The sequence below is a fragment of the Flammeovirga aprica JL-4 genome (assembly GCF_012844305.1).
Taxonomy (GTDB): domain Bacteria; phylum Bacteroidota; class Bacteroidia; order Cytophagales; family Flammeovirgaceae; genus Flammeovirga; species Flammeovirga aprica.
On the sequence record NZ_JABANE010000048.1, the window covers coordinates 1 to 57,671 of the forward strand.

Genomic DNA, 57,671 nt, shown 5'->3' on the forward strand with positions numbered 1-57,671 from the left:
GATGGCAGTAAAGCGATTGCAATCCTTTTTGACAGAGTAGATTTTTTGCTTGTGTTGTTTTACCATTTTTCAATACTACATAGAAATTCTGGCGAAAACGGATATTGAACTGAATCTTTTTCTCCAAAAGAAAATTCCACCAATGGTATCCAACAAATTCTCTATCAGCTGTCAAATATTCAATTTTTTCGACACCAAATAATTGAATAAAACGTTCCATTAAATCCTTTCGCTCCTCAGTATTAGAGTTACCTCTCTTGTCGCCCAATACGGACCATAGAATTGGGATTCCAACTCCATCATAGATAACAGAAAGGTATAAAAGATTGATATTCAATGACCCAAATTTCCAGTTGGTTCTGTCCATAGACAGTTTATACTTTCCTTTAACAGGAATCATTTTGGAAAGTAATTTCGAAAAGTCCTTCTCATCAAAAGTGACTTCTGCAAAAAAACGCTGAATTCTTCTTAAATGAGAACTTAGGTCTAATTCTTTCGGAAACCCTTGAGCTAATTTATTATAATTTACAGTTTGATTCCTAAGCATTGAAATAATTAGATATGTCAAACAATCTAATCTAGCTTTGTTAATTTTGATCTGTGAATTTATTTTTTCAAACAATTTCGTATATTCGTGTTGACTTTCCACAATTGATAAATTTTGTATGTCGAAATTCAAATTTAATCAATTTCATGGAGAGTCATTTTTTTGTCATATACTTAGAAAATAATAATTAAAAAAAAAGTTGAAATAATGAAGAGCATGTTAATCAGATTTAGCGAGTTGCATTTTTTAACAAACTAATAACATTTTTAAGGTATTACAAATAGAATATTCCGATAAAATTATAATACATTGAGTTTCATAAATAAACACATCACCTTTAGCTAAACTATTGTATCATAACTACATACCCTAAGTTAAAACTGGTGAAATTCAATCTAATTATTTAAATCATGAAACGACTATTAAAAGCTATCATTGTACTCCTACTCAACATTCTCCTCTTTAGCTGTACGGAACAGAAGCTGGATCAAAACGCAAAAATTGAATCCTTCTCTAAAGTTTGGGGATTCTTAAAGTACTACCACCCCGAAGTCGCTAAAGGGAATACAGATTGGGACCAAGAGTACATCACTAAAATTGACATCTTAAAACAGATCCAAACTAAAGAAGAACTCAATGAATTTTACTCCAAATGGATTAATGGTCTTGGAGAAGTTCCTGAATGCACAACTTGCAATGATGATATCCCCGACAGTCTTAAAGTAAATTTAAACCTTGATTGGATCAATAACTCAGCGTTGTTTAATAATGAAGTCAAAAAGCAATTGGATTATATTAGAGCCAACAGAAATCAAGGAGAAAACTACTATGTTTCTACAGACCCGGAAATAGGAAACACATTATTTCCAAATGAGAAAAGGTACGCTGAGTCATCTTACCCTTCCGAAAATATGAGGCTTTTGGCTTTAGCTCGCTATTGGAACATCATTGACTATTTCTTTCCTTACAAATACAAAACAGACGATAACTGGGAAGAGGTATTACCAGCCAATATACCCCACTTTATTGAGGCAAAAGATTCTGTTGAATACCATCTTGCAGTTTTAAAAATGGTCGCCAAAATTAACGATTCTCACGGCTATGTGCTCTTTGACAACTATATCGTAAATCAATTCTGGGGAAATAATTATGTTCCTTTTCTTTTTCACACTTATGAAGATAAAGTCGTAGTGACAGATTATTTAGATGAGAATCTATGTAATAATAATGATATTCAACGAGGTGATATCATAACAGGTATCGATCAACAAAGTATGGAAGATAGAATAAATTATATCGCTGAATACTATGGAGGTTCAAATAAAAACGCTGTTATGAGAGATATGTTACCTTCAATTTTTAATGGAAAATCAGACTCTTTAGACATCACATTTGAAAGAAATGGCAAACAGATGAATAAGAGAATCAAAAGATACAAGTTGGATTCTATAGCGTTTAATATGGATCATGATACAGCAACAGTAAAAGTGCTCAAGGAAGGAATCGTCTATTTCAACATGGATCTTTTGAAAGAAAAAGAAGCACTTTCAATTTTGAAAGAGCATAAGGATGCGAAAGCTATGATTTTTGATGTGAGAAATCATTCTGATGGCGGTGCGATGTATGAAATTGCAAAATTTTTAAACCCAACGAAAAGAGAGTTTGCAAAATTCACCAAGCCTAACTTAAGTTATCCAGGGACTTATACAGTTTTTCAAGATGCGGGCTGTTTTTGTGGAACAGAAAATGAGGACTATTACAAAGGAAAAGTAATTTTACTTTGTAACGCCTATACACAAAGTCACGCAGAATATACCTTAATGGCGTTACAAACTGCCCCTAATGTGACTTTAATTGGAAGTCAAACAGCAGGGACAGATGGTAATATTTCGGAAATACCATTACCAGGAGGAATCACAACTTTGATTTCAGGAATCGGCGTCTTCTACCCTGACGGAAGAGAAACACAAAGAATTGGGATTGTACCAGATATTGAAGTTTACCCAACTCCGGAGGGTTTAAAAGCAAACAAGGATGAAATATTGGATAAAGCTTTAGAGAGCATCAATCAGATTTAGTTTTAGATAAATGAAAAGAGTTAGGAGAAATCTTAGCTCTTTTTTTTAGTTCGATGAGTTGAAATTGGCTAAAATCATACTACTATTCGTTAAATCAGTACCAATTATTTTAAGCTGTAAAAGGGATATTTGTTTGAAGCATGAATTATTTCAACAAACATTTTTTTTATGGCAACGGTAGCGACACAACAGGAACAACAATCCATTTCATTAAAATCAATTCTAGCTGTTTTTTCAGCAGGAGCCTTCTTTTTTTATAGCTTCATACAAATGACGCTTTTTAGTACTGAAGCGATGAAAGGTTTTTTCATGGGCAAATTGGCATTAAGTACAGTTTCAGAATTTGGATCTTTTGCAGGTACTTTTCTTTATGGAACAGTGTTATTATTAATTCCTGTTGGCGTACTTCTTGACAAAGTTTCTGTCAAAAAAGTGGTATTAAGTATGTGTGCCGTTGCTGTGGTTTGTGTTTTTGGAACTGCATTAACTGATAACGTTTTAATTGCCTCTGTCCTACGATTCACACTTGGAATAGCACATTGTGTAGCATTTATGGCTCCTTTCCGATTGGCTCCAAGATGGTTTCCTTCATCAAAATTAGCGTTAATTTCAGGCCTTTTGGTAACATTTGCAGTATTCGGTGGATGGGTTTCAGGGGCTCCTGTTTTAATGCTTTTAGATACATTTGGTGGACAAACAACTATGCTCATCAATGGAGGCATTGGTATTGTTATATTCATCTTGATTGCACTTTTTGTCAAAGACAGCCCTGAAGAGGAAAACGGTAACCAAGAAGACGATAATGGATTATCTCTTATTGAAGGTTTAAAATTAGCTGCTTCAAATTCTCAAAATTGGCTAGCAGGTCTTTATATCGGTTTACTTAATCTTTCTGTTCTTTTATTAGGAGCAGTTTGGGGAACCACTTATCTTAAATTCGTCAATCCAGATTTTTCAGAAGCTACTTCTACTGGTATTATCGGGATGATTTTTATCGGGACTATGATCGGTTCACCTTTGTGCGGTTGGATTTCAGATCAACTACAATCTAGAAAGAAAGCAATGCTAGGTGGAGGAGTCTTATCGTTAGCGATTATGCTATTGATCATGTTCCCTATCTCAACAGGAGCTACCTATTTCTATACTTTATTTTTATTACTAGGAATCATTACTGCCGCACAAACAATCGGCTATCCAGTAATTGGAGAATCCAACAGTGATGAAGTATTAGGAACAGCCAACGGTTTATCCGCAGTAGTTTTAATGGGAATTGGTGCAGTCGGTCAACCATTATTTGGGTGGTTAGTCTCTTATTTTGGAGGACACGAAAATTCAACTCCTGAGGCCTTACAAACCGCTTTCCAAGCTGCAATATGGGTTATGCCTATTGCTTTTGTTTTAGCTTGTATCTGTTCGATTAGCTTAAAAGAAACTTTCAAAAAGGCATAAATCTTTTGAAATAATAGTGATAATTAGAGACATGCATCAAACATGTCTCTTTTTTTGTTTTCGACTTATCATTCAGTATCACGGTTAATTATTTAAAGTCCAAAATTTAACTCTCAGATTATGTAACCCTACACCAATCTTTATTAAAAGGCCATATATATCAGACGATCTAAAATGTATTTTTTGACTAAGAGTTTCTAATCTTTTCACTCCTAAAAATCCTAAATCAACAAGTATATTTATAGAGGTTTTTTTTAATTACAGGGTCATTCTAAATACTTTCATTGTCTACTCTTATTTAATAAGGTATTAACCGTGATAAAGTTTAATTACAAAGTATAAAATTCTTCAAACTGAGGGTTTCTATATCTTTTAATTGTTGAATAAATGTAATACGCAAGAAGAAGTCCACCAATTATCAACACGTTAGTTGAACCAATCATTTCTAGAATATTATACGCTAACTGAGATTTCCTACCTTGCCTTGAACTCGTAAAAGTAAATTCTTCTCCAAATATCAATATATAATGAAAGAAATAAGTTAAAAATGAAATAAGTGTGATTATTAATAAATTTAATGCAACTTTTTTATTTTTCGACTCAAGTCTCTTGTTTGCCTTAAAACCTATCTCATTTACTAAACTAGTCTTTATAAATTCGGATGTTATTACATTATCAAAGTTGATTTTTTTTGTTTTTCGTTTCCCTTCAATATCTGTATAAATCACTTTGAGAACACTTAGGTCTAATTGAATTTCATTAATAGAAGCAAATGAAATTCTGTTTACAGTTTTCATGAAATCCTTTTTAAAATCTTTACATTTTTCAGCTTCTTCTTTCATTAAAGAAAAACTATCATACCCTTTATAAGTTGTAAAATAAATGTATTCATGATCAAAAGTAAAACGACCTTTTTTGTCTTGGTCATAAGGTGTAACCTTTTCGAGAGCTGTTATCTCGTTATAATTATTCATATTAAGAGTTTAATTAATTTGTTGAAGATTGCTTTATATAAAGTACTATTTTATATGTTTGCTTTGTTTTTTATTGAAAGCTAAATTCTCAAACCACATGCCAAAAGCATTGTTTTTAAATATTCATTTTTCAAACCTTTACCACTTAATTTTAAAACCCTTACTTTCCGGTATCATAATAAGTATATATACTGTTTAATCTTAAAGGTAAACACTCCATATATCACTTTTCATTCAATTTATTTTATGTTACTTCTTATTACAATAGGGATATTCTGTTTCTAGACAGATATAGGCAATGGGCTAAACTAGGTTAGATTCGCGTAAAATCGTACATTTGCACAAAATAGAATTACAGATTATTTATGATGAATTTATATAAAGTTGGTGGTGCTGAGCTGAATCAGACTCCATTGGATTGGAACAACAACTTTCAGAATATATTACAGGCAATTACGACTGCCAAAGAAGAAAATGTAAGCATCTTATGCCTTCCTGAATTATGCTTATCGGGTTATGGATGTGAAGATGCTTTTTATTCTCCCAATACAGAACAACAGTCTCTAAAATTGCTAGGTGATTTATTACCTCACACCAAAGACATTGTTATTTCTGTAGGACTTCCATTACGTCATAAAAACAAATTATATAATACTGTTGCTTTGATTGCAGACCAAAAGATTTTGGGTTTTGTAGCCAAGAAACATTTAGCAGGAAATGGCATTCACTATGAACCAAGATGGTTTACTCCTTGGGAAGGTGGTGAAGTTTCTGAAATTAAATTAGATAAATCATACGAGAATACTTTAGGTGCATCTACTTTCCCTATCGGGGATTTATTATTTGATGTGAATGGCATTCGTATTGGTTTTGAGATTTGTGAAGATGCATGGGTAGCTAACCGTCCGGGTCGTTCTCTTTATCAAAATGGAGTTGATATTATCTTAAACCCATCTGCAAGTCACTTTGCTTTTGATAAATTGGACGTTCGTAAGCGTTTTGTTTTGGAAGGTTCAAGGGCGTATGGTGTGGGATACATTTATGCCAATCTTTTAGGAAATGAATCAGGAAGAGCTATTTATGATGGAGGTGTAATGATCGCCTTATCAGGAAATCTTTTGGCGATCAGCAAGCGTTTCTCTTTCAAAAACTGTAAAGTCACAACAGCTACATTTGATTTAGACATTGCTCGTTTAGCTCAAATCCAAAGCCACACTTCTAATACGGGAACTTCCAATATTGAAGTAATCAATTCTAACTTTGCTATTCCTCAAACAGTACCTGAAAAGCATTCTCCTTCTGAAGCTTCTTGGGAACATTCAAAGTATATCAAAGAAGAAGAATTTGGTAGAGCGGTAGCTTTAGGTCTTTTTGATTATATGCGAAAAAGTTATTCAAAAGGATTCGTTGTTTCTCTTTCTGGAGGTGCCGACTCGTCTGCCATCGTGACATTGATTCACTTGATGATTGAGATGGGCGTTGAAGATTTAGGACTAGAAGGGTTTAAAGAAAAATTAGGTTACTTCTCTTCTTTAAAGGACTGCAACTCCATCAAAGAAATTTGTAATAAAGTATTGACTACTGCTTATCAGCCGACTGAAAACAGTGGTGATGTAACATTCAATGCGGCAAAATCATTAGCGGAAGCAGTTGGTGCAACATTCTATAATGTGAATGTCAATCCAATGTTCAAAGGTTATTTAAATGCTATCGAAACGGCAATCGAACGTGAATTGACTTGGGAGCAAGATGATATTACATTACAAAATATTCAAGCGAGGGTACGTGCCCCTTCGGTTTGGATGTTGGCAAATATCAACGGTGCCTTACTCCTTTCTACTTCCAACCGTTCTGAAGCAGCCGTAGGTTACGCAACAATGGATGGTGATACGAGTGGAGGTTTAAGCCCGATTGCTGGCATTGATAAAAATTACTTGAGAAGCTGGTTGAGATGGATGGAAAAAGACGGTTTGGATGGAAAATGGAATATCCCTGCCCTTTCTTTCGTCAATGAACAACAGCCTACTGCTGAACTTCGACCTGCGGATTCTAAACAAACGGATGAAGCGGATTTAATGCCTTATGATGTATTGGAAGAAATTGAGAAATTAGCCATTCGCGATAAGAAATCACCTCAAGAATGCCTTCTATTTGTGCAAGCCAATCATCCTGACACTCCTAGAGAAACGGTTCATCAATGGATTACAAAATTCTTTAGACTATGGAGTAGAAACCAATGGAAACGTGAGCGCTATGCTCCTTCTTTCCACTTGGATGATAAAAACCTAGACCCTAAGACTTGGTGCAGATTCCCTATTTTGAGTGGTGGGTTTGCTTCTGAGCTTTCTGATTTGAAATAAAAAACATCATTTCCTTTTTTAACCAATTCATAGGGAATGTACATTAATACAACAAGGGCAGACACCTGCATTTTTGCATATGGTAAATGCTCAAATTCTGGGCGGGCAGACACATAGGTCTGCCCCTACGGAAACAATTCAATTAACTTCTAATTATTATAAATGAAACTTTTATCGACTAATTTTTTAGTCCTGCTCTTTGCTTTGGCGACTTTCGCTCAAGAAAAAGAAGAGAAATGGGATATTACGAAACCTCAGCGTGAGGTGAAAAGTGTAGACTTCGAGACAGATGAAGGCACATGGATGAATTTGGATATCAGCCCTGACGGAAAAACTATCGTTTTTGATATGTTAGGCGATATTTACTCAATGCCAATTACCGGAGGTGATGCAAAATTACTTCGTGGTGGTTTAGCTTGGGAATCACAACCTAAGTTTTCTCCTGATGGTAAGAAAATAGTTTTCACTTCAGATGCTGGCGGTGGTGACAATATTTGGGTAATGGACAGCGATGCTCAAAATCCTAAGCAAGTCACTAAAGAAAAATTCCGTCTGACCAACAACCCTACATGGAGTGAAGACGGTCAGTATATTATTGCTCGTAAACACTATACTTTCACAAGATCTTTGGGAGCTGGTGCATTATGGATGTATCACATTTCTGGAGGTGAAGGTATCGAATTAGTTCCTCGTAAAAATGAGCAACAGGATATCAACCAACCTGTCGTTTCTGCGGATGGGAAATACATGTATTATGTTGAAGACGTTTACCCAGGTGGTTTCTTCCAATACAACAAAGATCCAAACAGTCAGATTTACATCATTAAGTCTTACAATAGAATTAATGGTGAAATCAAAACGGTAGTTAGTGGTCCTGGCGGTGCGATTGGCCCAATGCCCTCACATGATGGCAAAAAACTTTCTTTTATCAGAAGAGTTCGTGACAAATCTGTATTATTTATCCATGATTTTGAAATGAACAGTCAACGTCCTCTTTTTGATCAACTAGAAAAAGATCAACAAGAAGCATGGGCTATTTTTGGTCCTTCTCCAAAATATGCTTGGACTCCTGATGACAAATATATCGTACTTTGGGGTAAAGGCGGTAAAATCTGGAAAGTAGACGTCGCTACAGGAAAAGGTGAAATCATTCCTTTCAAAGCAAAGGTTCATCAAGAGTTTACAGCTTCATTGCGTTTCAAACAAGAAGTAGCTCCTGAGAACTTTACTGCGAAGGCTCTAAGAAATGTCATTACTTCAAAAGATGGAAAGAAAATCTATTTCCATGCAGCAGGTTACCTTTATGAGAAGAAATTACCAAAAGGAAAACCTGTTCGCTTAACATCACAAAATGATGCTTTTGAATATGAGCCTTCAATCTCTCCCGATGGAAGTAAAATGGTATATGTCACTTGGTCTGATGCTGAAAAAGGTAAGATTCATATTGTAGATTTAAATGGTAAAAATAGTACTACTACATTAGATCTTCCGAAAGGAATATATCGTAGACCTCAATTCTCAAAAGACAATAGCACTATTGTTTTTGTAAAGGAAAGAGGAAATAACCAACAAGGTTTTGCTTACACTAAAGAAACAGGTATTTATACAGTTAATGTCAATGATGTAAATACGCTGAAAAGAGTCGTTGAAGAAGGCGATTTCCCTCAGTTTAATACTACAGGCGATCGTGTATTCTATCAAACCGGCGGATTCTTCTTTGGTAGTTTAAAGAAGGCTTTCAAGAGTGTTGATTTAAACGGCCAAGACAAAAGAGTGCATTTCACGACAAAATATACGAATCAGTTTGTACCTTCTCCTGACAACAAATGGATTGCATTTACAGAATTATTTAAAGTCTACATTGCTCCAATGCCAATGGCAGGTAAAGCAATTGATTTATCGTCTGGTACAAAAGCAATTCCTGTTGCACAAGTTGCTAAAGATGCGGGTTATAATATCCATTGGTCAGGTGATAGTCAAAAATTACATTGGTCATTGGGTAACGAATATTTCACTACATCACTTCAAGAAGTCTTCTCATTTGTAGAAGGTGGAAATGAGAAAGCGGTGGAACCTAAATCTGAAGGTATTGAAATCAACCTTGAGTTGGAAAGTGCAAAACCTTCTACCACTTATGCTTTAACCAATGCAAGAGTGATCACGGTAAATGCCAAAGATGAGGTCTTGGAAAATGCGACTGTAGTTGTTAAAGAAAATAGAATAGTAGCTATTGGAACTGATTTACAAATCCCATCAGGAGCTAAAGTGATTGACTGCAAAGGAAAAACAATTATGCCGGGTATTGTGGATGCTCACGCTCACTTGGGTGCTTTCCGTTTAGGAATGAGTGCACAGCAAAACTGGCCTTATTATGCGAACCTTGCTTATGGTGTCACTACAACGCACGACCCTTCTGCTAACTCTGAAATGGTATTCAACCAATCGGAGATGGTGAGAACAGGTACGATGGTTGGTCCTAGAATTTACTCAACTGGTGTAATTCTTTATGGTGCAGACGGTGACTTCAAAGCCAATATCAATTCATTAGAGGATGCTCGTTCGGCGATCAGAAGAACAAAAGCTTGGGGTGCTATTTCTGTAAAGTCTTACAATCAACCAAGACGTGAGCAAAGACAACAAGTGATCAAAGCCGCAGAAGAAGAAGGAATCATGGTAGTTCCAGAAGGCGGTTCTACTTTCTATCATAACATGACGATGATTTTAGATGGTCACACAGGTGTAGAACACAATATTCCAATCACTCCTGTTTTCAATGATGTTCAAAACCTTTGGGCAAAAACTGAAGTAGGCTACACTCCTACTTTGATTGTAAACTATGGCGGTATCAATGGCGAATATTATTGGTACCAACATACGAACGTTTGGGAGAAAGAAAGATTATTGAACTTCACTCCTCGAGCAATTATTGACAGCCGATCAAGACACAGAACGATGGTTCCAGAAAGCGAATACAAAATTGGTCATATCGCTACTTCTGAATCTGCAAAAATGTTATCGGATAAAGGTGTGAAAGTAAACCTTGGTGCGCACGGTCAAATTCAAGGTATTGGTGCTCATTGGGAACTTTGGATGTTGGCACAAGGTGGAATGTCTCCATTAGAAGCTATCCGTTCTGCTACATATAATGGTGCTCATTATTTAGGTTTAGATGGAGATATTGGTTCTTTAGAAGAAGGAAAATTGGCTGACCTTATTATCATGGATAAAAACCCATTGGAAGATATCTATAATTCTGAATTCATCGACAAGGTAATGATCAACGGAGAGCTTTATGATGCTGAAACAATGCATAATGTAAATGGCGAGGAACGTCAAAAGTTCTATTGGGAAGAAGAAAGCTATAATGCTTCTTTTCCTTGGCATGAAGCCTCACAAGGTTTTACAGTTCCGAAATGCGGATGTAGTCTGCATTAAGAAATAATTCTTTTTGACACTAAAAAGGTAAAAGTGAAATCCTAAACTATTTCATTTTTACCTTTTTTCTTGTCATTACTAATCTATTTTTTTGTAGTTCATAAAAAGTTAAACCACCAACAAAGTTGGTGGCCTAGAAATCCAATTCAAATAATTTAATTACGTTTTATTATTAGACTCACATAACATTGATTTTACACCACTACCTATTGTGAATAAATATCAATATTATCCAATTCATAAAAGTGATGATTTTTTCGAAATCATTTGCAACATTTATCTTATTGAAGTATTGAAAAATTGCGATTTCAAATCTTCTAATAAATTCATTAAAGATTGAAAAAAACAGATGCTTGAAATCATTTCTAGCAAAAGAAATTTACATATTATTAACAAGGTTATATGGTGGCAATACCAATTAAAAAGAATCTAATTATTGAAGCTATCAATTATTTACAGTACTTGAACTATTCAAAATAGTATTTAATTGAGATGTATTTAGAGCATGTTTTTAATGTCTCTTATAGTAAAATTCATCCTTTCAGAACATGAGTGTATTAATTTCACCAACTTTAGAACCACTATTTTCTCTAAAATATACCTTCCAAACATGTCCTTAATTATAAATAAAATTGAGCTTATAAAATGATTGAATTAATTGATGAATTACAAAAATCTTCGAGGTTAGATATAGAAAAAGTTTCCAAGTCTTTTGACAAAATTCAACTTGTTGAATACAATGAAATCAAAGGTGGGATGATGGCACAATTAATATGGAAAGATAAAAAGGCTGACAAAGGATATATCTTTGAATATCCCAATGGGGATATTGACGAATTTGAATGCTTTGTTCACATACCGTTTCCTTCAGAAAATCCCAAAAAACCAATTTTCAAGCACCTCTACAATATTACAACCAACAGTAATTTAAAGATAATTGTAATTGGGGGATGATTAAAATTATTATCCTAGACTGGCATATTTTATTCCAAGTCATCATCCAGACTATTACATAAACAATCCCTTCATTCAATGAAGGCGTATCCAAACAAAAAAAGATCGAGCAATAGCCCGACCCTTTTTTTATCCATTCATTTCAAACTTTAGTTAATTATTTTATGACCAGCTTTTTACTAAATGTTTTACCGGATTGTTTTATCAAAATAAAATAAGTTCCACTTTTTAGTTTTTGCGTTGAAATCATTGCTTTCTGATGTCCCTCTCCATGATTTAATTTATCTCCAACAATAGTAAACAACGACCAACTAAAGTCACCTTCTGCTTCAAGAATAAATGAAGAAGACATTTTTGAAGGATTAGGATAGATTCTACAATTCCCATTATCTATATGTATAGAAGTGATTTCCCTTCTCTTAATAACAACTTCATAAATCTTTTCAGACAAATCTTCCGCTACTACAGTGAGTTTTTCAAGTGTTGTAAAATCAATTGCAGTGACATTAGACTCTACATTGACCTCATCTACATACAACTCTGCAAGTTCAGATACTTCAAAGTTTACTTTTAATGATGAAATATCATCCACAGCTGAAAAATCAAAAGTAATTGTCTGACCTTCTATTTCTCCTATTATAATATCATCAAGACCATCATTGTGCTCAGGTAATACCTCTAAATAAACAAGTTCTGAATCACTACTTTTAAATAGTTTAAAATTGAAAGAATAATCCTGCAACCTGCCATTTTCTGCTTGAACCTGAATTGTATTGATTAGAGTAAAATCAATTAAGTCTCCTACTTGTACTACTTTATCATTAATGAGAAGTGATGCTCCTTCGGATACCTCAAAATGAGAATGTACATTAAGGTCTTCCAGATCAGATAAGTCTGCTGAAATTGATGAATTTTCAATTGTGAGGCTATAGTCTTCTTCTACATTAGAATTTAACTCCGATGGAATTTCCCAGATTAATAATTCAGCTTCATCGTTTAAAATCTCTTTTTCAATGACAATTACTTGATAAATCGATTCAGAAAGGTCTTCAGCTATTACCTTTAGCTCCTTTAAATCAGTAAAATCAACATTCGTAATATTTGATTTTAAGCTGACTTCATTTACATACAACTCTGCAAGATCAGATACTTCGAAGTTAGCTTTTAATGATGAAACATCATCCACAGCTGAAAAATCAAAAGTAATAATCTGTCCTTCTATTTCCCCTATTATGACTTCATCAATCCCTTCATTATACTCAGGTAAAACCTCTATATAAAGAAGCTCAGCATCACTACTTTTATGGAGTTTAAAGTTGAAAGAGTAATTTGTAATACTTCCATTTTCTGCTTGTACATAAATTGTTTCTATTAAAGAGAAATTTACTTTTTCATTATTTTGAATTTCTTGGCCATTAATAAATAATTTTGCATTTTCAGACACCTCAAATTGAGTATATAAATTTTGATCTACCAAGTGAGAAAGATCTACCACTAATAATGAATCATCTATTACAATATCTATTTTCTCAACAATTTCTTCATTCAATTCGGCACTGATATTCCAATTCAACAATTTTGATTCACCACTATATTCATGTTTTGTTTCAACAGAATATTCATTTTTTATATTACCATCCTCTGAAACAATTGTCAATTTTTTGAGTTCATAAAAATTAAAAGGAACTTCACCTGAGTGATAAGAATCTCCCTTAAATTCGAGTTTTGCTCCTTTACTCAAGCTAAAAGAAGGAATCAAATTATCTTGCTTATCAACTCCTGCTAAATTGATAAAAATAGATTGATCACTTATCTCCGCTGAATACTTTTCATAAAGATGACTGTTATGTTTTGGAGTAACATCAAAACTGAATAATTCTGCTTCAGAGCTCTTTTCTTGGTTTACTTTTACAACGTATACTTTTTCCTCATTTAGTATCTCATCATAAACATGGTAAACTAGATTATCCGATAAATCAATTTTATTCTGTCCACTCTCTTGCTTTTGATTATTCAAATAAACCTCTGCTGATTCACTTATTTCAAACACTGGTATCAACGATGAAATATCAACTCCTTTTGGAACATTCAATGTTATTGTCTCATTTTCTATTACTCCAATAATATCTTCAGAAAGGCCTAAATTATCTCTAGCTAATAGATTATAACTTTTAAAATCCACACCTGGATCTACAAAAACATAATTAAAATCCCATAAGCTACTATTGTTGAACTTATTAAAAGTAACTAATTGTCCTGTTTTAAGGTCTTCTAGATTTATAGTTTTACCCCAATCTAATTTACCTGCTGAGGAGTAACTTGCCATAAAACCACCATTGGTTGCCTTAGCAAAAACCTCGATATTGGATATATCAGTTCCTTTTTTCAAATATGTTGTAATGGTTTGGTATTCATCATAAATATCACCTTCAATGGGATCAATTCCCTCTATTTCTTTTCTTCGGCTTCTATCATTGATTACAGTTTTTATTTCTCCCTCTAAATGAAACGATAGTAAACCTGCTTTTTGGAATAAGTAATTCTTCTTAATAGAAGAAGTCATACCAACAATTTGCCTGCTCTCAATTTCTGAATATTCATGTAATTCAATTAATCTTCTCTCCTGAAAATCATATCTATAGAATACATTTCTAAGTTCCGAAGGAGACTCTGCATGATTTGCATGGATATATAACTGTCCATTATCCCTATCAAATGAAAGACCCTGGCTATAAACTAGTTTTTCTTCAAATTTTTGAATTAACTCCATCTCGCCATTTGAAATGTCTAATGTTTGTAATTCATTTCTACCTCCATCAAGAATAAAACATGTGCCGTCTAAATCAAAAGTAACACCAGCAATCCGACCATTAGGTAATAAATTGATGTTTGTAACAAAAGTAGCTTCTGCCGTTTGGAGATTAAGGCTATACAATGTGAACACAGCTCCAATTCTTCCAAAACCATATAATTGATCCGTATGAACATCATATGCAATCTCAAAAATCCCCAAAGATTCAAATTTATCAGGGTCGATAGTGATAGGAGTAACAATACCTGATGATTCAGAAACTTTATACAGAGAACTTTGCGTTAAATAGCTTGTTTTGCTTAATGCAAATAAATTCCCTTCAGGACTTAAGTTTGCCTTATTATTTAAATTAAAAACAAAAGCGGTACTTGAAAACGATGGAGTATCGTAGTTGTAAGACGTTAATTTATCTCTTGATTCTAAATTTTCTTTAGTCCAACGGTATATAAAATAACCATCAGCACCATACATAAAATCTTGACTTTCTATCACCTTGAACTTATGGGTTTTGATGTTATTTCGGCTAATTTTATCTTCAGGATGAAAAACTTCTGCTCTAATCGTGTATGTACTTTCCAATCCATAGCTATTCAAAACATTTGCTGGTATTTGGAAGTTTTTCTCTTCAAAGAAATTTTCAATCTTAAACTGTTTTACTGTATCAGTGTAAACTACCACTTCATTTTCAGACAGTACGTCCATTATTATATCAACCGTTTCTGAACGATGTATAAACTCCATCACCCCTATTTTTACATCCAAACGTGTATTTTTAGGTATTACACTTTTGGTATCAATATAATCCAAAGCAATATCATGATTAAAAGGTTCTCCCATCAAGTTGATTCTGAAATCTTGAGCTGTTTCCTGTCCTAAAAATGAATCCGAAACAAGAGATATTCTTAATTTTTTAATACCAGTATCTCCTCCTATTTTTTCAGGTTTTAAATATCCATAATACCTATGTTCATATGATGGGTCTTTAAATAGTCTAAACTTTTCCTCGTAAGAAAAATAATCATCTCCATCCCAATCTACATAGGCAACTGGGTTTGCTGCTCCTGCTATTGGGCCCGCTAATATTATCTCAATCTCCTTTTCCTCTCCATAAGTATAGTCAAATACTTTGTCTTCAAAATCCTGATAACCATATTGATTATTGTAATAAGTATGATCTGGTTTCCCATCATTTTCATTGAAATAGTGATCCCCAATACTGATTTTAGAGACATACATATCTGGTAATGTTTCTGGTTGGTGTTTATTCTCAACTTTCCATTCCAATTCATTTATGTTATTTGAAAGGTCATCATCATCTATCACCAATTCAACTTTTAATGTAAGCTCTTCATGTGGTTTAAAATGAGGAAGGCGTTTTAAAAACATTACATCCCCATAGGAAGAAGGTGATATTGGATATGTGAATTCCTCTTCAGAGTAAAGCTGATTATTTATGTAATACCTCATTTGGTATTTATCAAGTACTTCTGTACCATTATTGGCTATCCTACAAAACAATGGGTAATCTTTCTCTTTGATCGAATGGTATTTATAGAGATCTCCAGGAGAATAGATATTGGCTACTGCAAGATCATATTCTAAAGTTTTATCCGTCTCTTTAGCTATAAACTCATACCCTCCATGCTGGTTTTCATTATTATTACCGATAAATATGAATGTTAATGCACCAGTGGTTTTTAAGCTAGTGATTACCTCTTTGTCCATAGACCCTTTGGTATATGTTTTAACAATAAAATCTCTTTCAAATGAATAAACCTTACCATCTAATATGAAGACTGTATCACCTTCAGCAAGATCCAATTCTTTTAATTCTAATTGTATTCTTTTCGAAGGATCATTTGCTTCTAAAACAATTCCAAAAGCTTGAAATGAAGAATATGGGTATATTCTACCTCCATTATCTGTTATTGTTAGCTCTCCATCTATTGTATTTGGAAATAAAATTTCACCATATTGTTTTGCTCCAGCTCTAAAATAATTATCATATCTATCAATACCTTGATGTTGACTTTCGTTAAAAAAATTTTCACCTTCAACCTTATATCTTACAATATATCTTTCATCATTATCCGTCAGTAATAAAGGTGTCTTGAATTCGTAAACTAAACCACTATAAGGTAAAGCTAATCCCTGATATTCTTCTTCAACATTTTGAACCACCTCACCTTTTGTATTCAAAACTGTAAAGGATAAGTGAGGTTTCTTTATTTCTTTACTGGATGTATTAATAAAATTTACTTTCACTTTCTCTTCCAAGGATCCAGATCCAGACATTGGTGTACTCCAGCTTACTAAATCGATGAATTCACTTTCTTCAGCATTCCTAAACTCTACATTATCTACTTTTATCTCAGAGCCCGTCAGATCACTTGAACTTAAGGCCCGAGCAGATCTTAATACACCTTGAAAAGATATTTTAATTTTTTGACCTTTATAATCACTCAAATCATAATACAAATGAGAAGTTGTTATTTTCGGCTGAGCATTGGAATTAAATTCACCCCAAGCATAAGGGTCATAATAGATTTGTTTCTTTTGGTAAGTAATACCAAAAGCATCTTGCTGAGGTTCCTCATTAATATTCAACCTGAAAAAGGCAGCATTATCAGCACTAGTTGGGATAGCTAAATCAAATTCTAATGCAGGGAAAGTGATATCAGATGGAATTTCTATCTCAATCTCTCCTGATGCTATAAAATCAGGGTTAAGTTGAAATAAATCTTCTGCAGCTTCATCTGATTCTTTATGAAAATCTGTATTCTTCCAATTAGCATTATTAAAAGGTAATTTACCTGTCAATAATAATACATTACTATTATATACTTCTCTATCTTCACTTCCATAAAATGCAGAAGCATATTTTCCATCGATTTCAGAAACAAATAAATTTTCAGTTTCAAAATCTATTGATAACGGCCAGTTTTCTGAAGAGGTTATTAAATTTGAATGTTGTATTTGTACCGCTTTTGATCTCTTTCCAATTGTATTATCACTTACAGCTCTAACGGCATACCAACCGTTTCTATCATATCCATAAATTTCAGTTGAAATATTATTTGAGGTCACTTTTTCAATCACTTCATATTTTTCACCTGTATATTTGAGTACCTCATAATAATTTGCTCCACTTATTATATTCCAAGACAATACAGCATAATTTCCATGATCCACAACACTTGGAGTTTCAGGTCTTCCAATAAAATTAACCCTAACATCTTTGGTATTATTCGCTTGAATAAGTCGGATAACAGCCTTATCATTATAAGCATTTGGAATTGAAATCACCGCTTCCAGGCTACCTGCTTGTACAGTGGTTACTTTTTCAAATGATGTTCCATCCTCTGACAAATAAATATCTGTTTCATTGTTCATATCAACGGAATTCCATCTTATAAGTGTATTAGCTCCAGCAACAAGTGTTTCGTTTTCTAATGGATAAATAAACTCAAAATCATTTTTACTAACGGTGTGATTAACAAAAAATTCCTGTGGACCCATTGGTACTCTGTATCCTTTCACTTTAATAGTATACTTGCCTGGTTTTGGTTTCTTTATGACAACCTGTTCTATGTTGTTTATACTATCCTTACCTGCTTTTGCCGTAAAATCTGGATTATAGATATCTAAAACTAAAGGCTGGTATAACTCTCCATTATAAAAAACCTCTAAGTCAAGATCATTAATTAAGGTTGCATTTACTGTTGGATAACTTTCTGGATCTAACCAAGTCAACATCACTTTCAACTCCAATTGATTTCCTGGAACTATAAAATCAAATGATACCTCATCTCCATTTTCTACTTCCCCAGAAAAAAACTTTTTTTGTTCTAGGATAGAAATTGCCTTTTCTATATTTAGTTCTCCAAAACCACTATAATAATCAGGACCTTCTTTGTATAAATCATTTGCAGAGTTACATATCAACCCTTTTAATAAGGCAGATTTAGGAGAATGTCCAAACTCTGTAAAATACTGCTCACTCAAAAGTGCAGCTGCACCTGACACAGCCGGGCATGACATTGATGTACCAGACAAATAAGTATAGTCATCATAAAAGCTTAATGAAAGTACATCAGTTCCATGAGCTGCGACATGAGGAACTAAAATTCCATTGTGACCAGGACCAAAACTACTGGTAAAATGTAAATCCCTGCCAATAGAAATATTGGCAACAGATATAATATTTTTTGCTGAATTTGCAGTTGTGTGATACACTCCTAAATGCCCTCTATTATTACCTGCAGCAAATACGTGTAATAAATCGGGGTGATCATTCGCCACCTTATCCAGACCATATTCAAAATCACCATATGGATATTTAATACCTAGTGAATTATAGATTCCATAGGAGTTCTGCGTTATTGTAATATTATTCTCTATTGCTGATAACGCCATTTCTTGATATTCCATCAGTCCATTACTTCCTACATTAAAATTCCATGTATTAAACGTTGTATGAGGTGCAAACCCTTCAGCATATTGATCTATTACTCCCGCACCACCAACTATACCCGTAACATGCATACCATGATAAGTTGTATTTAGTTCTGCCTCTAATACATTCACTCTATTTCCTAAATCTATATGTGTATCAACATCTGCATCCCACACACCAATACTAACACCTTTACCAGAAAGTGAGCTCCCCCTTTTTCTTTCTGAATAAAGCAACCCTGATATTTTTTGCCCATTGAAGTCTTCTATTCTTCTTTCTGGAGAAGGTGGAAGAATATTCGTAACCCACGATATGTCTTTTATTTTTGGAAGGTTTTCTATCTGTGTTACTACTTCATACATATTAAAACCTTCAACAGGTTTTATATTACTAATATGAAGAGCATTAAATGCATCAAATACTTTTCTCTCTGGAAAATCATCAACAACATGCACTATTACTTTTACATTTACACCGTTCTCTTTAAGCTGTTCAGGTATAGTATCTTTAAGATAAACACTAGAAATTTTATTCAAGTACTTCGATTCAAATACAGACCTAAGTTTTTCATTAGTTGCTGTTTGATAAGAAATACTTTTTGTTATACATGCATAATATGCATTTGATCCTATATAATTTTTTAAATCTATTCCCTCTTCTTTTAACCTTTGTCTATCTTTTGATGAAGGAAGGGTTTTAAACTGAATCACTTTATATTCAGTTGTATTTTCTTGAGATTGATAGCTATTTATTTTATTATCACCTAACGATTCTATATTATACGCAGGAAGGTAGCCCACTCCATTTATTTTAATAGTGAATTCTGATGAAGTTTGACTATACGAGAGAGTTCTTAACATAACTAGGATATAGAATCCCACTATGACTTTTAAAAGATTGAAGTTCATAATAATAATTAGTTTTAAAAAATGACGAAGTTTGGAGCTATATTATCTTCAAGATCTAAGTAAATACCAGGACAGAAGTATCTAGACAGTTGTGCATTTATTATCAAATGGTTGAGTGTTAATTTGATTATTTTCTTCTATTGATAGCATAACTTACTTTCATTTTATTAATAGTTGATTTAAGGCTATTGCTTGCACTCTAATAATTTAAAACAAATATCAAATCCTATTCATGTAGGTTTATCAAAAATGGGCATTCTTAAAATTAAGAATGCCACATTTTCGCTACAAACTAGAGAAATAGTAATTTGGGTATTCGGGTTTCACTGTTTTAAAAAATTGAATTTATAGAGCATATACGGACTTTTAACTTTTAATATATAAATACCTGGTTGAAGATCGCTTACATTTACTTTTGAAGGATTGATGATATTTTGTTCTAACTCTATTTCTCCTGTTGAATTATAAATTCCCAAAGAATATTCTCCGTCAGGAAGATCTATGTTCAAATAATCTTTAGTTGGATTGGGATAAACAAGAATATCTGATGCTGTATAAGATTGAATTGAAAGGTTATTAGCTGTTCTTGAGTTATCTAAAATGAAATTCCATTTCTGATTATCATTATCTAGATTTTTACTCCAAATATGTAATTTATTATCGTCGGGCCTTACATCAAGTGCTTGAGATGTACAATGAACAGGCACTATGTTGTATGAATTACCATTTGCTTCAATCCTCCATCTTTGGTGATTAGCTGATGCCTGTGAATAAGTAGAAACAAGTGCACCGTTATTACATTGTGCATTTGGCACTTCCAGATACTTATCTCCATCCCAAGTCGCATATAATTTTATGGTATAAATATCATCATACAAATGATCAATTGTCCATCTTTGATCGTTGTAATTATCTGGAATGACATCAACAGCATCCCAGTTAGCCCAATTGGTTGCACCTAAATTATAACCATTTGCAATAGATCGAATTTCATAAGTCCCATTTGGTAAAATTGGACCTGATTTTACTACTACATTAGAAACAGTTTCATTATCAATATTTTGAGTCCAATCAGTACCAACGGGCCTTATACTCACCTTCCAAGAATAATCATTACCTTCAACGGGAAGATTATTTAAATTTAAAGTAAGTTTTTTTATTCCTGACCCAGCAACAACTGTTTCTTTTGCAGACGCTAGCCAGCTATTTCCTGACCACATTTCTACAACTATATCTCTGCTTGTGTTTGCATAATAACTCACTTCTACGTCATAAGTATTCTTTGGAGTTATAGTCATAGGTGGATTATATAAACTAACCGTTTCGGTACTAGAATCTGATAACTTCCAAGTTCTTACCCAATCATACTTTGTGGTTCTATCTTCCCAGCTTCCGTTCATACCACCATCACTTGGAGTAGGATTCCAATCATATGTTTCGGTGACAAGCTTAATATACATATCAATATCAAAAGGTGCTGCTGGAGTTACAGTATATTGATAAACTCCATCTAGGTAAAAAAGAATTTCATCAGCACTTTTCCACCATGCACCGTAAACATGATAATCATCATACACTTTCCCACTCATTTTGGTATTATTCCCATTTGATCCTTGTGGTTCCCCACAAGATACATTCCGGCTATGTGTATTTGAGTGCATGGATTGGTCAAAACCTTGTGTCCATGATGCTGTAGAATTTACATAGCCTACACACTCTTGAATATCTAACTCTGTTACACGTTTATCACAACCAGCACCTTCATTTTTATAATTAATCAGCCAAAAAGTAGATGACAAAAAAGTTTTATTTGCCTTCATTCTACATTCTATAAAATCACCTACAGTCACTTTATTCTGAGAAATTACATGACCACATGCATGCGTAAATGTTGTACCATTTACTATTTCAGGAGATGATAATTTATAATTAGTAATACATAGGTTGCCAGAATTTATACTCACAGTATTCTCTTTAAACAATCCGGGGGCTCTCCCCACCCATCTTGTCGGGTCTGTATTTTTCCATTTAGAAGAATTCAAACTAGAACTGGAAAAATCATCTGAAAGGTTTTCTCTTTTCTCCCAAGTTTTCCCTGCAGGAATTGGGTCATTTCCTTGTTGAAAATAAGGTTGTGAATAACTCGAAAATGAAATAAATAAAAGAAATAATATACTATAAAAAAAAGAACATTTCATATTCATAATAATCGTTTTCATTGGATTTTTGAGTAGATATAAAACCTATTTTTAAAAGATAATTGGTTATTTTAAGCCTAGAGTAAATAATACACATTAATAAAAAGAAAATTAAATTATAAATAAAAATAACAAATATTCAATGGCAAAATTGAAATTATATTACAAATAATGCAACTATTACCCTAGACTTTGAAATAAAAATTCAACTAAATTACATACATTTACTTTAAATTATTCAACAAGTATTTTCTTTAAAATAGACTTCCCTTTTTTGTCAATTATTTTAATAAAATACAATCCTTTTTTGTAATCGGACACAGATATTTCCGATACTTTACTATTGACTTTATGGCTTGTTACTAACTGACCATTTGTGGAATATATTCGAATTTCACCATCCAAATATTCCTCACTGTATATCTTAAATTCAGAACTAGCAGGATTGGGATATACTGTTAATTCAATCTCATCTTCTACACTGCTGTTATTTTTTCTAAAACTAGATGAATCATTTGACGAACTTAAAAAGTCTAATGCTTTCTGGGCATCTATCAGACCTGAACCCAATCTATTTTCATAACCAGGGTTATATTGATCAATGTTATTAGCACCATATCTCAAACTAAATTCCAATTCTAGTGGAGTTATATGATGTTTGTACTTTGAAAGTACTAATGCTGCTACACCTACAACATGAGGCGCTGCCATTGAGGTGCCACCTGCGTAACCATAACTAGAATTAGGCATAGTAGATAATACAGCAGTAGTATCACCAATGAAAATCCCATGACCACCAGGAGCAGATAAATCTACCCAAGAACTATAGGTTGAATAATCTGCCTTTTTACTATCCGCACCAATACTCGTTACAGCCAATACATTTATATAACACGCTGGCCACATGACTACGTCTGCACCATCATTTCCTGTACAAAATACTACTAAGCCTCCTTTCATTGGACTCCCTGCATAGTTACCGGCTTCGATAATAAAATAATTTATAGCATCTATAGTAGATTGTTCATACAAGTCTGGCACTCCAAAAGTCCATGAGTTTTGAGAAATTACAGCACCATTATCAGCGGCATAAACATATGACATTCCTACATTAAAACTATCTAACCAATCAAGTGTCATCATCTTCACTCCTGTTCCATTGCTGCCCCCTGCTATACCTGACACTCCAATTCCGTTATCATTTTCAGCTCCAATGATCCCTGCAATGTGTGTTGCATGAAAATGAGGAATAACACCTGACGAATCTTCCCTAAAATTCCATCCATTTACATCATCAATATACCCATTACCATCATCATCTACTCCTGGTGTCCCATTCAATTCAGCTTCATTTACCCAGATATTATTCTGAAGATCAGGATGATTAACATCAACTCCATAATCATGGATTGAAACGATTATATCAGATGCATTTTGTTGTATATCCCACCCTGCATACATGTTTATGTCGGCAGGACTTGGAGAAATTCCTAACTGTCCAGTATTATGAAAATTCCATTGTTGACCTAGAAAAGGGTCATTAAAGTAGTTATTATTGCTCATTGAAAAAGTCTTTATCTCCTTATCAGTAAGCATTTTATAATCTCCATCATTAGTAAGCTTTTTTTCATAAAAGCCTTCAACAATATCAAAAATTGATAACGCTGAAAACTCCTCTATAAGATTAAGGATAGTTGAACTTTCATCAACATCCAAGGTGTACCAAAGATGTAAACCATGCTTTTTATGCTTATTTTCTAATGATGCATTGGTACTTCTGGGAAAAAGTCTCTTTAAATTTCGACCTTTATGTTTAGTGATTTTGCTTCTTAGTTGTTCTCTTTTTTCTACATCTAAGGATTGTAATAAAAGATCAAGTTTACTTGTTGATTCATTTTGCCCCGCAATAAGTTCTGTTTTGAGTTTGAACTTCAAAATACCTTTCCTGACTCCATTTTCAAAAACCGCATTTTGAGCTGATAAATGAAAAGTAAATAATGAAAGGAATAAAAAAAATAAAGAATTTTTCATACAGTTTTTGGTTTTGATAATTTAATTTAAAAACTCCGTGTATAGAAATAAAAGCTTATTATAATCTAGTAGTACAGGTTAATAATAAACATAGAATTTTAAGTAATTGTACGATCACATATGGAAAATCAAATACTAGCTAACGTAAAATAACATACTACACAAATCAATATAGCAGTCAGACTTATATATTTGATCTTTCTAGGTGAGTTCAAAATTCTTTTATTTGGAGTTCAATCATCAAAAACAACGCGATTCTCGAACTACATCAAAAGCAAGATGTACTCTGTCAATTTAAAATTTATTTTAGCTTTTGGGTTAAGTAGCTTCCTAAATGGTCACTTTTATTTTTTATTCATGCTGGTTTACCACATTTCCAAAATTTTATCTACCGTTGGTTAGTTGATAATAAACATTAAAAACTAACCCTCGGTTAAATAATCATACGATAAGAAAGCACTGTTATGAGTATTTTAAGTAAACCTATAGCTCACAACATTTCACTCCTATCGATATGACACTATTTAGACAATCTTACTTATTAGACTAAAGAAGTTTAAAATGTCACCACCACAATCGAAAAACTATTGTTAACCAAAGTTAATATAAAAAATAAGCTATCAGTAATACCAATAGCTTATAAATAGATTCAAAAAATGTTATGTAAGTTTCCAACTTATCTTTAAGTAAAAAATGTTTTCCGACTTAATTATAATTCGAATATTTATTAATTATAAAATAATATTCGAAATAGATTTAGAAATAAACCACCAGCTAAACTGATGGTCTATAAGATACTACTTTAATATTCTCTTTACTCAATTATTAGATAAAATAATTAAAATTTGCCACCATATTTTATTGCAAATAATAGTTAATATATGAATTTTGTGAAGAAATAAATATGTGATTATTTATTCATTTTATAATTAAAATTACATTTGATTTTATTAACTATCATAGATGGTTATAAATAAAATATATTTAGTCAAATAGATAACAATAACATAATGAACTCATGAAAAAAACATTATTCATTATCATCTCTCTATTAGGTATTAGTGTTAGTACTCAAAGTCAGAACACTGAAGACTATTTTATATTTGTAATAGAAGAAGAAGGAAGTACTACTTCATTTTATGCTAACACTCTTTCTTTTTTTGAGATTGACTGGGAGAACAATAATAAATGGGAAAAAGTAACTACTGAAGGACTAGAAAGAATTTCCTATAAATATGTTACTGCACCAGATACAATAAAAATACGTGGAGTATTAAATGAGTTTAGAGCCCCTAATGATATTATTGATGTTGTTCAGTGGGGGAATGTGGGATTTAATAGTTTAAAAATGGCATTTAGAAAATGTCACAAACTTGTTGAATTCAGTGCTACAGATACTCCTAACCTCTCCATGGTACGTTCCATGAACAAAGCTTTTGCGAGTTCTAAAAAGTTCAATGGTGATTTAAGTAACTGGGATGTGTCAAACATAACAACAATGAATAATGCTTTTTTTGGAGCTGATGCGTTTAACGGAGACATCAGTACATGGGATGTTTCTTCAGTAGAAGATATGAGATTTATGTTCACTCGTGCTTATAATTTCAATTGTGATATAAGTAACTGGGATGTGTCTAAAGTTAAAAATATGAGAAGCATGTTTAATAATGCGAAAAATTTTAATATTGATCTTAGTGGGTGGGATATATCCTCAGCTGAAAATATCAATTCAATGTTTTTTGAAGCATCATCTTTTAATCAAGACCTAAGTGGATGGAATATTTCCAACGTCTACAAAATGTTTGATATTTTCAAAGGTACAATTATACCTACTAAAACATACGACAAAATATTAATAAGTTGGGCTAGTCAAGACGTTCAAGATTCAGTTAGTTTTGCAATTTCTACCACCTATTGTGATGGTGATGCTATGGATGCAAGAAGAAATTTAGTGTATGATCACAATTGGAACATTAAAGATCATGGACCATGTGATGACTATAATTTCATATTTGAAGTTGAGGGAAATGCATACGATTCCATTGAATTTCATGCTCAAAGTGTAAATACATTTTATGTGGACTGGGAAAACAATGATAAATGGGAAGAGGTAAACACTGACAGTTTACTTATTTCAGTAAGTCATTATTTTGAAGAAAAGCCTGATACTATAAAAATTAAAGGTGATCTCAATAAATTTGAAGCTCCAAAAAATAGTATTGATGTAATTCAATGGGGCGATCTTGCTTTTACAACAATGGACTTTATGTTCCATAAATGTAAATTAATTACAGACTTTTCTGCCCAAGATACTCCAAACCTATCAAGAGTAAGTTCGATGAAATATACTTTTGCCAGCACCTCCTTATTTAATGGTGATATAAGTAATTGGGATGTTTCAAACGTTGTATCAATGCGATCTACTTTTGCAAACGCCAAGCATTTTAATGCTAACATAAGTGATTGGGATGTTTCTAGTGTACAAAATATGAAAAGCCTATTTTATAATGCTTCCTCATTTAACTCTGATATTAGTGAATGGGATGTTTCTTCTGTAACTAATATGGCAAATATGTTTTATCAAACCTATCAATTTACAACCGATAACTATGATAATTTATTAAGAGAATGGAGTAAGCTACCACTCCAAAAAAATGTGAAATTTGTAGTATACACACCGTATTGCAACAGTGAAAACGAAAGACAATCTATTGTCGATAATTATGGTTGGGAGATTCATGATGGAGGCAGTGATTGCTCATCGACTTTTAATTCTTCTAACAGGACCAAAACAAATGGTATGATAAAAGACGAACTAGATCTTACTTCAGGATTTTTTGAAGGAGATATTTATTGGTTATTATATGACTTTAATGGCAATATTATAGATACAGGTTACTCCTATTTGAAAAAAGGTGAGAAACTAAAATGGTGGGAATTTCAAAAGAATTTTAATCAAGCAGGTATTCTGAAGGTCTATGATACAAATGAAAGAGTCAGCATTATTAAATTCATCAAACAACCTTAATAACTCCCTTCCTATCAATGAAAATTAAATGAAAAAAATTCTACTTATCACAGTTAGAAGTTTTAAAAATATAACCAGTAATTATCAATTAAAATTATTCTTTCCCCGTCGTGTTAAGTATATGAAATACTGTATGTTTTTATTATTCTATTCGAATAATTAGTTTATCATTTGATAATTTAAGTCACCAATTATGTTGGTGGCTTAATTCGTTTATAATTGATAAGGTTATTTCTCTAATTCTTATAGACAAAAATGGAGCTATTACACAGCACAGAACTATAAATTAAGCTCTGCCTAGTAATAACTCCATTCATACTAATTATAAATTATTTATGGATGTGCAACATTTTCTACTATTAGTTTATTATTGGTCATAAGCTCAGAAACAATAATAAGTAGATTTTTCCATGCTCTATGCACTTTTATTGTCCAAACATTACCTAGCCTATCTTCCAATGCATGAAGAAAGGCAACAATGGCAATTTCATAATTATGATCTTTTACTTCATAACGCCGTGTATGCCTTTTTCCAAGTTCTTGTATTAGGTAAACCAAATGATCCAAATCGTTGAGGTTATATACTAAAAAGCCTATCACATCCATCAACTTTTTACGTTGCTCCCTCATATCTGAAGAGAATAATCTCCTTAGAGAGGGATCCAATTCAAATAACTTATTATAGAAAGCCTTGGCTACATCATCTGTGCTTCTCTCAATCAAAGCATATGTTTCCTGAATAAGTCCAATTTGCTCTGAATTGATAGAAATAGTTTCAGTTTTCATTTTATAAAAGTTTAAATAGTTAATAAAACGGAAAAAAAATATTAAACAACTATACAACAGACAGATAATCATTATATAGTATCATATTGTATAGTCCCCGTTTATCTATTTAGAGATGAATTTTGAAAAATATAACCACATAACATTGTTAATATTTTAAAACCATCCTTGAAAAGTGAAAACAAACTGATTTAAAACGTTTGAATAGCTTCAAAGACTATAGTTGAATAGGGAGACAAACAAATATTGCAATCCATATCGATTGTGTTTTCTGTGGATGAATTATATGTCATAATAAAATCAATGCTATCTGTAAGAGTTACATTCTTTTTTTCTCTAGATAAATTAATAATGACGTATAAACTTTCTGATTTGTAAGTTCTCTTAAAAGCTACAATTGAGGATGGTGGGAATTCCTTGAAAGATATATAATCTATTGTTCCCAACATCAAGGAAGATTTTGATTTCCTGAGCTGTATCAATCTTCTGTAATGATGAAATAAAGAATTAGGGTCTTTTTTTTGGGTATCTACATTTTGAGTTTTTCCAGGTCGATTGTAGATTGAAGGAATCCAATTCGTCTTCCCAAAATTAGAATCACTCCATAAAATAGGTTCCCTGATGTATTCATCTGGTTTTTCTCCTTTCATCCCAACTTCTTCCCCATAATATAAAAAAGGAGTGCCAGGAAAAGTCAGTAACATCGATGAGGCAATTTTTGCTTTATCAATGTCATTATTTAATTGAGAAAGAATTCTATTTTGGTCATGATTAGAAAGAAAAGTACAATTATAAAAACCTGTTTCTCTATTCTTTTTATGAGAGTCATAATTCTTGAAATTTCTAACCATATCTACTGCCCTCTCTGCAATACAAGATTCCATTATTTCATAACTTAACTGAAAGTTAAAAAGTGCAGGAAGAGCCTTGAAATAAGGAGAAATTTCATCAAAACCTCCCCAAACCTCACCCACTAAGAATACATCTCTCTTAACAGAAAAAAGCTCATTTCTTAGTTCTTTTAAAAAAGAAATATTCTTCTCTTCATCTGTTTCAAAAATATGTTTAGCGGCATCAAGTCTAAAGCCATCAATCCCTATTGAGTTAATCCACCATTTCGCCACATTAAAAATTCTTAACTTTACCTCTTCATTATCAAAGTTGAGGTCAGGCATCGTTTTCCAAAAATAGGAATAGTATCTTTTAGAATCGGAAGGATTATATGGGTTTAATGACCAAGGTATTTTATTATCAGAGTCACTTGTAACCTGTCTTTCCCAACGGCCTTGAGCTTTTGCTTTATCAACAGTTTTCCATTCATAAAAATCTCGATATTTATTTTTTATTAGTTTACCATCCGCTAACTCAATAATATCTCCTTTGCATGATTCTACAAACCATGGATGCCTCGTTGAGGTATGATTAATTACAAAATCAAGAATTACCTTGATCTTTAACTGATGTGCTTTTTCTATTAAATGTTTTAAGTCATTTATAGAACCATAATCTTCGTCAATCTGATAATGGTCTGTTATATCATATTTATGATAAGAAACACCTTGTGTTACAGGCATAAGCAAAATCATAGTAATACCCAAATCATGAAGGTATTCTAATTTATTTACCACACCTAAAATGTCACCAACATCATCTCCATTTGAATCTGCGAATGAACGAACGAAGATTTGGTATACTATTTCATTAGTGCTTTTTATACTATTTGTCATAAGATAAGTCGTCAAAAAAATAATAACAATTCAATCCTACTGTTCATGGTATGTTCTACTTTGAATTGTTCTTGTATTACTTATATTTTGATTATTCTAAGTACTAAGAAAAAAGAAAACGGACTTTTTCCCTAGTACTTACATATAATCCCTTTTTTAAAAAATCAGTTTCAAAATATTAAAGTTTAACTTTTACGAATAAAACCCTGCCCTATTCACACATCTTTCAATAACAGATTTAGTTTAGCAGCGTAATACCCGTAAATAATATGTCGTTATTCAGTTTAGAATTAATCAGTGATTATAATTTTACTCATAGTACATTAGTTCTACAAATATTATTGAGTAGCCTGTTAATTGTTTTATTTTGTTATACTCTCCTCCACATGGTTATTATTGGTCATAAGGTTTGCTACAAGTTTAAATAAGTTACCCCAAGCAGTTTTAGCTTTCATTGTCCAAGCATTACCTACGTTATCCTCTAATGCATATAGAAAAGCTGTAGCTGCAGTCTCATAACTACTATCTTGAACACCATAACAATGTGAATGTCTTTGGCCTAAAGCTTTAATTAGACCTACTAACTTATCAAAGTCATTAAGATTGTATACTAAAAAACCTATCATGTCCATCAGCTTTTTTCTTTGAGGTGTAATATCTTCAGAGAATAGTTCTTCTAATGAAGGGTCCAACTCAAAAAGTTTATCGTAGAAGGTTTTTGCCACAATCAAAGCACTTGGTTCGATTGTAGAAAAAGTCTCCTGAATTAATTTGATTTGATCTGAGCTAATTATAGCATTTTCAATTTTCATTTTTAAATGAGTTATAGTTCTACTAAGTTGAAGTACCAAGCTCAAAAAAGAAAATCTTTAAGGCTTGGCACTTACTTTTTAATATTATGATTGAAGAGTTTGAATTAAAAATAATGACATATGCAACTCATCATTATTTTATTCTATTTTAATTTTCACTAAAACAAATTATTATACAGTCTCAATAATTGCCTGGCCGGAAGCTAAGAAATCACCCTCGGTTACAAAAATAGTATTGATGTTCCCTTCAGATTCAGCTGTGATAGTATTCTCCATTTTCATAGATTCTAAAATAATCACGGGATCACCTTTCTTGACCCTATCACCTGCTTTTACAACAACATCCAACACTTTTCCAGGCATTGGTGAATTTGTTTTCTCGCCTGTAATAATTGTCTGTGGTTGTTTTTCAACTCGCTTCTCCTTCCTTGTCTTTTTTAATTTATTCACCGATTCCCACTTTTGCTTTTTCTGTTTTTTTAAAAAACCTTTAGCAACAGATGGAAATAATTCTAATAACAGTTCTTCTTCATAGTTTTCTGCTAATTTGACGTTTCCATACTCAGTCAATTTCACATTGTCTTGAAGCTTATAATTACTTGTATCAAATGGTCTTTCATTTGTAAAACCACATATCTTCTTTCTAAATTCAGGTTGAATAGGAATAGGTGTTTTTCCGTAATCACCTTTCACCAAACTCATAAATTGATTAGATGTATTGGAGTACATATCTTTTCCAGCCTTAAGACTAACAGCCGCATTTACCGCTTGTGCACCAACAATTTGACTAGTTGGAGTAACTAATGGAGGTAAGCCAGCATCCATACGTACTTGTGGGATTAACTTCATTGCCTCATCTAAAATCTCCTCGGAACCTAATGCCTTCAATTGTGCAACCATATTAGAGTACATTCCCCCTGGCACTTCTGCGTCTTTTACTTTTGTATCCGGTTTTGGGAAATTAAAATAGTCTTCAATTTGATGACATATTTCTAATAATATTTTCTCTTTGCCCTCTTTTACTGCCTTGATCGCTTTATCAAAAAGCTTTTCAACTTCAGGAGGAAGCGTATCAGTTAATGGATTAAATGGCTTAGGAAAACTTTCATAGGCATCATACTCCTTTAATTCTTTACGAATCTCAAATAATTTTTCGTTGATTTTTGCAACGGCTTGCATATCAACACCCATATAAATACCTAATTTTTGTGTAAATATATAGATCAACTCTAAAGCAACGCCTGCAGATCCACCAGCAAAATACCAAATGTTAGTGTCCACAATATCAGCACCACTCATTATTGCACACAAAACAGCAGCAAGACCATAGCCAGGTGTACAGTGTGTATGAAAATCTACGGGCACTGATAGATTTTTTTTAAATAACCTAACTAATTTTGATACTCGCATAGGCGGTATTAAACCACTCATATCTTTAATTGTGATCATATCAGCTCCTAACCTTTCCATTTCTTGAGCTTTCCTCAAAAAGTACTGATCTGTAAAAACTGCTTTTGGAAGGTACTTACCTTTGAAAAAACCTTTTACTCTATCACAAATGGTATATTGAGGATCAATTGTATAACAAACAGCACAATCTGCGATTCCCCCATATTTTTTTACATATTTAATGGTTGACTGAATATTGTTAATATCATTGAGAGCATCAAAAATTCTCATCACACTCAGTCCTTTATTAATTGAGGTTTTACAAAACCCTTCAATAATTGAGTTTGTGTAAGGAGTGTAACCAAATAAATTACGACCTCTTGATAATGCTGTCAGCTTACTAACATAGCCCACTGATTCATGAATTTTGTTTAAACGCGTCCATGGATTTTCACCTAAATAACGCATTATTGAATCTGGAACTGCCCCACCCCATACTTCCATGGCATAAAAGTTGGCATTTTTATAGTCTGGTAAAACTCGATCTATCTGATCTTGAGTCATTCTTGTGGCAAATAGTGACTGCTGCCCATCACGAAGTGTTAAATCCCTAATTAATAATTTTTTTGACATAATAATTTGAATTGAATTAGCTTGATAAAGCTTAAATATCAAACCACAATTATTTACACTATTTCTTCCTATTTTTTGAGATCAAAACGCTTTAAATCTATGAAGAGAAGAACTAATGTTAAGTGAATTATGGTCTTACTAAATATGCTTTACAATTATTGTTGTTTAATAGTATGCTAAGTACTAATGCATCTATTGCTTTATAGCATTAGTACAAATGATTAATTTTTATTGAAGCAGAAAACTGTGATATCATCTCGCTGTTTTTCTAAAAAATTATCTTCTGCAAAATTATTCAGTGTTTTAAGCCAGTCTTTTCCATATTTCCTGTAGAAATCCTCACATAATTTTCCAAAAGCTACTTTTCCCACTTTGCCTCCATCTTTTAATTGCTGATCTGGATAACCATCTGTATACATCACCATAACATCATCAGGTGATAATGTGATAGAATGATTTTCAAATGCACGGTTACTTCTTAAATACCCCCCGACTGATCTATTTGTAGATGGTAATATCTTCACACCTTTTTCATTTACTTTCAATAACTTACCTTTTGCAGAAGAATATTGAATATGTTTATCGGTCATGTAAATAACAGTAAGCTCTGCTCCATCATTTTGTGAATATCGTGTATCAAAAGATTGATTTAATCTATGCAAAAGAATTTCATGTAAATCGCTCAATAACTCTGAAGGTAATTCTGGCAGGAAAGGTAAACCTTCAAAATAACTCATGATGACTATTGACAACAGTGAAGCTGAGATACCATGCCCAGTACAATCACCTAATACCACCAATGAGGTTTTTCCATAATCATTTACAAAATAAAAATCCCCACTCACTAAATCTTTTGGTCTGTAAAAAACAGCATGTTCATCAAAGAAATCATCCAACCTTGATTTATCAGGAAGCATTGTTTGCTGAATTTTAGAAGCATATTTTAAAGCATCCTGAATTTCCAATAATTCAGTTTTAGCGAGTAGTTTTTCTTTTTCAAGCTTCTGCTGGTTCACCTCTGCCTTAACCAATTGATTCTCATGTTCTTTTGTAGTAATTAATTCCTCTTGTTGTTGTCTTAGTTCTTCTTCCTGAGAAATGATTTCCTCATGCTGGATTTTAATCTCTTTTAGAAACGTTGTTTGTGCTTCCTCATATCTATTAATGGTCCAGATAATTTCAAATGACACCCCAATAAATACCATAAATTGAATTAGCTTTTCAGGAATCTCAGAATCAAACTCCATATATTTTATCAAGGAAGAATCAGTTAAGTTTAAAATCAACAACCCTGTAATAATCATAAAACAAAGTGTTGCATAGATGTTCGCTGATTTTAAACCGAAAAAGAGGTACGCGCTTAAAAGAGGCGATAAGAAGAAAAATATTGTGGGTGCCGTAGCTCCTCCTTGAAAAATACAAAAAGTAGTGATGACCGAAACCAAGAAAACTACTTGAAGATGCCTTCTTACTTCTTCCCTTATTGGTGAAATCATGATTATTAATTGCAGAAATGCAAAAAGCACAAGCAACTTTGCTTCAAGATATAATTCCAAAAATATGTTTACTGGAATGTAGAAAATTAGTAAGCCGAATAGTGCATTTGATTTTTTTTTCGCAAATGCGTCTTTATCAATTCCCATAGCTGAAGGTGAATTATCTATATAAAAAAAATAACTAAGTCGTCATCAGAGAAAATATGTAGTAAAATTTAAATAGTAGTTGAAACAAAAAATCTATAAAAATTTAAACAATATGATCCTTATTCTATCCTCTTAGTGAATAGATCAAAATCAATTCTTTATAATTATTTTTTGTTCGAAAATCGTTACATATTTTCTTTAAATAAAATTTGAAAGATGTAATAAACTCTCACTTAGAATGAGTATTCTAAAAAAAGAGGATTGTGTTATCAGAAAAAGATTAAATCATCTGATTAATTATATTATTCAGTACACATAATGAAGAGGTTTTAATTATTAAAAATAGTTCATATCAGTATCTTCATATCAAAATGAATATCTCATATCCACATCAATGGTTTATAGTTTCTTGGTTTATTTATCTATATTAAATATCCATATATATCACTGAATATCATAATATTAAACAACTTTTATAAATCAAAAAACCACCTCATTAAATTACATTAACATTGCATTCAAATTTATAAAAATATCATCTCTAATAATTGCTGGCCTATGCCTTTTTTAAAACGTAGACCAGCTTTATTAATTCTATTCTTTTACAAATTTTCTTATCACAACTTTACCCGAACCATCCGTAACTCTTAAGATTCCAGCTTTATTAAATTCTTTTTGAAATTCCCACCATTTTAGCTTTTCACCTTCATGTACGGTGAGAGATCCAGAATCGATTAATTGACCTGTGAAATCATATAGTTTCCACTCTAAGTTGCCGTGAAGGTTGTTTATATTAATTTCTGGTTTTTCTAAAGAGTTGGTAAAGGCATTTTTAGTACGTGCACCACTTCCTGCTCCACAAGATTTACCATAATCATAAATTGTCCATCCAAAATTATTAATAATAGAAGCTCTCGCGTCACTACCCTCACAATACGATGATGAAACATCGAATCGAAGGCCGTAATGTAAATCTAAATTACTCCAAGAGTTCAATAATTTATCGTAATTTTCAGACGAAATACCACTATTTGTCAACATAGCAGTCACGTTAATAGCTGTAGAAATATCCCAATTGCTAAGGTCTCTATTAAAAGAAGTTGCTCCATTAAACATATGTTCCATCCATGTTGCAGAAGTTACCTCCCAACCACTAATATTACCATTAAATGAAGGTGCTTCATAAAACATATAACACATATTTCGAACATTTGACACATCCCAGTGGCTAATATCTCCATTAAAAGAAGATGCTTGACAAAACATTCCTTGCATGCCGTATCCTTCATTAAACAAGGATAAATCTGGAGTATCTTGTGCCGAAAAAGCCTCCAATTTTTTACAATCAAAAAACGAAAAATTAAAATCTTCAAATTTAGAATTACCCCATTGTGCTACATCTATTATACTTTTGGGAGCTTCGAAGTAGTCTACCTGTCCTCTTATTCTTATTGTATCAGGTACTTTGTTTTCATAATTATATGTAATATCCTGATAATCATCATTTGAGATAGATAACCAACTTCCATTGTTTTCCCAATCAATATCAAATGCCCCTTTAATGCCTAAAATTGTAATTTCACTTTCACTTCCATCAACCACCAAAACAAGATCTTCTTTCTTCGAGACATCCTGGCAAACTCCCTTATCCGTAATTGTCCAATTATAGTGATCTATCAAAAATTGTCTTTCTGAAGATGACTCACAATAGTTTACTGAAGCATCTAGTTTAACTCCTCTTTTTAATCCAGGCAATGCACTCCAACTTTTCAATAGTTTATCATAGTTTTCTGTACTTAACCCACTATTCACAAACATATCTTCCATGTTTACCACAGAACTGACATCCCATTTACTTATATCTGAGTCATGAATCAAGGCGTTAGTGAACATAAACCTCATATTTTTTACTTGAGAGACATCCCAATTACTAAGGTCTTGATTGAAACTCTCTGCTCTAACAAAAGCAGATCGCATACTCTCTACATGAGAAACATCCCAGAGGCTAACATCTCCATTAAACTGCCTAGAACCACTAAACGTATATGACATATCAGTTACAGCTGATAAATTTGGAGTATCATTTGCTGAAAATGATTTTAAAAAATAACATTGCTGAAATGTTTGCTTTAAACTTGTGAAATTGACATCTCCCCATTGCACTACATCTATGATACTTTTAGGAGCTATAAAGTGATTTAATTCTCCTCTGATACGAATAGTATCGGGAGGGCTTGACAATGTTCTTGTTATTTGCTCCAATCCATTAGTGGATATTTCCTCCCATTCATCATTATTCTCCCAGTCTACTTCAAAAGAGTTTGCTGTATTACCAGAGAATGATACTTGATTTGTTGATTGATTCACCACAAATATAAAGTCAGTACTTTGTCCAACACACGGTACACAAAAGCTTATCGCTAATAAAATTGTAAAAAAATTTTTCATTGTTTCATTTGAGGTAGCCTATATCTAATAAAAGATAAGTACAAAGTCAAAAATAAATTATAGTTAATTCTAATTTATTTTTTGTGAGTACAACGCTAAAAAACGTATTAATAGTGGTTCTATTGAAAGTTTTTTGAAGGAAGTAATCGCAAAACAATAAATAGAATTAGTATTAGATAATTTTGAATTTGTACTTATAGGCTACTTGATTAAGTTTATTGTTTAATAAATTTTTTAACTGCTACTTTACCCGAATTATCCGTAATTCTTAAGATTCCAGCTTTCTTATATTCTTTTTGTAAATCCCACCATTTTAGCTGTTCGCCCTCTTGTAAGGTGAGTGTTCCTGAATCGATTAATTGACCTGTAAAATCATAAAGTTTCCACTCTAAATTTCCATGGAGTTCCTCTATATTTAATACTGGTTCTTCTAACAAATGATTATTTGAGTTGCTTGTTCGTGCACTACTTCCTCTAGTACAAGATTCTCCACCGTCGCTTATGTCCCATCCAAAATCATCTGTTAGAGTGGCTCTAGCATCACTGCCAGCACAATATGTAATAGAAGATGCTCCCAACATTACACCAGTTTCTAAGTTAGGTAATTTACTCCAGCCTATTAATATGTTATCGTAATTTTCAGAGGAAAGACTGGTTATTCCTTCAAACATATCCTCCAAAGTTGTAGCTGATGATACATCCCAATCACCCAAGTCTTGATTGAAAGTGTAAGCATAAGAAAACATCCCTTTCATTGTTGTTACAGAAGAAACATCCCAGTTACTTATATCACAATTAAAGTTAGTAGATGCATAAAACATATAAGACATGTTAGTTACTGATGACACATCCCAGTTATTAAGGTTTTGATTGAAATTATGTGTTCTTTCAAACATATAAGACATGTCAGTTACTGATGAGACATCCCAACTACTCATTTCTTGATTGTATGCTTCGGCACTGTGGAACATGGCATGCATAGTTGTCACTGACAAGACATCCCATTCATTCAGACTTTGATTGAATAACTTTGCATTCTGAAACATCCCCAACATTGTTGTAACTGAAGAAACATCCCAGCTACCTATGTCTCCATTAAAGTTAAAAGCTCCGTAAAACATCCCCCGCATTGTTGTAACTGAAGAAACGTCCCAGCTACCTATGTCTCCATTAAAGATAGAAGATCCAAAAAACATCTCCTGCATATTTGTTACGGATGAGACATCCCAATCCAAACTTTGATTGAAAGAAGTTGCACCTCTAAACATCCCCTGCATTGTTGTAACAGATGACACATCCCAACTACCTATATCTCCATTAAATGATGTACCATAAAACATCCAAGACGTATTTTTTACTGATGAAACATCCCAATTACCTATATCTCCATTAAAGCTAGAAGCTTCACTAAACATCTCCTGCATAGTTGTCACTGACGAAACATCCCATGAGCTCAAGTTTTGATTGAATGAAGAAGCTCCATGAAACATTCTACTCATATCTGTAACTAATGATACAGCCCATGAGCTCAAGTCTTGGTTGAAAGAAGATGCACCTCTAAACATTTCAGACATATTTGTCACTGATGAAACGTCCCAATTACTCAAATCTTCATTGAAATTCACCGCATTCCTAAACATTCCATTCATATTTTCTACCGATGAGACATTCCAAGTACTTAAATTTACATTGAATGCAAGTGCTTCATAAAACATCACATACATATTAGTAACAGATGAAACGTCCCACTCACTCAAATCTCCATTGAAGCTAGAGGCTTTATAAAACATCCAAGACATATTAGTAACAGACGAAACATCCCACTCACTCAAATCTCCATTGAAGCTAGAGGCATGATTAAACATCCCTGCCATATTGGTTACTGATGAAACATCCCAAGTGCTCAAATCACCATTAAAGTTGGATGCTCCATTAAAAGTATCTACAAGTGAAGTTACCTCAGAAAGATTTATAGAATCTGTTGCTGTGAATTTCTCTAGCTTCTTACAATCCTTAAAAGTTGACAATAAAGAGGTAAAATTTGTTTCTCCCCATTGAGCTACATCAATAATACTTTTAGGTGCATTAAAGTGATTTAGCTCTCCTCTGATACGTATAGTGTCTGGAGCATTTGTGATGGAGTGTGAAATTGTCTGATTTTCACCTGTTGAAATTTTTTCCCAGTTTTCATTATTCTCCCAGTCAATATAAAAAGATGATGAAGTAGTTACAGGAAAACTTATATTAGTTTCACTTCCATCAACGACAAGAATTAGATCTTCAGCCAATACCTCTTCACATGGTCCTCTGTCATTTATTGTCCAATTGTAGTCATTAATAAGTGACTGTCTTTCTGAAAAGGACTCACAATACTCCAATGAAACATCTAAGCGAACTCCCTCTTGTAAATCATTTGATTCAGGTAATGCACTCCACCCTTTCAGTAATTTATCATAATTTTCTGTTGAAAGGCCACTATTGATAAACATTTCATACATGCCTGTGACTGAAGAGATATTCCAATGGCTAATATCTCCATTGAAAGAGGAAGCACCGTAAAACATCCAAGACATATTTGTAACTGATGAAACATCCCACTCACTCACATCTCCATTGAAGTTAGATGCCATTTGAAACATCACAGACATATCAGTAACAGATGAAACATCCCACTCACTCACATCTCCATTGAAGTTAGATGCTCTTTGAAACATCCAAGACATATCAGTAACAGATGAAACGTCCCACTCACTCACATCTCCATTGAAGTTAGTGGCATTACTAAACATCCCTGCCATATTTGAAACAGATGAAACTTTCCATGAACTCAAATCACCATTAAAACTAGACGCTCCATCAAACAACCCTACCATATTTGTAACTGATGAAACATTCCATGAACTCAAATTACCATTAAAACTAGACGCTCCATGAAACATCCTATACATATTTGTAACTGATGAAACATCCCAAGTACTCAGATCTCCATTGAAATTTTCAGTACCATAAAATGTTTCTGCCAATGATGTCACCTCAGAAAGATTTATAGTATCATTTGCTGTGAATTTCTCTAACTTCTCACAAGATTTAAATGTACTATCAAGAGAGGTAAAATTTGTTTCTCCCCATTGAGCTACATCAATAATGCTTTTTGGGGCATTAAAGTGATTTAGCTCTCCCCTGATACGTATAGTATTTGGAGCATTTGTGATGGAGTGTGAAATTGTCTGATTTTCACCTGTTGTAATTTTTTCCCAATCTCCATTATTCTCCCAGTCAATATAAAAAGATGTTGAGGTAGTTACAGGGAAACTTATATTAGTTTCACTTCCATCAACGACAAGAATAAGGTCTTTTGCTAATAATTCATCACACTGTCCATTGTCATTTATTGACCAATTGTAATCAGTAATAAGTGACTGTCTTGCTTCAAATGACTCACAATACTCCACTGGAACATCTAATTGAACTCCCTCTTGCAATTCAGGTAATGCACTCCACCCATTCAATAATTTATCATAATTTTCTGTTGAAAGACCGCTATTGGTAAACATATCAGACATATCTGTTACTGATGAAACATCCCATGAACTCAAGTCTCCATCAAAAGCTACAGCACCTTTAAACATTTCGTACATTGAAGTAACATTAGAAACATCCCATCTACTTAAATCATGATTAAAAGACGTAGCTTCAAAAAACATATAATTCATGTTAGTAACTGAAGAGACATCCCATTCGCTTAAATCACGGTTAAAGGAGGATACCCTAGAAAACATAGCTCTCATATCTTTTACTGAAGACACATCCCATGAACTTATATCTCCATTAAAGAAAGTGGCTCTAGAAAACATATTGTACATTGATTCGACATTGGAAACATCCCATCCGGTCAAATCACCATTAAAGTTCGTTGCCCCAAAAAACATATAACTCATGTCTTTGACTAAAGATAAATCCGGGGTGTCTTCTGCAGTAAAACCCTTAAGTTTTTTACAATCGGCAAACGTTATACTAAAACTTTCAAATTTTGAATTTCCCCATTGTGCTACATCAATAATGCTATCTGGTGCTTCAAAGTAAGCTAACTGACCTCTTATTCTGATTGTACCAGGTTGGTTCGCTGTATAGTTATGTGAAATCGTTTCATAACTTTGATTTGAAAAATGTGACCAAGTCCCATTGTTTTCCCAATCTATGTCAAATATTCCTTTTTCATAATAAATGGAAATCTCTGTTTCACTTCCATCAAACACTAATAATAGATCCTGTTTCTTCAAATCATCACATGCACCTTCATCTACGATTGTCCAACCGTGATTATTGATCAATGATTGTCTTTCATCAAATGATGAACAGTACTGAGCTGAAACACCCAATTGGACATTGTCTTTTACCTCTTGTTCGCTCCATGAACTCAATAAGTTATCATAATTTTCTGTTGAAAGACCACTATTACTAAACATTTTATACATTGATGTAACTGAAGAGACATCCCATGAGCTCAAATCGCCATTAAATGAAGTCGCTCCAGAGAACATAGATGTCATATCTGTAACGGAAGAAACTTCCCATTCGCTCAAATCGCCATTAAATGAAGTCGCTCCAGAGAACATAGATGTCATATCTGTAACGGAAGAAACTTCCCATGAGCTCAAATCACCATTAAAAGACGTTGCTTCAGAGAACATAGCTGTCATATCTGTAACGGAAGAAACTTCCCATTCGCTCAAATCGCCATTAAATGAAGTCGCTCCAGAGAACATAGATGCCATGTATGTAACTGAAGTTAAATCAGGGGTGTCATGTGCAGTAAAACTGTTTAGTTTTTCACAATTAGCAAATGTTTCATAAAAACTTTCAAATTTTGAACTTCCCCATTGAGCTACATCTTTAATATTTTGAGGGGCTTTAAAGTAAGTTAGTTGACCTCTTATTCTGATTGTATCGGGCTTGTTTGGTAGGAAGTCATATTCAATTACTTTTACATCTCCACTTTTATCTGAATAATGTGACCAAGTACCATTGTTTTCCCAATCTACATCAAATGTCCCATTTACATAATTAATCTCAACCTTAGTACTTTCACTTTCATCAATCACTAGTACAAGATCCTGTTTCATCAAATCATCGCATGCCCCTCCATCTGTGATTATCCAACCATGATTATTTATCAATGATTGTCTTTCATAAAATGATGAACAATACTTAGTGGAAACATCTAATTTAACGTTATCTTTTACCTCTTGTTGACTCCATGATTTCAATAGGTTATCATAATAGACTTCACTAATTCCACTGCTCACAAACATACTTTGCATGTTCAATACTGAACTGATATCCCACAAACTCAGGTCTTGATTAAAATTCAAGGCCTTGTTGAACATATATCTCATGTTAGTCACTTGAGAGACATCCCATGAACTGAGATCTTGGTTAAAACTAACAGCATTATAAAAGGCTGATCGCATGCTCACTATGTTAGAAACATCCCATTTACTTAAACTTCCATTAAACATTGAAGAACCACTAAATATATACGACATATCTATCACTACTGACAAATCAGGTGCCTCTGATGCAGAGAAAGATTGAAGCTTAGAACATTTTCTAAAGGTACTATTGAATGAAGTGAACTTAGAGTTTCCCCATTGTACTACATCTATTATACTAGAAGGTGCTTTGAAGTGATTTATATTTCCTCTGATACGTATGGTATCAGGACTGTTTGTGTAAGTATGTAAGACATCTCCGTCAATACCCGAACTACTAACCGTTTCCCATTTTTCATTATTCTCCCAGTCTATCTCTATAGATGAACTAGCGTTTAGATAAATTGATGTATTTTTTGTGCTTCCATCAACCACCAAAACTAGATCCTCTGCCTTGACCTCATCACAGGCACCGTTGTCTATGATTTCCCAACCATGGTTGTTGAACAGTGACTGTCTTTCTGCAAATGAGGAACAATAGTTTGAAGATACATGTAGTCTGATGTTGTCATTTACCTCTTGCTCGCTCCATGATACCAATAGATTATCATAATTCTGTGCACTGATTCCACTGTTGAAAAACATGTTTCGCATATCTTTCACTGAAGTGATATCCCATGAACTGAGATCCTGATTAAAACTACTCGTATTGTAAAAAGCAGATCGCATCTTTTGGATATTAGAAACATCCCATGTACTTAGATCGCCATTAAAATTGGAAGCTCCATTAAATAGAAATGATATGGTTGTCACTTCTGATAGATTTGGGGCTCCTGAAGCAGAAAATGATTCTAGTAATGTACATTTCTGAAATGTACTTTCTAAGCTTGTAAAATAGACATCTCCCCATTCTACTACATCTACAATACTCCTTGGTGCATGAAAATGATTTAATTCACCTTTTATTCGAATTGTATTTAAGCTTCCTGTGAATTCATATGAAATGGTTTCCATCCCATTGGTGGTATATTCTATCCAGTTTCCATCATTTTTCCAATCTACCCAAAAAGATGAGTTTGTGTTTGCTCCAAATGTGATCGGTGATTTTGTTTGATTCACTACTATCACAAACTCTTCATCACACCTTTGTAATCGATCTTCCGGTAACTTCCAACCATGAGTGTCTTCTAATAAAGACAAGGCTTCTCCTGCTGAACAAAAATTACTGTTGAAACCAAAAACTACTCCTGGTTGCAAACCATCAAGCTCTGACCAGTTTTTTACCATACGATCAAAGTTAGGTTGCGTCAAGGCTGTATTAATGAAAATATTATTCATGCTAGTGACACTTGAAATATCCCAATCTTCTAGAGATTGATTGAAATTTTCGGCCAAATCAAACATATTGTACATATGCACTACAGAAGAAACGTCCCAATTATTTATATCTTGATTGAAACTTTTTGAAGCATGAAACATGTGAGCCATATTAGTCACATTTGATACGTCCCAATTACTGATATCTCCATTAAACTTTTCCATATGGGCAAAAGCTAAATTCATGTCTGTCACTTTAGACAAGTCTGGGGTATCTTGTGCAGAGAAAGACGCCAGTTGATTACAGTCCTTGAATGTTTCCGCTAGAGAAGTGAAACCCACTTTTCCCCATTGCACTACATCTGTTATCGTCTTTGGTGCATGGAAATGATTCAATTCACCTTTGATACGAATAGTACCTGGAGCACTTGATAAGGTTCTTGTGATTTTCTCTAATCCTGTTGTAGAAATTTTCTCCCATTGACCATTATTTTCCCAGTCTACTTCAAAACTACTTTCCGTTTTTCCATAGAATGAAATCTCATTTGTGGTTTGCTCTACCACAAATATAAAATCAGTGCCTTGACTCATACATGTAATATACATGCAGAGGGATACTAAAATTGTTAGTATTGTTTTTTTCATGTTCGTATAGTTATAATCTTTAGGTAGTAGCCCACACCTATTGCTAGGTACAGGCTACATGAATATGTTTATTGTTTAATGAATTTTTTGACTGCAACTTTACCTGAATCATCCGTAATCCTTAAAATTCCAGCTTTATTAAATTCTTTTTGTAAATCCCACCATTTTAGTGGTTCGCCCTCTTGTATAGTAAGTGAACCAGAATCGATTAATTGACCTGTGAAATCATAGAGTTTCCACTCTAAGTTTCCATGAAGAGATTCTATGTCCAAATCTGATTCTTCTAATAGATGATTATTTGAATTGCTTGTTCTTGCACTACTTTCATTAGGACAAGATTTTTTATCGCCAGTTATATTCCATCCAAAAGTCGTTATTAATCTATCTCGAGCATCTGCACCTTCACAATACTTAGTCGAGACATGTAAATCAACGTCTCGCTGTAATGAACCTAATTTACTCCAACCTATTAATAGCTTATCGTAATTATCGGAAGAAAGACCAGTATAAAGAAACATATGGTGCATATCAACTACGTTGGAAACATTCCAAGTACTGAGATCGCCATTAAACGCTTGGGCATCATCAAACATAAATCTCATATTAGTAACAGAAGATACATCCCAATTACTCAAATCACCATTAAACGCAAATGCAGATACAAACATACTTTCCATATTAGTAACGGAAGATACATCCCAATTACTCAAATCACCATTAAACGCTGATGCTACGGCGAACATTCCTTCCATATTAGTAACGGAAGATACATCCCAATCACTCAAATCACCATTAAACGCAAATGCTGCGACGAACATTCCTTCCATTGACTCTACGTTAGATAAGTTTAAGCTATCTTTTGCTGTAAATTTTTCTAATTTAGTACACCATTCAAAGCTTTCTTTCATAGAAGTAAAATTAGTCGATCCCCACTGCACTACATCAATAATATTTAGAGGAGCTTTAAAGTGATTTAACTCGCCTTTTATGCGGATGGTATCGGGAGCAGCACCATTAAAATTATGAGAAATATATTTAGTAATTGTATCTCCTTCTATATCTGTGGAAATGGTTTCCCAATTACCATTATTTTCCCAATCAATATCAAAGGATGACGCTGTGCTCACTGATCGGAACTCAATAACATTTGTGCTTCCATCAACTACAATGATAAAATCTTCATTCTTCAATATATCTTCACAAGCTCCCACATCATTGATTCTCCAACCATAATTATCTATCAGTGATTGCCTTTCTGCTGATGCCTCACAATACTCCGCTGATATATCCAATTGTACTCCATCTTCTAATTCTGGTAATGCACTCCAACCCTTTAATAAAGAATCATAATTACCATTATCTATGCCACAAGACGATAGCATATTTTGCATATTTACTACTGAACTGATATCCCAATTACTAAGATCCTGATTGAAGTCAGATGCCTCGCTAAACATATAACTCATGTTTATGACATTCGATACATCCCATTTACTAAGGTCCTGATTAAAGTTCGTTCTGTAAAAGGTAGATCGCATACTTTCTACATTGGATACATCCCATAAGCTAATATCCCCATTAAATGACATAGCACCACCAAACATAAATGACATATCAGTTACATCTGATAAATTGGGCACATCAGTCGCTGAAAAAGATTCAAGAATAGAACACTGTTGAAATGTCTTCTGTAAACTTGTAAAGTAAACATCTCCCCATTGGACTACATCTTTTATTCTTTTGGGTGCATGAAAGTGATTTAGTTCTCCTTTGATACGAATCGTATCTAAACTTCCAGTAAATTCATATGAAATAGTTTCCATTCCATTTGTAGAATACTCTGCCCAATTTCCATCATTTTCCCAATCAACAAAAAATGACGAATTAGTATTGGCTCCAAAAGTAATTGGAGATATTCTATGATCAACGACTATCACAAACTCTTCATCACAACTTTGTACTCGATCTTCCGGTAACACCCAACCATTAGTGTTTTCTAATAGAGACAAGGCCTCACCTGCTGAACAATAATGAGCATTAAATCCGAAGGTTACTCCCTCTTCTAAATCCTCAAGCTTAGACCATTTTTTTACTGTTCGATCAAAATTGGAGGGTGTCAAGGCTGTATTTATAAAGATATTATACATATTGATGACACTTGATACATCCCAATCTTCTAGAGATTGATTGAAACTTTCGGCCATATCAAACATACTGTACATATGCACTACAGAAGAAACGTTCCAATTATTTAAATCTTGATTGAAACTTTCTGCAGCATGAAACATATGCGCCATATTAGTCACATTTGATACGTCCCAATTACTGATATCTCCATTAAACTTTTCTGTGTGGGCAAAAGCTAAGTTCATGTCTTCTACACCTGACAAATCAGGAGTATCTTCTGCAGAGAAAGACACGAGTTGATGACAGTCTTTAAATGTCTGTGAGAGAGACGTAAAGGCTACATTTCCCCACTGAACTACGTCTGTAATCGTCTTTGGGGCACGGAAATGATTCAATTCTCCTTTGATACGAATAGTATCTGGAGCACTTGATAAGGTCCTTGTGATTTGCTCTAATCCATTAGTAGAGATCTCCTCCCATTGACCATTATTTTCCCAGTCTACTTCAAAACTACTTTCCGTTTTTCCATAGAATGAAATCTCATTTGTGGTTTGCTCAACCACAAAAATAAAATCAGTACTTTGACCAATACATGGTATAAAAATGCAGAGGGAGATTAAATATGTTAGTAACGTTCTTTTCATTTTTATAAGTTGTAGCCCGTACCTATTACTAGGTACAGGCTATTTAAATATGCTTATTGTTTAATGAATTTTTTGACTGCAACTTTACCCGAATCATCCGTAATCCTTAAAATTCCAGCTTTCTTATATTCTTTTTGTAGTTCCCACCATTTTAGCTGTTCTCCCACCTGTAGAGTAAGTGAACCTGAATCGATTAATTGACCTGTGAAATCATATAGTTTCCAATCTAAATTCCCATGGAGTTCATCTATATTTAAAACTGATTCTTCTAATGAATTGGTAAGGTTTGTAGTACGTGCATTACTTACTTCACTACATTTTTTAGCTCCATCGTAGATGTCCCAACCATAATCATTCCTCAATTTTTCTCTCCCTTCCTCACCAAGACAATAATCCGCATCAATATTAATCTTAACATTTCTCTGTACATCAAGTTCACTCCATTTCATTAAAATATTATCGTAATATTCTTGTTTATATTCAAGATCAATGAAGCCATCCATATCGGTTACTTTAATTATATTCCAATCACTAATATCTTCCTCAAAATCAGCACAATAAGAAAACATCACCGTCATTTTTGTAACTGAAGAAACGTCCCAATTACCTATACCTCCTCCTATAAATTTCCATGATCCGAAGAACATACCTACCATCGTCTCTACAGATGACACATCCCAATCTCTCAAATCACCATTAAAGTCAGTCGTATAAAACATATAATTCATGTTCTTAACTGAAGATACATCCCATTCACTAACATCTCCATTAAAATAATATGCATTATAAAAAGCCCTTTCAAAAGTTGTCACATTCGTTAAATTTGGAGGAATTTGAGCTGAAAATGATACTAGTGCTGTACACTCTTCAAAAGTTCTATAAAATGAATTAAAGTTTGGATCACCCCATTGTACTACATCAATAATGGTTTTTGGGGCTCTAAAATGATTTAACTCTCCTCTAATGATAATTGTATCTGGAGCATTAGAATAATTATGTGAAATTTCGATACTATCTACTGCAGAAATTGTTTCCCAGTTACCATCATTCTCCCAGTCAATATCAAATGATGATGCTGTAGTGACTGGAAAACTTATGTTTTTCTCAGATCCATCCACTACAAAAATGAATTCACACGATCCTTTATCATTAATTGTCCACCCATGGTCATCAATTAGTTTTTGCCTTTCTGCAAATGACTGACAATAATAGGTTGATACATCTAATTGAACATTTCTCTTTAATTCAGGTAGTGCACTCCAACTTTTTAATAACTTATCATAATTAGCTGAAGTGATACCGCTTTCAGTAAACATATTTTCCATCATCGTAACTGAAGATATATTCCATGAGCTGATATCACCCTCAAAAGAAATAGCACCATTGAACATATTATCCATTCTCGTTACTGAAGAAACGTTCCAAGTACTAAGGTTTCCATTAAAAGATGTAGCTTCTTTAAACATATAATCCATTCTCGTTACTGAAGAAACATCCCAAGAACTAAGATCTCCATTAAAAGATGTAGCTCCTTCAAACATATAACTCATGTTTTTAACTTTAGACACATCCCATTTACTCAAATCGCCATTAAAAGAAATTGCTCCATCAAACATCTCATTTAATCCAAAATATTCATTAGTCAGTAATGATAAATCAGGAAAATCTTTTGCTGAAAAGCCCTCAAGTTTTTCACAACTTTGAAACGTTTTTTGAAAATCTTCAAACTTTGATTTACCCCATTGTGCTACATCTACTATACTTTTAGGAGCTCTAAAGTAACTTACCTGCCCTCTTATTCTTATTGTATCTGCTTCATTACCATCATAATCATGTGTAATGTTCTTATAAGTAGTATTTGAAACATGTTCCCAATTTCCATTGTTTTCCCAATCTATATCAACTTCACCTTTAAACTGTGTAATTGTAACTTCTCTATCGGTTCCGTCAACCACTAATACTAGTTCCAAATGTCTTAATAATTCATCACAAGCTCCATCATCAGTAATCACCCATCCATAATTCTCCTCTAAATATGTTTTCTCTTCTAATGCTGTACAATGTTTGGCTGAAACATCCAACTGAACATCACTTTGTAGATTAGGCAATGTACTCCAAGCTTTCAATAATAGATCATAATTAGCAGAAGTGATACCACTTTCAGTAAACATATTATCCATCTTTTCTACATTAGAGACATTCCATGAACTCACATTACCCTCAAAAGATGTAGCTCCATTAAACATATTATCCATCCTTGTTACTGAAGAGACATCCCATGAACCAAGATCTCCATTAAAAGAAATAGCATCGTTAAACATATATCTTACGTTTATTACATTCGATACATCCCATGTACTAAGATCTTGATTAAAAAGTTCGGCTCTGTGAAAGGTAGATCGCATACTTTCTACATTGGATACATCCCATAAGCTAACATCCCCATTAAATGACCTAGCACCACTAAACATATACGCTATACTACTTACTTCCGACAAATTAGGTACATCAGTCGCTGAAAAAGATTTCAGGTAATAACACTGCTGAAATGTATTTTCTAAACTTGTAAAATAAACATCTCCCCACTTCACCACATCTGTAATTCTTTTTGGAGCATGAAAATGATTTAGTTCTCCTTTGATACGAATTGTATCTAAGCTTCCAGTAAATTCATGTGAAATGGTTTCCATGCCATTTGTAGTGTACTCTACCCAACTTCCATCATTTTCCCAATCTACTAGAAATGACGATTGTGTATTTGCATTGAAAGTAATTGGTGATGTTCTTTGATCAACAACTATCACAAATTCTTCCTCACAACTTTGTACTCGATCTTCCGGTAATACCCAACCATGAGTGTCTTCTAATTTTGACAAGGCTTCACCTGCTGAACAAAAGTGACTATTGAAACCAAAACTTACTCCTGGTTGCAAACCATCAAGTTCTGACCAATTTTTTACCATACGATCAAAATTAGGTTGTGTCAAAGCTGTATTAATAAAGATATTATACATGCTCTTGACACTTGACACATCCCAATCTGCTAAAGATTGATTGAAACTTTCTGCACGGTCAAACATATTGTACATATACTGTACTGAAGATACGTCCCAATTATTTAAATCTTGATTGAAACTTTTTGCATCATGAAACATGTGAGCCATATTGGTTACGTTGGAAACGTCCCAATTACTGATATCTCCATTAAACTTTTCTGTGTGGGCAAAAGCTAAATTCATGTCTTCTACACCTGACAAATCAGGAGCATCTTGTGCAGAGAAAGACACGAGTTGATGACAGTCTTTAAATGTCTCTGAGAGAGACGTAAAGCCTACACTTCCCCACTGAACTACGTCTGTAATCGTCTTTGGAGCTTTGAAGTGATTTAATTCACCCTTGATACGAATGGTATCTGGAGCACTGGTTAAGGTTCTTGTGATTTTCTCTAATCCTGTAGTAGAAATTTCCTCCCATTGACCGTTATTTTCCCAGTCTACTTCAAAGCTACTTTCTGTTTTAGCATAAAATGAAACCTTATTTGTGGATTGCTCTACCACAAATATTAAATCAGTGCCTTGACCCATACATGTTACGTACATGCAGAAGATGGCCAAGAGTGTTAGAAAAGTTTTTTTCATGTTCGTATAGTTATAATTTTTAGGAAGTAGCCCACACCTATTGCTAGGCATGAACTACGCAAACAAACTAACTTTTATTTATCTCAAGCTATCACTGATACCTTATAAATAAATGAACCTGTTTAATCCCTAACCTGTTTATATTATTAATTGTGTTGTTTTTCTAGATTTTGGAATAAATCAAAATCAACTAAGTATTGAAGAAATTAATTGGCAGAAGTAATATTCATATTTTAAGAAAATAGATTTTTAATTTATACTAGAAACCTTCTAAGGTGGTTCAAAGAGCCCAAGAAAAGTAATAAAATTACTTTATCTTGAGCCTTGACTAGTATAAACAATGTGATAAAGAAGTGATCATAAAATACAATCACCTCTAAATGTTATATCCATGATTTAATGTGAATACTAAATTGATCATGTTTCATATTCTACTTCTCTATTCATAGCTAGTTACACATCACTTTTCTTTTTATCTTAGAAAAGCATCTATAACTTGTCAGGCCTTCACCAGTTGGACAAGCTATAGTAAATGACGTAAAACCTTCACCTCCTAATCCAATACCCGCATATGAAGGGGCATTTTGGACGAAAATTGTAGTTTGCATTTTATCCGCCATTAATTTTAAATTATCAATATTTTTAGAATGCATCACAGATGTATGGTGGTTGCCATGTTCACATCTATGAGCCATTTCAATTGCTTCTTCTAAAGTCTCCGTTCTTACCAAAGGAAGGATTGGCATCAATAATTCTTTCTGAACAGCAACATTGTTTTCTATCGTTTCAAAAACGATTAATTCTACAGAATCATCTGCTTCTATACCTATTTTATTTAAAAATACAGAAGCATCTTGACCAATTAGGCTTGGATCAATTTTGTCATCTTTAATTACTAAGTTTAACAGTTCATCAATTTTATTCTGATCTGTTAAAATATAAGCTCCTGCCTTTTTCAATTCCTCAAGGAGTTCATCAGCTACTGATGCAAGGCAAATCAATTCTTTTTCTGCGATACATGGAATGTTGTTATCAAGTGACGCACCAGCAATAATTGACGCTGCAGCATGTTTTAAATCTGCAGTTTCATCAACCACTACAGGAGGGTTACCACCACCTGAACCAATAGCTTTTTTACCTGATTTCATGATTTTCTGCACAATTGAACTTCCACCTGTTGCCACAAGTAAATCAACATCTTCACTGTAAATCACTTCATCAGTGTTTTCTCTGTTTATCTCGGTGTACCCTACAACTAGGTTTTCAGGTGCACCGCTTTCAACCAAAGCCTCGTTAATTAATCCAATGGTATAATGACATACATTTTTTGATTTTCCATGAGGACAAAATACAACTGAGTTACCAGCTGAAATCATCCCTATGGTATTACAAATGATTGTTTCTGAAGGGTTAGTCACTGGTGTAATAGCTCCAATCACACCATAAGGTGTTGACTCTACCAAAGTGACGCCTTCATCTCCTACATAAGATTCTGGAGTATCAAAATCTAAACTTGGCGTTTTAGTGATTGCTAAATGGTTTTTGCCAATTTTATGGCTCACCTTACCCATACCCGTTTCCTCTACAGCCATCTCAGACATTTTTAGTAAAACATCCTCAGCAAGCAATTTTTTTCTGATGTTTGCTATGTACCTTTTCTTTTCCTCATTTCCTTTTGACGAGAGAATCAATTGTGCGGTTTTAGCAGCTTGAATAGCTTCTTTCGGTGAATTAAAAATTCCTCTGTTCATAATTTTTCGCTTTAAATAACACCTAGTAAAATCAAAATATACACATTAGATAAATATGTCAGTAAGCTTATAAAATTGAAGAGACTTACTTTACATACTTCAGATTGAAATGATAATTTTCGTCTTCAATCAAATTTTGATATACTAAGGTCTAATGAATAATTAACTGGTTAATATATATGTAATACGTTTGTTTTATACTTGTAATGTTTTTTCTTTCTTTAATAATTTACCATTAGACATCTCAAACAATTTATCACAGCAATGGTAGTATTTATCATCATGAGTGATGGCTACAATTGTAAAACCTTTGCTGTTTAGAAGAGGTACTATATCATGATAAAATTTTTGCCTAAAGTAGGGATCTTGATCTGCCGCCCACTCATCTAGTACAATAATTGGTTTTTTAACTAAAATCGCATAAATGAGAGCTAATCTTTTTCGTTGTCCTGTTGAAAGGTCTGTTGAACTAAAGCCATTTGAAGAAATGGATACTTTATCAGACATTTCAAATAAATGCAGGTAATAGTAAGCTTCCTCTAATACTATTTTGTCAATGTTATAGAATTGGTCAAACAAAAAATAATCATTAAAAACAACTGAAAACAAGGATCTATATTCTTCTATGTTTGACTCATTTACAAGGTTTTGATCTCGAATCAATTCTCCTTTTTGCAATTTACTCAAGGCAATGATCGTATTCATTAATGTCGTTTTTCCACTTCCATTTTCACCATAAATAAAAACAGTATCTCCTTTTTGTAGCTCAAGATTAATAGGTCCTATCTTAAAATTACTTTCAGGATACTCATAACTGACTTTCTTAAGTTCTATGGTATTAAAGTTATTCTGACAAAATCTATTTTTCACCTTTTCTATACCATTACTCTTTTCATCACCAAATGTTACTCCCAGTGTTTTTATCTTGTCCCATGAGATAAATGCTTTACTTATTACTGGGATTGAGTTAGTAGCGTTTCCAACTGGCTCCATGATGTAAAGCAGGGTAAAAGTAAATTTTATCACAGATGAAGAGGTTGCTCCTAGGTAAGTTTGACCGAATAATAAAATCAGCATAATCATTACAAAAGAGAAGATCTGACCGGCAACTTGACTATTTAAAAAAGCGTTATATGCATCTTTACTACTGTGCTCACATTTTTTGGAAACCCCTGTTATATATGGACTTAGAATCTTTCTTCCAATCTTTCTATCCATATTTATTTCCTTGCTACCATGAAGGGTTTCATTAAGCAACTTTAAAAAGTTCTCCTCCAATTTTCTTGATACAATAAAAGCTGCAGTTCCTTTTTTGGAAACAAAATGATAAATACTATATGCAATCAAAAAATTAAATAAAGTAATAAAAAAGATTGTTGAGGATAGGAAAAATAAATAAGCCATACATGCCAAAGCTGTGAGAGTGGCTGTAAAAATATTGACCAAGACAAAAGATAACTGCGTTATGTTTTCCACATCATGAGTAAGTGTAGAATATATTTCTGCTTTCTTCTTTGATATCACACTATAAGATGCTGTGATTACCTTTTTGACGATATTTAATCTTATCTTCCAATAAGTAGATTGAGAAAGATGGATGATTCCCCTTGATATTGCTATTCTAGTTGTAAAGAAAACTACAATTACTACTAAAAATTTGATAAGGAAATCTGAAACAACAGGTACTTGATCTGATACTATTATTGAAATCAAATCATTTACTAATTGTATAAATAAGAAGTTGACACTACTGTTGATGATTGAAAAAACAACAAGTACAGCTATTAACTTCTTTTCCTTCCTATTAAAAAGTGTAATCATGGCATTAGAAGTTTGTTATTGAGAGCGATAAAAACTTTTACCACCCCCAATAACAAATAGAACATAAAAATTAAAGTACGGTATCAAGTTTTTTTCTTTCTACCCTGGCGAGTGATATTCTCATTGATGTTGAGAATGTTTTTATTTTATCACTATTTAAAATATTAAAGTGATCGCCATCCACTTTATATCTAAACAATGCTCCTTTTGAGAATTCTTCCCAATCTGATATTTTCAAAGAATGCCCTCTGTTTTCTTTTGCCTCAAAAAGAATTACTGGAATGTCTTCCTTGACCTGAATTTGAGGTTTATAAAAATAAAAGGATAAAAAGTTCTGATAAGAGACATTTACATATCTAGAGAAATCTTCTACATCTTCAAAAAGATCTATACCATACCTTAAAATGGTATCAAAGGCTAAGTTCAATTTTCCTTCAGTAGCTTCAATATCATCTAAAGCATTCAAATCCTCTTGCTTTATAAAAATAGAGAAGTGTCTTCCTACCTCAAATAAATATTTTGTGATATAAGAGGTATATGTATAAGGTAAATGTTTGGTATCTTCTAAAGGAGGCATTCCTATTATTGGCTGATCGTTATCTACAATAAGTACTTTATCTACTGTGTCACCATTAGCCAATAGCTGGAGCACCATCTCATATAACACATTGGCACCAAAAGAATAACCCATCAGTGAGTAAGGTCCTACTGGATCAACTCTTTTCATGTCTTTAATAAATACTTCAGCCATTTTCTCTATTCTTGAAATAGGCTCCGTTTCATTATCTAGACCATAACATTTATAACTGTAAACATTTACTTCTCCTTCTAATTCTGCCGCCAAATAAGTAAATGAATGGATGTCACCCAACAAGCCCGGAATACAATAAATATTGTCTTTCCCTTCAGCTCTATTTAAAGATACCAAACCTGATTTAACAACTGTCTCTTTCTCTTGTTCTATCACTTTTGCATATGCTCCAAGTGTGGAGTTCCTAAACAAATCAGCAATGGTAATTGATTTTTTGAGCTCACGATTTACTAAATGTGTGAGTTGCATGCTAAGGATAGAAGAACCACCTAAGTTAAAGAAGTCATCCTTAAGTCCCACTTTTTCAACTTTTAAGACCTGTTCCCATATAGCTGCGAGCGTTTTTTCTGCTTCTGTTGAAGGTGATATATATTCTACTTCATTGTTCAAGCTAAAGTTTGGAGCAGGTAACTTTTTTCGATCAATTTTACCATTAATCGAAATTGGAATCTCATCAATTATCAGATAGAACCTTGGGACCATGTATTCTGGTAAAACGGAAGATAATGAATCTTCCACATCATTTTGATCAAGTTCTATATTTTCTTTTGCTACTAGATATGCTACTAATTGGTGTTTATCATTATTGTCCTTTTGAGCAATTACAACAGCTTTCTTTACCATTGGGTGCTGCTCTAAATGAAATTCAATTTCACCTAATTCAATACGATAACCACTGATTTTTAATTGTGAATCTTTCCTTCCTTCTATAAGTAATTCTCCCCCTTTAGTCCATCGAGCTATATCTCCAGTATCATAGATTTTTTCGTAGGCATTAAAAGGAGATTTGATAAACTTAGAATTAGTCAAAACTTCATTACCAAAATAACCTTTTGCTAGTTGATTTCCTGATACATACAAATTACCAGAAATACCTTTTGGAATAAGATTCAAATTGTTGTCCAAAACATAACAATTTGTATTATCAAATGGCTTGCCTACGTTGACTAACTCATCCATAGACAACTTTTTCATTGCACACCATATCGTTGCTTCTGTTGGCCCATACACATTCCAAACCTTAGAAGACATTGATGTCAATAAGTTTTTCTGAGTTTCTGTTATGGCCTCTCCTCCTACTAAAAGCGTATTCTTATCATTATTATCCCAACCTGCATCCAACATCATTTGATATCTTGATGGTGTTGTCTGTATATGAGTTGGTTCATAGTCAGTAATCACTTTTTGCAACAAATCAAGGTCTAAAATTTCATGATCTGATAGCAACTTTAATTCCCCTCCATTACACAGTGGAACAAAAAACTCTAATATTGAGATATCAAAAACATAAGTTGTTAACCCTAACATTTTTACTCCTTCATCAATATTTAACTTCCTGCTAATACTGAAAATAAAATTAGAGAGGGCCTTATGCTCAATCATTACACCCTTGGGATTTCCAGTGGTTCCAGAAGTATAGATAACATAAGCTAATTGCTCATTTGACACTTCAGGGAGAGTAATATGTTCCGTTTCATTCTCCCATTTACTTGTCGTATTGATGTCAATAAAGTTATTAGACCCAAAGTAATTTTTAAACTTATGATCTCCTAATATAAACTTTGCCTTGATATCATTGATGATAAAATCAATCCTCTGTTGTGGAAATTTAGGGTCTACTGGAGCATAGGCCGCTCCCGCTTTCATTACTCCTAAAATTGCAACCATCATGTTGATAGATCTATCAAAACAGATGGGTAGAACATCATTTGCAACTACACCTTTGGAGATTAAATATTTAGCAAGTGCATCTGATTTTTGTTTTAATTCATGGTAGCTGACCTGTTGCTCTAAATAATTGATTGCAGTAACACTAGGCTGTTCTTTCGTATATTGATTAAATAAATCAACAACAGTATTATTCAGCTCAAAATGTTGTTCTGTAGCATTAAAATCTCTGAGTAACTCTACTTTCTCTTCTACCGATAACATATTGAGATTGCATATCTTTTCATCAATATTCAAACCGATAGAATCAATCAATAGTACAAAATGATTGAACATTGCTTTTACTCTCTCTTCATTGAAAAGAGCAACCCAATATTCTAGATCGATATCTATTCTATCCTCAAATACGCTACATGTAAATGTCAAGTCAAATTTGGATGTTTCATTTTTAACTTGAATTTCTTTCACATCTAACCCTTCTAAGTCATAAGAAAGTCCCTTCCCCATAATGTGACAAATAAACATCACATCAAACAAAGGTGTTCTGCTGTTGTCTCTTTCAAAGTCAATATTTTCTAATATCTCTTCGAAAGGCACATCCTGATGTTCTTCTATATCAAACATCAATTCCACAACCTTAGATAGGTACTCTTTAAAAGTCAATGTTGAATCCACATTACTTCTAAAAGGCACTGTGTTGGCCAAATAGCCTATTAAATTCTGGACTTCTTCTCTACTTCTATTAGCGATCGGTGTGCCAATACAAATATCTTCCTGCTGTGAATACTTGTGGAGCAAGATATTAAAAACACTCATTAATACATTAAATGTAGAAGTATTAGTATTGACACTGATCTTATCTATAATGTTCTTTGACCTTTCAGGTAGAGTAAACTTTGAAGTGGCACCAAAACTACTTCTATAAGCCGGTCTAATATAATCTGTCGGGAGGTCCAAGACTACCACATCCTGGAGCTGATCCTTCCAAAAATCAATTCCTCCCTTCAGATTGCCACCCTTTACATTTTTCCTTTGCCAATAACTATAATCAGTATACTGAATCTGTAATTCAGGTAGAGTTATAGTAGTATTGTTTTTTGTTTTATGTTTATATAATTGTGTCAACTCATTTACAACAATTGGAAAAGA

Annotated in this window: 22 protein-coding genes and 1 pseudogene (1 of these 23 running past the window's edge); 6 read left to right on the forward strand and 17 right to left on the reverse strand. The window is 33.1% G+C overall.

Annotation, left to right across the window (positions count from 1 at the left end):
• A pseudogene (locus HHU12_RS17450) lies at nucleotides 1-547 on the reverse strand (IS4-like element ISAba33 family transposase); the annotation flags it as partial.
• A 410-nt stretch (nucleotides 548-957) separates the two neighbouring features.
• On the opposite strand from HHU12_RS17450, the gene HHU12_RS17455 reads away from it, so the two are divergent.
• Together HHU12_RS17455 and HHU12_RS17460 are read left to right on the forward strand one after the other, a co-directional pair.
• Entirely contained in the window at nucleotides 958-2,625 is a 1,668-nt protein-coding gene (locus HHU12_RS17455; protein ID WP_169658025.1) for a S41 family peptidase, read from the forward strand.
• A 168-nt stretch (nucleotides 2,626-2,793) separates the two neighbouring features.
• Complete coding sequence (locus HHU12_RS17460; protein WP_169658026.1) at nucleotides 2,794-4,074, forward strand: MFS transporter; 1,281 nt, start codon at nucleotides 2,794-2,796, stop codon at nucleotides 4,072-4,074.
• A 329-nt stretch (nucleotides 4,075-4,403) separates the two neighbouring features.
• Here the strand turns inward: HHU12_RS17460 and HHU12_RS17465 are convergent, their stop codons facing one another.
• Nucleotides 4,404-5,048: a hypothetical protein gene (locus HHU12_RS17465; protein WP_169658027.1), complete on the reverse strand. Its 645-nt coding sequence runs from the start codon at nucleotides 5,046-5,048 to the stop codon at nucleotides 4,404-4,406.
• A gap of 368 nt (nucleotides 5,049-5,416) precedes the next feature.
• Between HHU12_RS17465 and nadE the strand changes: the two genes are divergently transcribed.
• From nadE to HHU12_RS17480, 3 genes are all read left to right on the forward strand, one after another.
• The gene (nadE, locus tag HHU12_RS17470) at nucleotides 5,417-7,408 is read left to right on the forward strand and encodes an NAD(+) synthase (protein ID WP_169658050.1); all 1,992 of its coding nucleotides are present in this window, start codon (nucleotides 5,417-5,419) and stop codon (nucleotides 7,406-7,408) included.
• Nucleotides 7,409-7,570: 162 nt separating this feature from the next.
• Nucleotides 7,571-10,843, forward strand: coding sequence for an amidohydrolase family protein (locus tag HHU12_RS17475; RefSeq protein WP_169658028.1), 3,273 nt, complete (start codon nucleotides 7,571-7,573; stop codon nucleotides 10,841-10,843).
• A gap of 645 nt (nucleotides 10,844-11,488) precedes the next feature.
• Nucleotides 11,489-11,797 (forward strand): hypothetical protein, encoded by a 309-nt coding sequence (locus HHU12_RS17480; protein WP_169658029.1) that lies wholly within the window; start codon nucleotides 11,489-11,491, stop codon nucleotides 11,795-11,797.
• 157 nt (nucleotides 11,798-11,954) lie between these two features.
• Here HHU12_RS17480 and HHU12_RS17485 read toward each other — a convergent pair whose 3' ends face one another.
• The 3 genes from HHU12_RS17485 to HHU12_RS17495 form a co-directional block, all read right to left on the reverse strand.
• Nucleotides 11,955-19,925, reverse strand: coding sequence for a S8 family serine peptidase (locus HHU12_RS17485; protein WP_169658030.1), 7,971 nt, complete (start codon nucleotides 19,923-19,925; stop codon nucleotides 11,955-11,957).
• Between the two features lie 371 nt (nucleotides 19,926-20,296).
• A complete protein-coding gene (locus HHU12_RS17490; protein ID WP_169658031.1) occupies nucleotides 20,297-22,192 on the reverse strand; it encodes a T9SS type A sorting domain-containing protein in 1,896 nt (631 codons plus the stop codon).
• Nucleotides 22,193-22,405: 213 nt separating this feature from the next.
• Nucleotides 22,406-24,202: a S8 family serine peptidase gene (locus HHU12_RS17495; RefSeq protein ID WP_169658032.1), complete on the reverse strand. Its 1,797-nt coding sequence runs from the start codon at nucleotides 24,200-24,202 to the stop codon at nucleotides 22,406-22,408.
• Nucleotides 24,203-25,220: 1,018 nt separating this feature from the next.
• Here HHU12_RS17495 and HHU12_RS17500 point away from each other — a divergent pair.
• Complete coding sequence (locus HHU12_RS17500; protein WP_169658033.1) at nucleotides 25,221-27,230, forward strand: BspA family leucine-rich repeat surface protein; 2,010 nt, start codon at nucleotides 25,221-25,223, stop codon at nucleotides 27,228-27,230.
• Between the two features lie 333 nt (nucleotides 27,231-27,563).
• On the opposite strand, the gene HHU12_RS17505 is transcribed toward HHU12_RS17500, so the two are convergent.
• From HHU12_RS17505 to HHU12_RS17560, 12 genes are all read right to left on the reverse strand, one after another.
• Nucleotides 27,564-28,016, reverse strand: coding sequence for a globin domain-containing protein (locus tag HHU12_RS17505; protein WP_169658034.1), 453 nt, complete (start codon nucleotides 28,014-28,016; stop codon nucleotides 27,564-27,566).
• A 191-nt stretch (nucleotides 28,017-28,207) separates the two neighbouring features.
• Nucleotides 28,208-29,743 (reverse strand): alpha-amylase family glycosyl hydrolase, encoded by a 1,536-nt coding sequence (locus tag HHU12_RS17510; RefSeq protein WP_169658035.1) that lies wholly within the window; start codon nucleotides 29,741-29,743, stop codon nucleotides 28,208-28,210.
• A 362-nt stretch (nucleotides 29,744-30,105) separates the two neighbouring features.
• Nucleotides 30,106-30,555: a globin domain-containing protein gene (locus HHU12_RS17515; protein ID WP_169658036.1), complete on the reverse strand. Its 450-nt coding sequence runs from the start codon at nucleotides 30,553-30,555 to the stop codon at nucleotides 30,106-30,108.
• 171 nt (nucleotides 30,556-30,726) lie between these two features.
• Entirely contained in the window at nucleotides 30,727-32,577 is a 1,851-nt protein-coding gene (locus HHU12_RS17520) for a biotin/lipoyl-containing protein (RefSeq protein WP_169658037.1), read from the reverse strand.
• 221 nt (nucleotides 32,578-32,798) lie between these two features.
• Nucleotides 32,799-34,073 (reverse strand): PP2C family protein-serine/threonine phosphatase, encoded by a 1,275-nt coding sequence (locus HHU12_RS17525; protein WP_169658038.1) that lies wholly within the window; start codon nucleotides 34,071-34,073, stop codon nucleotides 32,799-32,801.
• A gap of 741 nt (nucleotides 34,074-34,814) precedes the next feature.
• Nucleotides 34,815-36,668, reverse strand: a complete 1,854-nt coding sequence (locus HHU12_RS17530; protein ID WP_169658039.1) for a BspA family leucine-rich repeat surface protein — start codon at nucleotides 36,666-36,668, stop codon at nucleotides 34,815-34,817.
• A gap of 215 nt (nucleotides 36,669-36,883) precedes the next feature.
• Complete coding sequence (locus tag HHU12_RS17535) at nucleotides 36,884-44,008, reverse strand: BspA family leucine-rich repeat surface protein (RefSeq protein WP_205959915.1); 7,125 nt, start codon at nucleotides 44,006-44,008, stop codon at nucleotides 36,884-36,886.
• Nucleotides 44,009-44,130: 122 nt separating this feature from the next.
• Complete coding sequence (locus HHU12_RS17540; protein WP_169658041.1) at nucleotides 44,131-46,833, reverse strand: BspA family leucine-rich repeat surface protein; 2,703 nt, start codon at nucleotides 46,831-46,833, stop codon at nucleotides 44,131-44,133.
• A gap of 53 nt (nucleotides 46,834-46,886) precedes the next feature.
• A complete protein-coding gene (locus HHU12_RS17545) occupies nucleotides 46,887-50,471 on the reverse strand; it encodes a BspA family leucine-rich repeat surface protein (RefSeq protein WP_169658042.1) in 3,585 nt (1,194 codons plus the stop codon).
• A gap of 449 nt (nucleotides 50,472-50,920) precedes the next feature.
• A complete protein-coding gene (locus HHU12_RS17550) occupies nucleotides 50,921-52,222 on the reverse strand; it encodes an aldehyde dehydrogenase (protein ID WP_169658043.1) in 1,302 nt (433 codons plus the stop codon).
• Between the two features lie 195 nt (nucleotides 52,223-52,417).
• A complete protein-coding gene (locus HHU12_RS17555) occupies nucleotides 52,418-54,043 on the reverse strand; it encodes a cyclic peptide export ABC transporter (RefSeq protein WP_169658044.1) in 1,626 nt (541 codons plus the stop codon).
• Between the two features lie 70 nt (nucleotides 54,044-54,113).
• Nucleotides 54,114-57,671 carry the 3' portion of a non-ribosomal peptide synthetase gene (locus tag HHU12_RS17560; RefSeq protein WP_169658045.1) on the reverse strand. It continues 630 nt past the right edge of the window, so 3,558 of the gene's 4,188 nt are visible here — the last part of the coding sequence; its start codon lies beyond the right edge, outside the window; it ends in the stop codon at nucleotides 54,114-54,116.

What these genes read in the sequence shown, in the direction of transcription:
- HHU12_RS17455 (WP_169658025.1), top strand. Translation starts at nt 958, where the DNA reads ATGAAACGACTATTAAAAGCTATCATTGTACTCCTACTCAACATTCTC.
- HHU12_RS17460 (WP_169658026.1), top strand. Translation starts at nt 2,794, where the DNA reads ATGGCAACGGTAGCGACACAACAGGAACAACAATCCATTTCATTAAAA.
- HHU12_RS17465 (WP_169658027.1), bottom strand. Translation starts at nt 5,048, where the DNA reads ATGAATAATTATAACGAGATAACAGCTCTCGAAAAGGTTACACCTTAT.
- nadE (WP_169658050.1), top strand. Translation starts at nt 5,417, where the DNA reads ATGAATTTATATAAAGTTGGTGGTGCTGAGCTGAATCAGACTCCATTG.
- HHU12_RS17475 (WP_169658028.1), top strand. Translation starts at nt 7,571, where the DNA reads ATGAAACTTTTATCGACTAATTTTTTAGTCCTGCTCTTTGCTTTGGCG.
- HHU12_RS17480 (WP_169658029.1), top strand. Translation starts at nt 11,489, where the DNA reads ATGATTGAATTAATTGATGAATTACAAAAATCTTCGAGGTTAGATATA.
- HHU12_RS17485 (WP_169658030.1), bottom strand. Translation starts at nt 19,925, where the DNA reads ATGTTAAGAACTCTCTCGTATAGTCAAACTTCATCAGAATTCACTATT.
- HHU12_RS17490 (WP_169658031.1), bottom strand. Translation starts at nt 22,192, where the DNA reads ATGAAAACGATTATTATGAATATGAAATGTTCTTTTTTTTATAGTATA.
- HHU12_RS17495 (WP_169658032.1), bottom strand. Translation starts at nt 24,202, where the DNA reads ATGAAAAATTCTTTATTTTTTTTATTCCTTTCATTATTTACTTTTCAT.
- HHU12_RS17500 (WP_169658033.1), top strand. Translation starts at nt 25,221, where the DNA reads ATGAAAAAAACATTATTCATTATCATCTCTCTATTAGGTATTAGTGTT.
- HHU12_RS17505 (WP_169658034.1), bottom strand. Translation starts at nt 28,016, where the DNA reads ATGAAAACTGAAACTATTTCTATCAATTCAGAGCAAATTGGACTTATT.
- HHU12_RS17510 (WP_169658035.1), bottom strand. Translation starts at nt 29,743, where the DNA reads ATGACAAATAGTATAAAAAGCACTAATGAAATAGTATACCAAATCTTC.
- HHU12_RS17515 (WP_169658036.1), bottom strand. Translation starts at nt 30,555, where the DNA reads ATGAAAATTGAAAATGCTATAATTAGCTCAGATCAAATCAAATTAATT.
- HHU12_RS17520 (WP_169658037.1), bottom strand. Translation starts at nt 32,577, where the DNA reads ATGTCAAAAAAATTATTAATTAGGGATTTAACACTTCGTGATGGGCAG.
- HHU12_RS17525 (WP_169658038.1), bottom strand. Translation starts at nt 34,073, where the DNA reads ATGATTTCACCAATAAGGGAAGAAGTAAGAAGGCATCTTCAAGTAGTT.
- HHU12_RS17530 (WP_169658039.1), bottom strand. Translation starts at nt 36,668, where the DNA reads ATGAAAAATTTTTTTACAATTTTATTAGCGATAAGCTTTTGTGTACCG.
- HHU12_RS17535 (WP_205959915.1), bottom strand. Translation starts at nt 44,008, where the DNA reads ATGAGTCAAGGCACTGATTTTATATTTGTGGTAGAGCAAACCACAAAT.
- HHU12_RS17540 (WP_169658041.1), bottom strand. Translation starts at nt 46,833, where the DNA reads ATGAAAAGAACGTTACTAACATATTTAATCTCCCTCTGCATTTTTATA.
- HHU12_RS17545 (WP_169658042.1), bottom strand. Translation starts at nt 50,471, where the DNA reads ATGAAAAAAACTTTTCTAACACTCTTGGCCATCTTCTGCATGTACGTA.
- HHU12_RS17550 (WP_169658043.1), bottom strand. Translation starts at nt 52,222, where the DNA reads ATGAACAGAGGAATTTTTAATTCACCGAAAGAAGCTATTCAAGCTGCT.
- HHU12_RS17555 (WP_169658044.1), bottom strand. Translation starts at nt 54,043, where the DNA reads ATGATTACACTTTTTAATAGGAAGGAAAAGAAGTTAATAGCTGTACTT.